Origin of the sequence: Erwinia sp. S43 (assembly GCF_016624745.1) — a bacterium.
Taxonomy (GTDB): Bacteria; Pseudomonadota; Gammaproteobacteria; order Enterobacterales; family Enterobacteriaceae; genus Erwinia; species Erwinia coffeiphila.
In genome coordinates, this window is record NZ_JACVTX010000003.1 from 343,084 (window position 1) to 400,052 (window position 56,969).

The 56,969-nt window shown below is 55.9% G+C and carries 56 protein-coding genes (2 of these 56 only partly in view); 30 read left to right on the forward strand and 26 right to left on the reverse strand.

Annotation, left to right across the window (positions count from 1 at the left end):
• A protein-coding gene (locus IBT47_RS05855) for a purine-nucleoside phosphorylase (protein WP_200559747.1) crosses the window boundary here: on the forward strand, positions 1-713 show its 3' portion. Its footprint begins 106 nt before the window's first position; the window shows 713 of its 819 coding nt (coding positions 107-819); the start codon falls outside the window, past its left edge; the stop codon is at positions 711-713.
• 138 nt (positions 714-851) lie between these two features.
• Positions 852-2,093 (forward strand): nucleoside permease, encoded by a 1,242-nt coding sequence (locus IBT47_RS05860; protein ID WP_200559748.1) that lies wholly within the window; start codon positions 852-854, stop codon positions 2,091-2,093.
• A 72-nt stretch (positions 2,094-2,165) separates the two neighbouring features.
• Here IBT47_RS05860 and IBT47_RS05865 read toward each other — a convergent pair whose 3' ends face one another.
• Together IBT47_RS05865 and IBT47_RS05870 are read right to left on the reverse strand one after the other, a co-directional pair.
• Positions 2,166-3,368, reverse strand: a complete 1,203-nt coding sequence (locus tag IBT47_RS05865) for an ROK family protein (RefSeq protein WP_200559749.1) — start codon at positions 3,366-3,368, stop codon at positions 2,166-2,168.
• A gap of 170 nt (positions 3,369-3,538) precedes the next feature.
• On the reverse strand, positions 3,539-3,991 hold the full coding sequence (locus IBT47_RS05870; protein ID WP_105591638.1) for an Lrp/AsnC family transcriptional regulator: 453 nt from the start codon (positions 3,989-3,991) through the stop codon (positions 3,539-3,541).
• A 227-nt stretch (positions 3,992-4,218) separates the two neighbouring features.
• On the opposite strand from IBT47_RS05870, the gene IBT47_RS05875 reads away from it, so the two are divergent.
• The 7 genes from IBT47_RS05875 (at position 4,219) to IBT47_RS05905 (ending at position 10,368) form a co-directional block, all read left to right on the forward strand.
• Positions 4,219-4,845: a LysE family translocator gene (locus IBT47_RS05875; protein ID WP_200559750.1), complete on the forward strand. Its 627-nt coding sequence runs from the start codon at positions 4,219-4,221 to the stop codon at positions 4,843-4,845.
• A gap of 393 nt (positions 4,846-5,238) precedes the next feature.
• Positions 5,239-5,979: an amino acid ABC transporter ATP-binding protein gene (locus IBT47_RS05880; protein ID WP_200559751.1), complete on the forward strand. Its 741-nt coding sequence runs from the start codon at positions 5,239-5,241 to the stop codon at positions 5,977-5,979.
• 11 nt (positions 5,980-5,990) lie between these two features.
• Positions 5,991-6,689, forward strand: a complete 699-nt coding sequence (locus IBT47_RS05885; protein WP_200559752.1) for an ABC transporter permease subunit — start codon at positions 5,991-5,993, stop codon at positions 6,687-6,689.
• 8 nt (positions 6,690-6,697) lie between these two features.
• Entirely contained in the window at positions 6,698-7,450 is a 753-nt protein-coding gene (locus IBT47_RS05890) for an amino acid ABC transporter permease (protein WP_200559753.1), read from the forward strand.
• Positions 7,440-8,282: a transporter substrate-binding domain-containing protein gene (locus tag IBT47_RS05895; protein ID WP_200559811.1), complete on the forward strand. Its 843-nt coding sequence runs from the start codon at positions 7,440-7,442 to the stop codon at positions 8,280-8,282. Before IBT47_RS05890 ends, IBT47_RS05895 begins: the two co-directional genes overlap by 11 nt.
• 49 nt (positions 8,283-8,331) lie before the next feature.
• Positions 8,332-9,219, forward strand: coding sequence for an alpha/beta fold hydrolase (locus IBT47_RS05900; RefSeq protein WP_200544233.1), 888 nt, complete (start codon positions 8,332-8,334; stop codon positions 9,217-9,219).
• Positions 9,220-9,402: 183 nt separating this feature from the next.
• The gene (locus IBT47_RS05905) at positions 9,403-10,368 is read left to right on the forward strand and encodes an AraC family transcriptional regulator (RefSeq protein ID WP_200559754.1); all 966 of its coding nucleotides are present in this window, start codon (positions 9,403-9,405) and stop codon (positions 10,366-10,368) included.
• Between the two features lie 16 nt (positions 10,369-10,384).
• Here IBT47_RS05905 and IBT47_RS05910 read toward each other — a convergent pair whose 3' ends face one another.
• The gene (locus IBT47_RS05910; RefSeq protein WP_200559755.1) at positions 10,385-11,281 is read right to left on the reverse strand and encodes a LysR substrate-binding domain-containing protein; all 897 of its coding nucleotides are present in this window, start codon (positions 11,279-11,281) and stop codon (positions 10,385-10,387) included.
• A gap of 127 nt (positions 11,282-11,408) precedes the next feature.
• Here IBT47_RS05910 and IBT47_RS05915 point away from each other — a divergent pair, with 127 nt between their 5' ends.
• Positions 11,409-12,851, forward strand: coding sequence for an MFS transporter (locus tag IBT47_RS05915; protein WP_200559756.1), 1,443 nt, complete (start codon positions 11,409-11,411; stop codon positions 12,849-12,851).
• Positions 12,852-12,866: 15 nt separating this feature from the next.
• On the opposite strand, the gene IBT47_RS05920 is transcribed toward IBT47_RS05915, so the two are convergent.
• The 8 genes from IBT47_RS05920 to IBT47_RS05955 all read right to left on the reverse strand — a co-directional run bounded on the left by IBT47_RS05920 (position 12,867) and on the right by IBT47_RS05955 (position 20,055).
• Positions 12,867-13,760, reverse strand: a complete 894-nt coding sequence (locus IBT47_RS05920) for an alpha/beta hydrolase (RefSeq protein ID WP_370569861.1) — start codon at positions 13,758-13,760, stop codon at positions 12,867-12,869.
• Between the two features lie 176 nt (positions 13,761-13,936).
• Complete coding sequence (gene fucP / locus IBT47_RS05925; RefSeq protein ID WP_200544241.1) at positions 13,937-15,166, reverse strand: L-fucose:H+ symporter permease; 1,230 nt, start codon at positions 15,164-15,166, stop codon at positions 13,937-13,939.
• A 41-nt stretch (positions 15,167-15,207) separates the two neighbouring features.
• Positions 15,208-15,558 carry an L-rhamnose mutarotase gene (locus IBT47_RS05930; RefSeq protein ID WP_200559757.1) on the reverse strand — a complete coding sequence of 117 codons (351 nt, stop codon included), beginning with the start codon at positions 15,556-15,558 and terminating at the stop codon, positions 15,208-15,210.
• The gene (locus IBT47_RS05935) at positions 15,555-16,331 is read right to left on the reverse strand and encodes an SDR family oxidoreductase (RefSeq protein WP_200559758.1); all 777 of its coding nucleotides are present in this window, start codon (positions 16,329-16,331) and stop codon (positions 15,555-15,557) included. The genes IBT47_RS05930 and IBT47_RS05935 overlap by 4 nt, the downstream gene beginning before the upstream one ends.
• Positions 16,309-17,166 (reverse strand): amidohydrolase family protein, encoded by an 858-nt coding sequence (locus tag IBT47_RS05940; RefSeq protein ID WP_200559759.1) that lies wholly within the window; start codon positions 17,164-17,166, stop codon positions 16,309-16,311. The genes IBT47_RS05935 and IBT47_RS05940 overlap by 23 nt, the downstream gene beginning before the upstream one ends.
• A 2-nt stretch (positions 17,167-17,168) precedes the next feature.
• Positions 17,169-18,455 (reverse strand): L-fuconate dehydratase, encoded by a 1,287-nt coding sequence (locus tag IBT47_RS05945; RefSeq protein WP_200559760.1) that lies wholly within the window; start codon positions 18,453-18,455, stop codon positions 17,169-17,171.
• A complete protein-coding gene (locus tag IBT47_RS05950) occupies positions 18,452-19,300 on the reverse strand; it encodes a fumarylacetoacetate hydrolase family protein (RefSeq protein ID WP_200559761.1) in 849 nt (282 codons plus the stop codon). Before IBT47_RS05950 ends, IBT47_RS05945 begins: the two co-directional genes overlap by 4 nt.
• Positions 19,301-19,314: 14 nt before the next feature.
• The gene (locus tag IBT47_RS05955; RefSeq protein ID WP_200559762.1) at positions 19,315-20,055 is read right to left on the reverse strand and encodes an SDR family oxidoreductase; all 741 of its coding nucleotides are present in this window, start codon (positions 20,053-20,055) and stop codon (positions 19,315-19,317) included.
• A gap of 194 nt (positions 20,056-20,249) precedes the next feature.
• On the opposite strand from IBT47_RS05955, the gene IBT47_RS05960 reads away from it, so the two are divergent.
• Complete coding sequence (locus IBT47_RS05960; protein WP_200559763.1) at positions 20,250-21,002, forward strand: FadR/GntR family transcriptional regulator; 753 nt, start codon at positions 20,250-20,252, stop codon at positions 21,000-21,002.
• Between the two features lie 140 nt (positions 21,003-21,142).
• On the forward strand, positions 21,143-22,465 hold the full coding sequence (locus IBT47_RS05965) for a sodium:proton antiporter (RefSeq protein ID WP_200559764.1): 1,323 nt from the start codon (positions 21,143-21,145) through the stop codon (positions 22,463-22,465).
• Between the two features lie 72 nt (positions 22,466-22,537).
• Here IBT47_RS05965 and IBT47_RS05970 read toward each other — a convergent pair whose 3' ends face one another.
• Entirely contained in the window at positions 22,538-22,882 is a 345-nt protein-coding gene (locus tag IBT47_RS05970) for a type II toxin-antitoxin system YafO family toxin (RefSeq protein WP_234471719.1), read from the reverse strand.
• Positions 22,879-23,172, reverse strand: coding sequence for a type I toxin-antitoxin system antitoxin YafN (gene yafN / locus IBT47_RS05975; protein WP_200559765.1), 294 nt, complete (start codon positions 23,170-23,172; stop codon positions 22,879-22,881). The genes IBT47_RS05970 and yafN overlap by 4 nt, the downstream gene beginning before the upstream one ends.
• Positions 23,173-23,588: 416 nt before the next feature.
• On the opposite strand from yafN, the gene IBT47_RS05985 reads away from it, so the two are divergent.
• Both IBT47_RS05985 and IBT47_RS05990 read left to right on the forward strand, forming a co-directional pair.
• Positions 23,589-24,440, forward strand: a complete 852-nt coding sequence (locus IBT47_RS05985) for an aldo/keto reductase (protein WP_200559766.1) — start codon at positions 23,589-23,591, stop codon at positions 24,438-24,440.
• Between the two features lie 26 nt (positions 24,441-24,466).
• Positions 24,467-25,456, forward strand: a complete 990-nt coding sequence (locus IBT47_RS05990) for an aldo/keto reductase (protein ID WP_200559767.1) — start codon at positions 24,467-24,469, stop codon at positions 25,454-25,456.
• A gap of 276 nt (positions 25,457-25,732) precedes the next feature.
• On the opposite strand, the gene IBT47_RS05995 is transcribed toward IBT47_RS05990, so the two are convergent.
• Both IBT47_RS05995 and IBT47_RS06000 read right to left on the reverse strand, forming a co-directional pair.
• Positions 25,733-26,200 carry a DUF2846 domain-containing protein gene (locus tag IBT47_RS05995; RefSeq protein ID WP_200559768.1) on the reverse strand — a complete coding sequence of 156 codons (468 nt, stop codon included), beginning with the start codon at positions 26,198-26,200 and terminating at the stop codon, positions 25,733-25,735.
• A gap of 245 nt (positions 26,201-26,445) precedes the next feature.
• Complete coding sequence (locus tag IBT47_RS06000; protein WP_200559769.1) at positions 26,446-26,823, reverse strand: helix-turn-helix domain-containing protein; 378 nt, start codon at positions 26,821-26,823, stop codon at positions 26,446-26,448.
• Between the two features lie 244 nt (positions 26,824-27,067).
• On the opposite strand from IBT47_RS06000, the gene IBT47_RS06005 reads away from it, so the two are divergent.
• Positions 27,068-27,616 (forward strand): flavodoxin family protein, encoded by a 549-nt coding sequence (locus IBT47_RS06005; RefSeq protein ID WP_234471720.1) that lies wholly within the window; start codon positions 27,068-27,070, stop codon positions 27,614-27,616.
• A 156-nt stretch (positions 27,617-27,772) separates the two neighbouring features.
• Here the strand turns inward: IBT47_RS06005 and IBT47_RS06010 are convergent, their stop codons facing one another.
• A complete protein-coding gene (locus IBT47_RS06010) occupies positions 27,773-28,648 on the reverse strand; it encodes a GyrI-like domain-containing protein (RefSeq protein WP_200559770.1) in 876 nt (291 codons plus the stop codon).
• Between the two features lie 43 nt (positions 28,649-28,691).
• Positions 28,692-29,618, reverse strand: a complete 927-nt coding sequence (locus IBT47_RS06015) for a LysR substrate-binding domain-containing protein (protein ID WP_200559771.1) — start codon at positions 29,616-29,618, stop codon at positions 28,692-28,694.
• 196 nt (positions 29,619-29,814) lie between these two features.
• On the opposite strand from IBT47_RS06015, the gene IBT47_RS06020 reads away from it, so the two are divergent.
• Positions 29,815-30,420, forward strand: coding sequence for a glutathione S-transferase family protein (locus tag IBT47_RS06020; RefSeq protein WP_200559772.1), 606 nt, complete (start codon positions 29,815-29,817; stop codon positions 30,418-30,420).
• A 37-nt stretch (positions 30,421-30,457) separates the two neighbouring features.
• Here IBT47_RS06020 and IBT47_RS06025 read toward each other — a convergent pair whose 3' ends face one another.
• On the reverse strand, positions 30,458-31,618 hold the full coding sequence (locus IBT47_RS06025) for an alpha/beta fold hydrolase (protein WP_200559773.1): 1,161 nt from the start codon (positions 31,616-31,618) through the stop codon (positions 30,458-30,460).
• 172 nt (positions 31,619-31,790) lie between these two features.
• On the opposite strand from IBT47_RS06025, the gene IBT47_RS27000 reads away from it, so the two are divergent.
• The 3 genes from IBT47_RS27000 (at position 31,791) to IBT47_RS06035 (ending at position 33,491) form a co-directional block, all read left to right on the forward strand.
• Entirely contained in the window at positions 31,791-31,943 is a 153-nt protein-coding gene (locus IBT47_RS27000) for a LysR family transcriptional regulator (protein WP_370569862.1), read from the forward strand.
• Positions 31,936-32,592, forward strand: a complete 657-nt coding sequence (locus IBT47_RS06030; protein ID WP_234471721.1) for a LysR substrate-binding domain-containing protein — start codon at positions 31,936-31,938, stop codon at positions 32,590-32,592. Before IBT47_RS27000 ends, IBT47_RS06030 begins: the two co-directional genes overlap by 8 nt.
• A gap of 443 nt (positions 32,593-33,035) precedes the next feature.
• On the forward strand, positions 33,036-33,491 hold the full coding sequence (locus tag IBT47_RS06035; protein ID WP_200559774.1) for a hypothetical protein: 456 nt from the start codon (positions 33,036-33,038) through the stop codon (positions 33,489-33,491).
• Between the two features lie 11 nt (positions 33,492-33,502).
• On the opposite strand, the gene IBT47_RS06040 is transcribed toward IBT47_RS06035, so the two are convergent.
• Together IBT47_RS06040 and IBT47_RS06045 are read right to left on the reverse strand one after the other, a co-directional pair.
• Positions 33,503-34,267 carry an inositol monophosphatase gene (locus IBT47_RS06040; RefSeq protein ID WP_200559775.1) on the reverse strand — a complete coding sequence of 255 codons (765 nt, stop codon included), beginning with the start codon at positions 34,265-34,267 and terminating at the stop codon, positions 33,503-33,505.
• A 9-nt stretch (positions 34,268-34,276) separates the two neighbouring features.
• The gene (locus IBT47_RS06045) at positions 34,277-35,296 is read right to left on the reverse strand and encodes a LacI family DNA-binding transcriptional regulator (RefSeq protein ID WP_200559776.1); all 1,020 of its coding nucleotides are present in this window, start codon (positions 35,294-35,296) and stop codon (positions 34,277-34,279) included.
• Between the two features lie 168 nt (positions 35,297-35,464).
• On the opposite strand from IBT47_RS06045, the gene IBT47_RS06050 reads away from it, so the two are divergent.
• The 4 genes from IBT47_RS06050 to IBT47_RS06065 all read left to right on the forward strand — a co-directional run bounded on the left by IBT47_RS06050 (position 35,465) and on the right by IBT47_RS06065 (position 39,435).
• The gene (locus IBT47_RS06050) at positions 35,465-36,514 is read left to right on the forward strand and encodes an ABC transporter ATP-binding protein (protein WP_200559777.1); all 1,050 of its coding nucleotides are present in this window, start codon (positions 35,465-35,467) and stop codon (positions 36,512-36,514) included.
• A gap of 29 nt (positions 36,515-36,543) precedes the next feature.
• Positions 36,544-37,683: an extracellular solute-binding protein gene (locus tag IBT47_RS06055; protein WP_200544283.1), complete on the forward strand. Its 1,140-nt coding sequence runs from the start codon at positions 36,544-36,546 to the stop codon at positions 37,681-37,683.
• A 67-nt stretch (positions 37,684-37,750) separates the two neighbouring features.
• Positions 37,751-38,584 (forward strand): ABC transporter permease, encoded by an 834-nt coding sequence (locus IBT47_RS06060; protein ID WP_200559778.1) that lies wholly within the window; start codon positions 37,751-37,753, stop codon positions 38,582-38,584.
• Positions 38,581-39,435: an ABC transporter permease gene (locus IBT47_RS06065; RefSeq protein WP_105591566.1), complete on the forward strand. Its 855-nt coding sequence runs from the start codon at positions 38,581-38,583 to the stop codon at positions 39,433-39,435. The genes IBT47_RS06060 and IBT47_RS06065 overlap by 4 nt, the downstream gene beginning before the upstream one ends.
• 116 nt (positions 39,436-39,551) lie before the next feature.
• Here the strand turns inward: IBT47_RS06065 and IBT47_RS06070 are convergent, their stop codons facing one another.
• From IBT47_RS06070 to IBT47_RS06080, 3 genes are all read right to left on the reverse strand, one after another.
• Positions 39,552-40,577 carry an LLM class flavin-dependent oxidoreductase gene (locus IBT47_RS06070; RefSeq protein WP_105591565.1) on the reverse strand — a complete coding sequence of 342 codons (1,026 nt, stop codon included), beginning with the start codon at positions 40,575-40,577 and terminating at the stop codon, positions 39,552-39,554.
• 214 nt (positions 40,578-40,791) lie between these two features.
• Positions 40,792-41,604, reverse strand: a complete 813-nt coding sequence (locus IBT47_RS06075) for a hypothetical protein (protein WP_200559779.1) — start codon at positions 41,602-41,604, stop codon at positions 40,792-40,794.
• Between the two features lie 103 nt (positions 41,605-41,707).
• Entirely contained in the window at positions 41,708-44,086 is a 2,379-nt protein-coding gene (locus IBT47_RS06080; protein WP_200559780.1) for a membrane-bound PQQ-dependent dehydrogenase, glucose/quinate/shikimate family, read from the reverse strand.
• Positions 44,087-44,552: 466 nt separating this feature from the next.
• Here IBT47_RS06080 and IBT47_RS06085 point away from each other — a divergent pair, with 466 nt between their 5' ends.
• The gene (locus tag IBT47_RS06085; RefSeq protein WP_234471722.1) at positions 44,553-44,786 is read left to right on the forward strand and encodes a hypothetical protein; all 234 of its coding nucleotides are present in this window, start codon (positions 44,553-44,555) and stop codon (positions 44,784-44,786) included.
• Entirely contained in the window at positions 44,783-45,382 is a 600-nt protein-coding gene (locus IBT47_RS06090) for a hypothetical protein (RefSeq protein ID WP_200559782.1), read from the forward strand. The genes IBT47_RS06085 and IBT47_RS06090 overlap by 4 nt, the downstream gene beginning before the upstream one ends.
• Before the next feature lie 33 nt (positions 45,383-45,415).
• Here IBT47_RS06090 and IBT47_RS06095 read toward each other — a convergent pair whose 3' ends face one another.
• Positions 45,416-46,732 (reverse strand): NtaA/DmoA family FMN-dependent monooxygenase, encoded by a 1,317-nt coding sequence (locus tag IBT47_RS06095; RefSeq protein WP_200559783.1) that lies wholly within the window; start codon positions 46,730-46,732, stop codon positions 45,416-45,418.
• A gap of 111 nt (positions 46,733-46,843) precedes the next feature.
• On the reverse strand, positions 46,844-47,740 hold the full coding sequence (locus IBT47_RS06100; protein WP_200559784.1) for an AraC family transcriptional regulator: 897 nt from the start codon (positions 47,738-47,740) through the stop codon (positions 46,844-46,846).
• Positions 47,741-48,019: 279 nt separating this feature from the next.
• Between IBT47_RS06100 and IBT47_RS06105 the strand changes: the two genes are divergently transcribed.
• The 5 genes from IBT47_RS06105 to IBT47_RS06125 all read left to right on the forward strand — a co-directional run bounded on the left by IBT47_RS06105 (position 48,020) and on the right by IBT47_RS06125 (position 56,033).
• Complete coding sequence (locus IBT47_RS06105; protein ID WP_200559785.1) at positions 48,020-50,167, forward strand: TonB-dependent siderophore receptor; 2,148 nt, start codon at positions 48,020-48,022, stop codon at positions 50,165-50,167.
• Between the two features lie 9 nt (positions 50,168-50,176).
• Positions 50,177-51,319: an ABC transporter substrate-binding protein gene (locus tag IBT47_RS06110; RefSeq protein WP_200559786.1), complete on the forward strand. Its 1,143-nt coding sequence runs from the start codon at positions 50,177-50,179 to the stop codon at positions 51,317-51,319.
• A 3-nt stretch (positions 51,320-51,322) separates the two neighbouring features.
• The gene (locus IBT47_RS06115) at positions 51,323-53,038 is read left to right on the forward strand and encodes an ABC transporter ATP-binding protein (RefSeq protein ID WP_200559787.1); all 1,716 of its coding nucleotides are present in this window, start codon (positions 51,323-51,325) and stop codon (positions 53,036-53,038) included.
• Positions 53,035-54,765: an ABC transporter ATP-binding protein gene (locus IBT47_RS06120; RefSeq protein WP_200559788.1), complete on the forward strand. Its 1,731-nt coding sequence runs from the start codon at positions 53,035-53,037 to the stop codon at positions 54,763-54,765. Before IBT47_RS06115 ends, IBT47_RS06120 begins: the two co-directional genes overlap by 4 nt.
• A 74-nt stretch (positions 54,766-54,839) precedes the next feature.
• A complete protein-coding gene (locus IBT47_RS06125) occupies positions 54,840-56,033 on the forward strand; it encodes an MFS transporter (protein ID WP_200559789.1) in 1,194 nt (397 codons plus the stop codon).
• Here the strand turns inward: IBT47_RS06125 and IBT47_RS06130 are convergent.
• Positions 56,010-56,969 carry the 3' portion of an MFS transporter gene (locus IBT47_RS06130; RefSeq protein WP_200559790.1) on the reverse strand. The gene runs 417 nt beyond the window's last position, so 960 of the gene's 1,377 nt are visible here — the last part of the coding sequence; its start codon lies beyond the right edge, outside the window — the gene reads right to left on this strand; the stop codon is at positions 56,010-56,012. The genes IBT47_RS06125 and IBT47_RS06130 overlap by 24 nt on opposite strands.

The window sequence follows — 56,969 nt, forward strand, 5'->3', positions numbered from 1 at the left end:
CAGACACGCTGCAAAATGCCGTACGTATTCCTTACAGCGCGATCCCGCACTTTGCGAAGTCAGAAGCGGTTGGGCACGCCAATGAAATGGTTATCGGCACCATTGCCGATAAAACCGTTGTGGCAATGAAGGGGCGTTTCCATTATTACGAAGGGTTTTCGCTGGAACAGGTCACCTTCCCGGTGCGGGTAATGAAAGCGTTAGGCGTTGAGAAATTAATCATCACCAATGCCTGCGGTGCGGTCAATAAAGCATTTAATCCTGGCGACCTGATGCTGATCACCGACCATATTAATTTAACGGCGGCGAATCCACTGATGGGGCCGAATAACCCGGAACTGGGAACCCGCTTCTTAGACGTTAGCGAGGTTTATAACAAATCACTTCGCCAGACAATTAAGGATGTCGCTCAGGAGCAAGGAGTATCACTTCGTGAAGGCGTTTATGCCTGGTGGACCGGTCCCACGTATGAAACACCGGCAGAGATCCGCATGATCAGAACGCTCGGCGCAGACGCGGTAGGAATGTCAACGGTGCCAGAGGCACTGGTTGCGCATCATTCGCAGATTAAGACGGTGGGGATTTCGTGCCTGACCAATATGGCGTGCGGTATTTTGGATCAGCCACTGAGCCATGATGAGGTGATTGAAACAGCAGAAAGAGTGAAATCAACCTTCCTGAATCTGGTGACTGAGGTCATTAAGCGATTCTGACCCTGACGGCAGTTTATTAATTAATCCACAGGTGCTAACAGCGCCAAATATACAGTACCTGTGGTCATTTCATTATGTTGATTGAGTTAATCAGTCATCCATCAAAATACATAGCGCACTGTCCCGGCCGGAGCTTTTATGGACATTAGATACCGTTTAAAAATAATGTTGTTCATGCAGTATTTTATCTGGGGATGCTGGCTGGTGACGCTGGGTGCCTATATGATGAGAACGCTAAACTTCTCCGGTGCAGAAGTGGGGATCGTGTACAGCTCAAAAGGCATCGCTGCTATCTTGATGCCGGGGATTATAGGCATTATCGCCGACAAATATATCCCGGCGAATCGCCTGTATATGATTTGCCATCTGGTTTGCGCGGGTACGCTGTTTTACGCGGCAACGGTAACCGACCCGACGGTGATGTTCCTGGTCATGATGATCAATGCGATGGCATTTATGCCGACCATCGCTCTATCAAACTCAATCAGCTACTCTTCACTGTCCCAGTATCAGCTCGACTCCGTAACGAACTTTCCCCCGGTCCGCGTCTACGGCACGGTCGGTTTTATCATTGCCATGTGGCTGATCAGCCTGTTGAAGTTCGAATTAAGCAGCAATCAGCTGTACATTGCTGGCGGTTGCTCTTTGTTACTCGCAGTCTATTCCCTGACGCTACCGCACATTCCCGTGGTAAAAAAAGCCATCACCTCCGGCTTAGGAAGCAAGTTAGGTTTGGATGCCCTGGTGTTGTTTAAGCAACCCATCATGGTGGTGTTCTTCCTTTTTTCCATGCTGTTAGGTGCGGTTTTACAGATTACCAATACGTTTGGCAGCCCGTTCCTGCATGACTTCGCCCGGAACCCTGAGTATCAAGACAGCCTGATTGTTCAGTACCCTTCTCTGCTGCTGTCGATTTCACAAATGGCAGAGGTCTGTTTTATCCTGGCGATTCCCTTTGTTTTAAAACGCTACGGCATTAAAACGGTCATGTTGCTCAGCATGCTTGCCTGGACGCTCCGATTTGGCTTCTTCGCCTTAGGCGATCCTTCAACGATTGGCTTACTGTTTTTAATTCTGTCGATGATTGTGTATGGCTGTGCTTTTGATTTCTTTAATATATCAGGCTCTATTTTTATCGAAAAAACCGTCGATACCCGAATGAGAGCCAGCGCACAGGGGCTCTTTATGACCATGGTGAATGGCGTTGGCGCTTACTTTGGCGCGATACTGAGCGGGCGGGTCGTTGACTATTTCAGTATTGATGGCGTGAAGGACTGGCCGACAATTTGGCTGGTTTTCGCGGCTTATACTGCCGTTCTGTCCGTTATTTTTTACTTTACCTTCCACTACCATCACAAAGAAGAAGTACCTGCCTGCTAATAGAAAAGACTCTGACAGATACCTGCACATCCCGCAGTTATCTGTCAGTTTACTCCCAATGGATAGCGTTCTTTATTCTTCAAGATACTTTTCTAATACTGCCCCACCCGCCCCCTGAGCAACAATTTCATAAGAATCACTGGCAGAGAATATGCGGGTTTTAATATGCGGAAAAGCAGATATCTTTCTTTCTATCGTTTCTTTAGTCAGCGCAAAAAAGTTATTCTTTGGCGTTAACGTGCCGCCACAGACAACCACATCAGGCTGGAATATCAGCACCGCGTTGGCAATTGCCACACCATAATAGCGGGCCGCTTCGGCTAAAACAGACTGGCAGAGAGGGTCATCCATAGCCAGTGCCTGAAAAATGACATGATAATCAATTTCGCTTTCGTCTTTAACCAACGTATTAATCACTGATTCTTTATCCAGCCGAAGCTGCTGTATAACCTGATTTTTTATTGCCGCCAATGAACTGTACTGCTTCAGGCAACCTTCAGAACCACATTCACAGTGAAGCCCATTGATATCTATTGTCGTGTGCCCAAAAGACTGGGCGGTGCTGATGGGCAGGCGAGAAAGTACGCTGTCGATAATAGTGCAGCTGCGGATTTCAGTATCGCAGGTGGTAAATAAAAATCGCTGACTTTGTGATTTATACCGTAACCGATATTCCGCTAAAGCCGCAAAATTTATTCCGCTACCGATAGTCACCAGGCAGCCGACTCTGCTTGCGATAACATTCTGAATTGCTGAAATTTCAGACTCATAGCGATCGGGTGGGGTTTTATCCCGCTCAAGAATGTGGTCCAGCGCAATTCCGATGCCTAAAATATCCTTCGTCGTCAAATTATGTTCCGACAAAAGCGCATCAACTTTAATCAGTAAACCATCAATCATCCGATCTATAGGTTCAACACGTTTATTCTGAACTTTCACCATACCTAAAATATCAAGCTTCAGATTAAGTAATAGCACGGTGGAGTAAATATCACTAATCTCGATGCCAATAACATAGCCATCCGCTGAATTAATCTGATAAAGAATGGGTTTACGGCCGCCCGTAGACTCGCCAAGTTCGGCGGTCGAAATCAGGCCGCTTTTGCTTAATTCATCCAGTAATCTTGCACAGGTTGCCGACTGGATATGGGCCAGTGACGATAATGTCTCTGCCCTTATTGGCCCGTGATTCAGTATCAATCTGTACAGCGTTTTAAGCTTGCGCGTTTTTGAATTTTTAGACTCACGAAATTCATGCAGTAGATTGAGTAACACGTCGCCACCTATGATGATTCACCGATATTAAATGCAAAATATCAGTTTTTATCTCAACGCACGACACAGCGCCTGCGTAACCATGATCCGTACCATAATAATATATTCCATAGGGTAAAAGAGGTTGATTTTCACACCAGACCTCTATTCAACATCGTTATATTTTTAGCCTACACCGGCATTGGCCCATCTTTTACCACCGTCTTCATCACCAGCGTTGAAGTCAGTCTTCGCACTCCGGGCATTCCGCTTAACTGCTCATCATAGAGCCGCTGGAAGGCTTCCAAATCCTCAGTAATCACATGCAGGATGTAATCCGGATCGCCGAACAGTCGCTGTGCCAGCGTCACATTCTTGACCTGCTGTACCGCAGACTCAAACGCCGCAACGGCCTGGCGATCGCCCTCTTTTAGCGTCACGAACACGATGGCAAAAAAGGTCAGCCCCAGCCGTTCCGGTTGAATGTGGGCGCGGTAGCCGCTTATGACCCCGGATTCTTCCAGCGCACGAACCCGCCGATGGCAGGGGGAAAGGCTTAATCCTACGCGGTCGGCCAGATCGGTTAATGACAACCGGCCGTCTGATTGCAGCTCAGCAAGAATCTTCCTGTCTATTCTGTCCATTTGGAAAAATTTACCCAATAAGGTCGAAAGTAACCACAGGTATGGAAGCACATTTCAACGCTGAAAGGATAATCTTTTCTTCCCGATTTCATCATCAGACGAGAACAACGCTGTATGAGCCCTTTTCAGGCAATAAGCAAAATACCGTGGTGCCCGCTGCTCACACTCATCGCTTAATTCACTGTAAAAACATAAGCACTCCCCCGCTAAATCAGAGAGATAGAAAAATGTCCCTGCATCTCTTCATCGCCTTCTGGGCCGTGTCCGCACTGTTAATCATCACGCCGGGCGCAGACTGGGCCTACGCTATTTCCGCCGGTTTACGTGGCCGGGCCATCGTTCCTGCTATTGCCGGGCTGCTGTCGGGGCATTTACTCGCCACGATCGTTGTGGCCATCGGCACAGGCGCACTTATCGCCAGTATGCATTCGGCAATGGCCGTTCTTACCGTAGCGGGAGCGGGTTACCTTCTGTGGCTGGGGATGGGTATGCTGCGAAATCCCTCTGTGCCTGCGGTGGCGGCAGATGCAGAACACAGCTCCGGATGGCAGTGGGCGCTGCGGGGGTTGTGCGTCAGCGGCCTGAACCCAAAGGTGTTTCTGTTGTTCCTCGCCCTGCTGCCGCAGTTCACCGACCCACAGGGATCGTGGCCCTTACCCGTGCAGATGGCCGCACTCGGCCTGCTGCATATTGTCAGCTGTTCCGTGGTTTACCTGCTGGTGGGTTACGGCTCCAGGGCCATACTGCAGACGCGTCCCAACGCCGCCCGGCTGGTCAGCCGCACCTCCGGCGTACTGATGATCGTTATCGCGCTCATTTTGATTACCGAACAGCTTATTCGCATACTCCACTAAGACGCTATTTTGCAGAAGAAGATTGACGATGGCTGGCACGACGTCGCTCAAACAAGGATGGATCCTTCCCCGCAGCGGAACACAGCTACGCAGAATAACACCCCGGGTCGGTCCTTAGCGGGCTGACCCGGTTAAGGCAACCACCACCTCTCACCTCTCACCTCTCACCTCTCACCTCTCACCTCTCACCTCTCACCTCTCACCCTGACTATATTAATTTTTATGATGATGTTGTGATTTATTAGCTCAAGCCCGCGTATTGATTGCCGCGAGGCTTGCTGATAACGTCTCTCCATTAATTTTAAATAGCGCCAACACTTTTCAAGCCAATATTTAAAATACAAATATCACTCTTAATCCCTGATTCACGGGATGGGTTACTGCGAAAAAAATATGATAGCCATAGAAAAAATAACGAAAAGCTTTTCCGGGGAACGGATATTAAAAGGTGTATCACTTTCTATTGAGGCCGGAGAGATAATTTGTATTATTGGCCCAAGCGGTTCGGGAAAAACCACTCTGCTACGCACACTCAATTTTCTTGAACCTGCCGATACGGGAACCATAGCTATTGATAATGTCGCGGTAAACTGCGAGCGCGCCAGTAAAAAGGAAATTGAGAAGCTGCGTGCTAAAACCGCAATGGTATTCCAGTCATGGAATCTTTTTCATAATCTTACCGCCCTGCAGAATATCACCGAAGGTCTGATCTACGCGCAAAAGCGTCCGCGCCATGAAGCCATCGCCACCGCTGAACGGTTGTTGAAGCTGGTAGGCCTGCTGCACAAAAAAGACAGCTACCCTAACAGCCTTTCCGGCGGGCAGAAACAGCGCATCGGCATTGCGCGCGCGCTGGCAATCCGGCCCGCCGTGCTGCTGCTGGACGAACCGACCTCCGCGCTGGACCCGGAAAAAGTTGGCGAGATCCTGTCGCTGATTCAGGACATTGCGGCACGCGGGCAAACCATGATTATCGTCACCCATGAGATGGAGTTTGCCCGTCAGGTGGCATCACGTGTGGTATTTATGGACCAGGGAGAAATCGTTGAGCAGGGCCCGCCGGAGCATATTTTTGGTGCGGCCCGCCATCAGCGGACGCAGTCTTTCCTCGCTCGCCTGCGTTATCACGCCTGAGGAGTCGATCAATGACCGCACCTACGCTTATGACGTTTGCCGACCTGACGCTGATTGTTCCTAAGCTGCTGGAAAACCTGACGGTCACGCTGGGTATTACGCTGGCCTCTCTGCTGCTGGGGCTGGGTCTTGGCCTGATCCTCACCGTGTCAGGCTACAGTCGTTCCACAGCGTTGCGGATAATGGTGAAAACCGTGACCGACGTGCTGCGCGGTGCGCCGCTGGCGCTGCTGATCCTGCTGTTTTTCTTTGGCGGCAAGCTGCTACTTTCTTCACTGGCGCTCCCTGCCGCGTTAATTAGCGATACGACCTTTGCGATTCTGGCGCTCTCGGTGGGCATCAGCCCGTATTTTGCCGAAATGATGCGCTCCGCGTGGGAAGCGGTGGATATCGGGCAGAAAGAAGCGCTGAAAAGCCTGAATATTCCCTATTCGATCGGCATAGCGCGAGTCATTTTTCCACAGGGCTTAATTATTGCCATTCCCAATTTCGGTAATTTATTAATCAACCTGGTTAAAATGACTTCACTGGTTAATATTATCGGCATTGTCGATATATTTGGCCGTGCGCAAAAAATCTCACAGAACAGTTATGGCGCTAAACAGGTAGCAGCATTTGTTAGCGTTATTCTTGTTTATTGGTTACTTAACCTGATCATCTTTTATCTCACCTCACGGATAGAGAAAAAGTATCACTATTTACTGGAGTAACCTCACTGATGTTTAGTGTTGAATTTATTCGCGATAACACCTTTTTTATTCTCAGTGCGTTGCCCATCACACTGGCGATTACGCTGCTATCGCTGTTGTTCTCTACGCTTTTAGGCGGCCTGCTGGCGTGGGTAATCATTCGTCGGATACCGGTGCTGCACTCTTTCGCCCAGATAATGATCTCATTTGGTCGATCGGTCCCCATGCTGGTGATGCTCTATTTCGTCTTTTACGTCTGGCCGTGGATAGCCAGCGCGTGGTTTGGCAGCCCGCAACAGCCGATGTATGGCTACAAGCTGGCTCCGCTGAGCGCGGCGGTTATCGCCTTTTCGGTAGTATTCAGCGCCTATTTCGCCGAGACCTTTCGCTCGGCGTGGAATGCGGTAGAAAAAAGCCAGCGTGAAGCAGCCTGGTCAGTTGGCCTGACCGGCTTTACTCAGTTTCGCCGCATTATTCTGCCGCAGGCTGCCGTTTCCGCCCTGCCCAACTACACCAGCGTGGTTATCGATCTGATTAAGGACACGTCGCTGGTTTACACCATCACGGTGATTGATGTGATGGCGAAAGCCAATATCGCCGCCGCGCGCGGGTTTCACTATGTCGAAGCCTACTGCGTGGTGCTGGTGATTTATATCGCGCTCTGTCTGGTAGTCGCCAGGGCACTGCGCAGTCTGGAGCTGTTTCTTAGCCGTCGATGGAAGAACCACGCGCATAACGTGGTGCCGTCTTACTCTTTTTGGGGGAAATATGTTGAAAAGTAAATTACTGCTGGCGAGCGCTATACTGCTGGCGCTGAATATCAGCCCGGTACTGGCGGTGGATAAAAGCCCGAATGCCGAAACCGTTGAGGTGGTCGTCAATGCCAACGGTTTCCCGTTCAGCTTCGTTGATGACAATAACAACATCACCGGCTACGACGGTGACCTGTTAAAGGTGCTGGACGCAAGGCTGAAAGACTATAAGTTCCACTATAACGCGGTATCGCGCGATGCGATGATTGTCGGATTATCGACCGGGGCCTATACGCTGGCTGCGGACCACTTTTATCTGACCAAAGAGCGCGCGGCAAAGTACGCCTGGTCCGGTGAACCTTCCGGCCTCAGCGATCTGCGCTTAATCGTGCGCAATAACGAGAACGATATTCATAATCTGAGCGATCTGGCCAGCGGCAGGAAAAAACTGGTGCCGATCCACACCTCGGATGCCCGCTACACGGTGATCGATAACTACAACCAAAAGCATCCAACGCAGCAGATCAACCTGCAGCCCAACGGCGAACAGTCTGCCGCCGATATCTTTAAAGCGGTGGCCTCCGGAGAATACGATGCAGCAATTTATCCTATTGGCGCGCTGCTGGCGTTAAATAAAGCGCTAAACCTGAATCTTAAAGCCTCAGATTCCGTCGGTCTGTTCCCGAACGTCTATCTGTATAAAAAGAACGCCGATCCGAAGCTTATCAAAGCGGTGGACAGCGAACTCGCCGCACTGAAGAAAGACGGGACGCTCGCTGAGCTGTCACGCAAGTGGTACAACGAAGACGTGTATGCGCTGCCTGGTGCCAACGACGTTAAGGTAAATACCGACTGGGAATAACGTGACAGCGGGCGACTTCAGCCCGTTTATCGTATCTGGAGATAAAACTATGCGCAGGAATAAAACGTTACTTATTGCCGGGCTGCTCTCAGTAGCTGGCGTTTGCGGTAGCTCAGCCGCCATCGCCGCCGGGCCGTCATCCCACATCGCCTGGAGCGAGCGCTGGCAGCAGCTACCGAATACGCCTGCTCCGGTCGCCGCGCTCAAACCCCACTATGCCAGTATTAACGGTATCCAGCTTTACTACGCGACGGCTGGCAAAGGCTCGCCGGTAGTACTGTTACACGGCGGGCTGGCAAACTCAGATTACTGGGGCGAGCAAGTTGCGGCGCTGGCAAAGCATCATCAGGTCATTGTGGTAGACAGCCGTGGACACGGGCGCAGCACGCGGGACAGCCGACCCTACAGCTACGATCTGATGAGCGATGATGTCGTCGCCCTGCTGGATGTACTTAAAATTCAGAAAGCAGACATCGTTGGCTGGAGCGATGGTGGCATTATCGGCATCGATCTGGCCATTCGACATCCAACTCGGGTCAATAAGATTTTCGCTTTTGCGCCAAACACGAAAACCAGCGGCGTGAAGCCGGATACCGATAAAAACCCGGTGTTCGCAAACTATATCAAACGCGCCGGTGGGGAATATCGCCGACTGTCTAAAACACCCGACCAGTACGATGCCTTTGTTGAGCAGATTAGCCATATGTGGGCTTCGCAGCCAAACTGGAGCGACAGCGAACTGCAAAAAATTCACACGCCGGTGCTGATTGTTGACGGCGATCGGGACGAGGCCATTGTTCGCCAGCATCTGGAATATATCGCCGACACCATACCCGGAGCAGGACTGCTGATTCTGCCCAATACCAGTCACTTCGCCTTTATTCAGGCACCGGAAGAATTTAACCAGGCCATTATTAACTTTATTGACTATAAATAAGTAATATTAGATTTCGGGGTGCCCCCCCGAAATTTATTAATATAAATGATAAAATTGATGGGATTTTTCGGATTAACAGCACAAAAAATGATATTCATATCTTCAACCCACTTTCAATAATAGCCAGCCCCCTCTTCCTGGTGTATAAAAATACCTTCGATTCGAACAGGATGCCCGAGGAAGATGTCCAGACCGACAAAACTCTATGTTCCCCATATTCTGGATGCAGCGGATATTCCACCCGATGAACGCTATCAGAGAATATCGCAGAATATCAGCTGCTATGGCATTGACGTTGTTGACGATCGCCGCCCGGAAGAAATTATCGCGCAGCATAAAACCATTTCCGGTGTAGAGGGCGATTTTTGCAGCGCTTATGGCTCGCGAAATATTACCGTTTTCGATCCGCACAAAACCGCACAGTCATCGCTGTACTTCTCGCTTTTACTGGAAGGATCGCAAATCATCAGCGGCAGGCAGAAATCCACCGCTACGGAGGTGACGTCCGGCTCGCTAATGGTGCACGAGCGCAATGATTACTACACCTATCGCAGCGATGACGTACGGCAGCTGTATCTGATCCCGGATATTGAAGCCGTAAAGGAGATTTTTGACGGTAAACTACCCGGCCCGATGCTCTCTATGGAAAACCATCACCTGATGGCGTTTATGAAATCGCATATGCTGCTGCTGCACAGCCATTCCGCCTCGCTGAATGCGAAATCGACCTCGCTGATCCTTGACGGCCTGCATGATATGGCATTACTGATGCTGGCCGATGTTGCCAGAGAAACGGGACTGATTTCTACCGGGAGTCTTTGCCACGTTTATAATGCCGCCCGATCGTATATCGCGCAGAATTATTCCAATCCGGCCTTATCCCCCGACCATATATCGCTGGAATTGCGCTATTCCCGTTCCAGCCTGGATCGCGCGTTCAAAGAGCAAAGAACGACGGTGATGGCGATAATTAAGGAAATACGTCTGATTAAAGCGCGTGAAATATTGGAAACCGATATCCATCTCAGAATTGAACAGGTTGCCTGGCGCTGCGGATTCAGCAGCTCATTTATTTTTAGTAAAAACTTTCGTGATAAATATAAAGTCCCGCCCACGGTGTGGCGAGATAATTTTAATCAATCAGCGTAGATGTGAATGCCACTCGTCACCGTGCAACCCGCAGAAACTCCTGCTGCAACCAGCGTTTAAATGCCGTGATATTGTCGCGCCCGGCCTTGTCGGCACTGGTCACAAAATAGTATTTCCCGCCAGGCAGACTGCCCGGTAGTGCAATATGCAGCAGCTTTTGCGCCAAAGCGTGCTGCACCAGCAGTTCACTGGCCAGCAACACGCCCTGTCCGGCGATCGCGGCCTGAATCGCATGCATCTCATCATCAAAATGAAGACCGGACTTCACTAACAACTCGTTGGGGCCAAAAGCGTCCTTCCAGTGCTGCCAGCTGGGTTCGTGGGTGGGTATCAGTCGATTTTCAATATGAAACAGCGTCTGCCCGATCAGGTCTTTCGGCTGTTTAATACCCAGCGTCGGGCTGGCTATCAGCACAAAACGATCCTCATACAGCAGCGTGTTATCCAACGTATCGTCCGGACGCATACTATAGCGAATCGCACAGTCGGCTTTATCACCGCGTACATCCACCAGCTCGGTTCCACTATGCAGACGAAGTTCCAGCTCCGGCAGCTCGGCGTTCAGCTGCGGCAGGCGGGGCACCAGCCAGTTGGTTAAAAAGTTCGAGGTGGTGCTCAGCGTCATCGCAGCCGATCGGTCTGACCCGCTAAGGGTGTCAACGGCTTCGCGCAGCGTAGCAAAGATGTTGCCGGAGGCGCGAAACAGGATCTCTCCGGCGGGAGTCATGGCGACCGATCGCGCCGAGCGAATAAACAGCCGTTGGCCGAGCGACTCCTCCAGTACGCGGATTTGATGGCTGATAGCGGTTGGCGTAACGCCAATTTCCTCTGCCGCCAGTTTAAAGCTGGCGTGGCGGGCAACGGTATCAAAAGCGCGGATGGCGGTAAGCGGTGGCAGTCGGCGTGACTTCATAGCTGAAACTAACTCATTTATGGCTGAATAATATGACTTTGATTGTGCCATAACACAGGAATTAATCTGTTATCTGTCGCAGAAAAAGATGAATTAGATTCATCAAAAGACTCAACAGGAACAGCTTATGACCGATATACACCCCGACTCTATCCGCGCCCGAACGGATTTCCCTTACCGCGCGCTGCTGGCACCCGGCATCGCCCAGGCGCTGATCGCCCTGGATTACGCCATTGTTTACGTTGCCCTGCCCACGCTGGCGCAGCGGCTTCATCTTTCAGCCAGCGAGATGCAGTGGGTGGTATCACTGTACGGCCTGACGTTTGCCGCCCTGCTGCTGAGCGGTGGCGCACTCTGCGATCGGCTGGGGGCCAGGCGGATGTTTATCGCCGGCATGGGGCTGTTTTTATTCGCCTCGCTGCTGGGTGGTCTGGCACAGAGCGGTGTTCTGTTACTGGCCGCACGCGGTGGTCAGGGGATCGCCGCCGCACTGCTGCAACCAACGGTGCTGGCGCTGATGGCTCAGCGTTTTAGCGGTGAGTCTCATCGCCGCGCGCTGGCGATCTGGAGCGCTATCGGCGCATCCGGGCTGGTTGCCGGTGTTATCCTCGGTGGTGCGCTGACCGCATTGAGCTGGCGGGCGATTTTCTTTATCAACCTGCCGCCGGGACTGCTGGCGCTGTGGCTGGTCAAACGACATTTTCTGGCTGCTGGCAAGCAGACAAGCCTGTCGGACTTAAAGATGGGGCCGGGCGTCACCTCAAGCGGTCATTCAGCAGGAAAAATACACAGGCCGATCTTCCGCTTGCTCCATGGCAGCGCTGCGGTTATCGGCTGCGCGGCGGCCGGTACGCTGGTGTGGGCACTCATGCGTTATGCGGAAAGCGGGGAGGCGGATTTCCTCGCCAATCGCCTGGCGGCGGCGGCGATCCTGCTGTTTATTCTGCACGAACGCTATGCGCCACAGCCGCTGCTGCCGCGATCGCTGCGGATCCTGCCCGGTCTGCAAACGGGATGGCTCAGCAGCGCCTGCTATATGGCCAGCGTCGGCAGCCAGTTTTTCGCCATGACCCTGCTGTGGCAGCAGAGCCAGCATCTTGATGCCGTCACCACAGGGCTGCTGTTTACCCCGTTGGCGCTGCTGATCGTGCTCGGCAACGCGTTGTACAGCAGGCTGAGCGTCCGCTTTGCCGGTTCCTGTCTGTTAATAGTTGGCTTTGCCGCCGCCGGGCTGGGGCTGTGGCTGCTGTCCGTGAATCTGACCGATCCACTTTCGCCTTCGTTCATTAGCGGGATTGTCCTCAGCGGGCTGGGCCACGGGCTGATTTATCCGGCGATGTTTGCCGTCGGGCTGGCGGCCGTCTCCGAACCGCAGCAAGGCCGCGCCAGCGCACTGATCGTCACCAGCCAGTATATTGCCGGTGCGATAACGCTGGCGGTCATCGCAGTGCTGCTCGGCACGCAGCCGGAGATTGCCGCCTGGCAGGAAGTATTCCGCGTGCTGAGCGGCGCGGCACTGGTCGGGATGCTGATTGCGATCTGCGCCGATCGCTCCGCTGAGAGCAGTTAACCCGGCGTTGTGCCTTCAACGGCGCGCTTTGCACCCAGTGACAAAATCATGAATAAAGCGATAAGCAACAAACACGCAGCCCAGATGTGATGCCCGATCAATCGTCTGAAACGCCAGCCTGGCATTTCCGGATCGGGCGACTAATTCGCCCAGCGCGCGGCAGCAGATAATCTCATCTTCCGCAGCGGCCAGTATCAGCGTGGCAATCGGTAATGCGGCCAGCTGCTTGCCCGGATGGCGCGGCGTCAGGGCATTGGCCATATTAACGCTGTAGTGGCGGACCAGACCCGCAGGTGGCTCAGGCACCGCCGCAGGGAACAGCAGGCTGACGCCCTGCGACTGCCCCATCAGCCTGCCACCGCTAAGCGCATTGACCACAAACGGCCACTGCCGCACGCGGGCAAACGGTGCTGACGTCTTCTTCGCCGTGGCGGAAAACGGCCCCAGCTCCGGTGCCAGCAAAATCAGGCTGTCCGCCCGTTCGGTGAAGGGAAAACGTGTGAGGGAGTTCAGCAGCATGCCGGCTCCGCTGGAGTGCCCCAGCAAATGGCGACGTGCGTTGGGAAAAAGACGGCGCATTTCGGCCAGCAGCAGATCAACATCCTGCCAGATGCGGTCAGGTCGGGCGACCGTACCGCGCTCACCCGTAGAAAAACCGTGCCCGCGAATATCAACCACGCAGGCCGCAACAGGCCCTTCGGCGCAGAGCTGGCGAGCAATAACGTCGTAGCCTGCATCGCCGCTTACGCCGCCGCCATGATAAATCACCACCACATCCTCAGGCTCTTCGCTCTGCCTGAAAAGCCGGTAGTGCAGCCCTTCCACCTGGCCAGTATTTATCACAGCCGTATCGGGCAGGGCTGCACGTAACGAATCGGTTTGTGCAATATAGTCTTTAAAATCAATCACGCGGCAGCTTCCTGGCGATTTGTCCATTTTCGCCGTCAGCATGGCAGATGCCGAAGCCAGCGTAAACCGCCGGGTTACTGCCCGCTTCAAAATCCTTCTGAAACAGACAGCCCCGCGGAGCCTGCCGCGCCCTTGGCTGGCAGATAACTCCGCATCTTCTTCATGATCCCGCGTGCTTAAGCCGCGTTCCGGCGCTGGCTTAAGGCATAGAACAGCACCACCACGAAGCACAGCAGCGGCAGACCGTATGAGACAGCGGTGCTGAGCTTGTCGGAAATCAGCCCCATAAAGTAAGGCATGATCGCCCCGCCGACGATGGCCATAATCATAAACGAGCTGGCCTGTTTGGTGGCATTACCGAGGTTTTTCACCCCCATGGCGAAAATGGTCGGGAACATGGTGGACATAAAGAAGAAGATCGCCACCAGCGCGACCACCGAGACATCGCCCAGACCAAGCATCACCACGCCGCAGAGCACGATGTTGATTGCCGCATAGCTGGCGAGGATCAGCGCCGGTGCCACACGGCCCATCAGCCAGGTGGAGAAGAAGCGGCCCAGCATAAAGCAGATCATCGCCACCGAGAGCATGTAGGATGCACTCTGGTTGGTCACGCCGTGCCAGTGCTCGGTGGCATAGTTGATAAAGAAAGCCCCGACGCCGACCTGAGCCGCCACGTAGAAGAACTGCGCGACCACGCCGCCAACAAAGTGCTTCTGCTGCCACAGTGAAGTATTACCGTGCTGAGCCGCTGCCTCTTCCGACTCGCGGATATCCGGCAGCGCGGTGCGCTTGAACAGGAAGGCGATGCCGATCACCACGCAGGCAATCGCCACATAGGTCATTTTCACCGTATCCTGCGCTTCATCCGCCGTGGTCTGCGAGAAGAACAGCGTGCCGCCGATCATCGGCCCGACAAACTGGCCCAGGCCGTTAAACGACTGCGCCAGGTTAAGGCGGCGTTCCGCACCGTTCGGGTCACCCAGCACGGTGGCGTAAGGGTTCGCCGCCGTCTCCAGGCAGCCCAGCCCACAGGCCAGTACGAACAGCGCAAACAGGAACATCATAAAGTTATTCACCATCGCCGCAGGCACAAACAGCAGCGCGCCGACGGCGTACAGCATCAAACCGGCCAGAATACCGGCTTTGTAGCCCCGGCGGCTCATAAAGTAGCCCGCCGGCATTGCCACCAGGAAGTAGGCACCAAAGTAGGCACCCTGTAACAGGCCGGACTGCGCTTTGGTCACGTGCAGCGTTTCCTGGAAATGCTTGTTCAGGACGTCAAGCAGGCCGTATGACACGCCCCACATAAAAAACAGCGTGGTGATCAGCATAAACGCCCAGCGTACACTGACGCTCCCGCCGCTCCCGATGCTTGATGACATCCGGATTCGTTCTGTAGACATAGTTATATCCTCATAGCGTACTTGTAGGGTGGTAAGAGTTTTTATTGGTCCTGCAAAGAGAATATTCGCGCCATCGCCACCCATTTTTCGCCGCTGGCGGTCCACGGGGTGGGATTCTGGTATTGCCACATCTGTTCTTCCCAGCGCTGAACGATTGGGTTGTTCAGCGCTGCCTGATTAAAACGTTCTCCGTCAAAGCGTTCGTCCACCTCCAGAATCATAAAAAGCCGGGTGCCGAGGCGATAAATTTCCATATCGACCACTCCGTGCTGCCGGATATGTGCCGCCACCTCCGGCCAGATACGCTGATGCAACCGCTGGTATTCGGCGATTTTTTCCTCGCTGTCTACCAGGTCCAGCGCCTGGCAGAACCGCTGCGTGCGGCCGCTCACAGCAGCGCCCGGTCAAGATGCAGATAGCCGCCGTCAACGCTCAGCCACTCGCCGGTGGTGTGCGAGGCGCGCGGCGACAGCAGGAATACCACGGTGTTGGCAATTTCTTCCGGGGTCGTCATGCGCTTGCCGAGCGGAATACGTTCATTGATTTTCTCCAGCTGGGCGGTGGGATCGTCAAAGCTGGCGATCCACTGTTCGTACAGCGGGGTCATCACCTCGGCCGGAACCACCGCATTCACCCGCACGCCGCTTTCACGCAGGGACACCGCCCATTCGCGGGTCAGCGACAGAATAGCCCCCTTCGCCGCACAGTAGCCGCTGGTGCCGCCCTGCCCGCTCAGCGCGGTTTTTGAGGCGATATTCACCACTGCACCCCGACTGTTTTCCAGCGCCCGCTGGCAGAAATGGGTCATCTGGTAGTAATGGAGCAGGTTTTTCTCCAGCGAGGAAACAAACGCTGCCCGCCCGGCCTCCAGCCCGACGCCGTCGTTTACCCCGGCGTTATTCACCAGCGCATCCACCCGGCCAAAGCGCTTCATTACCTGTTCAACCGCCGTGCGGCAGTTCTCTTCATCACAAAGATCGGCGATCACCGTTTCCACCGCGGGCTGCAAGCGCCGCACATCCGCCAGCCAGATCTCGTCCGGCATGCGGTTGGTGACAATCACCGGGATCGCCCCTTCCTCCGCCAGCAGTTTTGATATCGCCGCCCCGATCCCGGAGCCGCCACCGGTGACAATCACCACTTTATCTTTTAAAAACAGATCCACTTTCGCCTCCTGTCAGGCCATAAACGCGGGCCGCGGTTGTTCCCCAAATCTGCGCCTGTTCGTCCAGTGAGAGGGCATCTGTTGCATCCTCCAGCAGCTGACTGACCTCATCGTATTCCGCCGCCAGCAGGCACACCGGCCAGTCGGAGCCGAACATCAGGCGCTGCGGGCCAAACCGCGCCAGCGCTTCCTCAATAAACGGGCGCAGCTGAGCCGCGCTCCACCGCCCCTCGGGGGCTTCCGTCACCAGCCCGGACAGCTTGCAGACCACGTGCGGCATCGCTGCCAGCTCGGCGACCTGCTCGCCCCAGGCCGTTGCGCCACGCGCGATATCGGGTTTCCCCAGATGATCCAGCACCAGCCAGTGTTCATCATGCCGCGCGGCAAAAGCGGTTAACTCCGGCAAATGCCGCCAGGTCACCAGCATGTCCCAGGCGTAACCCTGCCGCTGTAGCTCACTCATCCCGGCAGCGACCGCAGGCTGATGCAGCCAGCGGGCCGGGTCCGGTTCATCCTGCACCAGGTGCCGGAAGCCGCGCAGGCGCGGGTGGCGCAGCGTTTCCAGCTGACGGGTCAGATCGGCGGCGGTGATATCCACCCAGCCAACCACCGCATCCGCCTTGCCGCGTGACTCCGCCCACTGCAACAGCTGCGCCGTCTCGTCCAGACTTTGCCGCGCCTGAACGGTAATCGCGCCGTCAAAATCCCGCCCCGCCAGCAGCGGCGTCAGGTCAACCGGCAAAAAGTCCTGTCGCAGCTGCATCATCTGCGCGTCAATCCACGGAAAATCCGCCGCCCGATAGCGCCAGTAGTGCTGATGGGCATCAATACGCACCGTTATGCTCCCTCGCCCTGAAAGCGGTACTGTGCCAGCGAGGCGGGATGCATTTCGATGGAGAAACCGGGTGCCGTCGGCGGCATATAGGCCGCACCGCGAATGTCGCACGGATGCAGGAAGTGCTCGTGAAGATGGTCGACAAACTCGATCACCCGCCCTTCATGCGTCCCGGCGATGCAGACGAAATCAATCATCGACAGGTGCTGGACGTATTCACACAGCCCAACGCCGCCCGCGTGCGGGCAAACAGGCAGGCCGTATTTTGCCGCCATCAGCATCACCGCCAGCACCTCATTGACGCCCCCGAGGCGGCAGGCATCGATCTGCACCACATCGATGGCTTCACGCATGATGAACTGCTTAAACAGAATACGGTTCTGGCACATTTCGCCGGTGGCGACCTTAATCGGATGCACCCCTTCGCGGATTCGGCGATGGCCCTCCACGTCGTCGGGGCTGGTTGGCTCTTCGATAAACCACGGTTCGGCAAACGCCAGCTCCTTCACCCAATCCACCGCCTCGTTGACCTCCCACACCTGATTGGCATCGATCATCAGCTGGCGGTGCGGGCCGAGCACGTCGCGGGCTATCGCCACGCGGCGCTTGTCGTCGGCCAGGTCGCGACCCACCTTGAGTTTGATATGCGAAAAGCCCGCATCCACCGCTTCCTGGCACAGGCGACGCAGCTTGTCGTCGTCATAGCCCAGCCAGCCCGCCGAGGTGGTGTAGCAGGGATAACCGTTTTCCTGCAGATCGGCGATGCGCTGCGCTTTCCCGGCCTCGCGGGTGGCCAGCAGATCCAGCGCCTCGGCTGGAGTGATGCAGTCGGTCAGATAGCGGAAATCGATGCAGCGCACCAGCTCCTGCGGTGACATATCGGCCACCAGCCGCCACAGCGGTTTGCCTGCCGACTTGGCCCACAGATCCCACACGGCATTGACCACCGCGCCGGTCGCCAGGTGCATCGCGCCCTTATCCGGGCCGATCCAGCGCAGCTGACTGTCGCCGGTGATCTCCCGCCAGAACTGCCCCATGTCGGCGGTGATATCCGCCAGTCGCCGCCCCACCAGCAGATGCTGCATGGCGCGGATCGCCGCACAGCAAATCTCGTTGCCGCGCCCGATGGTGAAAGTCAGTCCGTGGCCGCTCAGCGCCGGGTTATCGGTTTCGATAATCACATAGGCGGCGGAGTAGTCCGGGTCCGGGTTCATCGCATCGGAGCCGTCGAGATGCTGCGAGGTCGGGAAACGGATATCTTCTACGCGCAGGGCGGTTAATGTAGTCACAGTGATTCTCCAACGGTGGTTTGACGCTGTTCACCCAACCCTTCGATACCCAGACGCATGGTCTGGCCCGCACGTAAATAAACCTGCGGGGTCTGACCCAGCCCGACGCCCGGCGGTGTGCCGGTTGAAATCACGTCACCCGGCTGCAGGCTCATAAAGCGGCTGAGATAGCTGATAATCTGCGCCACGGTGAAAATCATCGTGCGCGTGTTGCCGTTCTGATAGCGATGGCCGTCCACTTCCAGCCACAGATTAAGCTGCTGCGGATCGGCAATTTCATCGGCGGTGACCAGCCACGGGCCGATCGGGCCGAAGGTATCGCAGCCTTTGCCTTTGTCCCAGGTGCCGCCGCGTTCAAGCTGGTATTCGCGTTCGGAGATATCGTTAATCACGCAGTAGCCCGCAACGTGATTCAGGGCATCGTCCTCGCTGATGTAGCTGCCGCCCTTGCCGATCACCACGCCCAGCTCCACTTCCCAGTCGGTTTTTACCGAGCCGCGCGGAATGCGCACCGCGTCGTTTGGCCCGACCACCGAGCTGGTCCACTTGCTGAACACCACCGGTTCGGCGGGAATCGCTGCGCCGGTTTCCGCCGCGTGATCGGCGTAGTTCAGGCCGATGCAGATAAACTTACCGATGTTGCCCACGCAGGCCCCAATTCGCGGGGTGCCGTCAATTTTCGGCAGGGTATGAATGGGCAGATGACGCAGCTTTTCCAGCGACTGCGGCAGCAGAACCTCCCCGGCAATATCGTCGACATAGCCGGAGATATCGCGCAGCGCGCCGGTTTCATCAACGATAGCCGGGCGCTCCTGGCCAGGTTCACCAATACGAACTAATTTCATGCCGAGCTCCTTAATTAATTGCTCCAGCCGCCATCGATAATCTGTGCGGTGCCGGTGGTGTAAGCGCTGGCGTCGGAGGCCAGATAGGCGGCCAGCGCGGCGATCTCTTCGGCAGTGCCGATGCGGCCAATGGGCTGACGGGCCACAAAAGCGCGATAGACTTCCTCTTCGCTTTTCCCTTCCGCCTGGGCCTGCGTGGCAATACGCTGGCGCAGCGAAGGCGAATCGACAGTGCCCGGGCAAATGGCGTTACAGCGGATGCCGTCGCCGATAAAGTCCGCCGCTACCGAGCGCGTCAGGCCGATCACCGCCGCCTTGGTGGTGCTGTAGGCGAAACGGTTAGCCACGCCCTTCACGCTGGAGGCCACCGACGACATGTTGATAATCGACCCTTTTTTCTGCGCCAGCATGGCCGGCAAAAATGCCTGAATCATGTGGAACATGGCGGTCACGTTGAGATCCAGGGCGAACTGCCACTCCTTCTCGCTGCACGCCAGCAGGCTGCCGCTGTGCACCACACCCGCGCAGTTGAACAACACGTCCAGCGTGCCGATTTCTTCTGCCGCCCTGGCAATCGCCTGTCGGTCGGTCACGTCCAGCTGATAGGGCGTAATGCCCGGCAGATCGTACAGCGCGGAAAGCTGAATATCGCTGGCGATCACCTCGGCTCCGAGTTCGGCGAAGTGGCGAGCGGTAGCCAGCCCAATCCCCTGCCCGGCGGCGGTGATCAGCACGCGTTTCCCCTGTAGGTTCATTGCAACTCCTTTGGTATAATGATCTAATGGTCAGGCCATTAACGGTGAACTTTTCCCTCACATTGAGGGGCGTAAAAGTACCGAGATGGCCGCAGAAGAATTACTTTTTATTGACATTTATGTAACATTGGCAAGTGTGATGTTGCTTTTTTGTGCACGCAGTCACTTAAATTTAATTTTCAGGTAAGCGCGATATGCCGATAAAAAAGATGGAAAACCCAAGACTTTACAGGCAGATAGCCGATCAATTAATCAAGCTGATCGACAATAACGAATTTCCGCCCGGCAGCCGCCTCCCCGCCGAGCGAGAACTGGCCGAACAGCTACAGGTCAGTCGGGCATCGGTGCGCGAGGCGCTGATTGCACTTGAGGTGATCGGCCTGGTCGATGTGAAGGTTGGCAACGGCGTAATCGTCAAGGCACGGCGCAGCAATGCGGAGCCGGTGATGGCCGAAGCCGGACGCGACCAGTGGCACGAGCCGGACGACGAGCTGGGGATTAATCTGGACTTCTCCACCGAGCTGCCGCCCTTCTCGCTGTTACAGGCCCGCCTGCTGATTGAGCCGGAAGCCGCGGCGCTGGCCGCGCTGCACGCCAGCAATGCCGAGCTGGAGGCGATCCGCGCAGCCTATAAACAAAACTGTGAAGATAACCGGGCGAATTCGCACACCCATCCCGGCGACAGGTTATTCCATATCCGCATCGCCCAGGCCAGCGGCAATCCCGCCTATGGATTTATCATTGGCCACCTGCTTGGGCACCGCTACGGCAGCATGTTCCGCATGTTGCAGGCGCACTTCACGCCGAGCGATATGCCAAACGTTTCAGAGCATGAGCATCTTGCCATTCTGAACGCACTGGAAAAACGCAATGCGAAAGCCGCCAGGCAGGCGATGAAACTGCATATCGAGCGGGTGATTTCCACCTTTGGTGGGGTGCAGGAATAGGTCGCTGCACCAGAGATTTTTCAACTCAGCAACGTAACGTCGGCCCGTCTTTGAGGGCTGCGGCGGCCCTCCGTGCCTGGAAAACTGCTATCTGAACAACTATACCTAAGAATGAAATTTTTATTCTGAAGTGGAGAGGTATGGGATATCTGGCGTGGACGGCTGCTGCGGGCGGCCTGTTACTTTTAATGTCGCTGTCATATGGCTGGATCAGTCGCGCGCCGATCCCGGTATTCGGGCTTTATCTGCTGGTGGGCATCGGCTGCGGCCCCTGGGGACTGGATATCGTCAATCTCGATATCGTGGAACACGCCTCGCTTACCAGTCGGATAACTGAGATAGCCATGGCGGCATCGCTGTTTATTACCGGCCTGAAAATCCGCCTGCCGCTCACCTCGCCCTACTGGAGAACGGGCATCATGCTGGCCCTGCCCGGCATGTTACTGACCATCGCCGGTATTATGGTTGCCGCCCACTATCTGACGGGGCTGTCCTGGCCGCTGTCACTGGCGCTGGCTGCTATTCTGGCGCCGACCGATCCGGTGTTGGCAAGCCTGGTTTCGATTAACGATGCGCGCGACGGTGACCGTTTACGCATTGCCCTTTCCAGCGAAGCGGGCCTGAATGACGGCACGGCGCTACCCTTTCTGATGCTGGCATTGATCTGGTATCATGCCGGAGAAGCGCCCGGCACGGAGGAGTGGTTCACCTGGCTGAGTGTGGATCTGGTCTGGGCACTGGCAGGCGGACTGCTGATTGGTTTTGCACTGGGCCGAATTATTGGCCTGATCGCCACCCGTTCCCGCCATGCGCAGGGGGACATGGCACCCAGTGATTTCGTTGCATTGGCGCTGATCTGCCTGAGTTTTTCACTGGCGATGTCTCTTAGCGCATCGGGCTTTCTGGCTGCTTTTTCCGCAGGTATCGGGCTACGCAGCGCTGAAATCAGCGTGCAGAAAAGGCACGCTGACAAAGAGGAAGATATTCACAATTTTCCGGCAGAGATGCAGATAAACCCGCACACGCGCCACGGCATTGAGGAGCGCACGCCGATTAAATCAGTCGGCCTGGTGATCGGCGATGCGCTCTCCTTTGGCGATACAGTGGAGCGGCTGCTGGCCGCCGGGCTGATCATCGTGCTGGGCGTAACGCTCTCCGGCCACTGGAATGCGCCCGCCCTGCTGCTGGCGCTGCTGATCTTTATGGTGATCCGTCCGCTGGCCGTATTTATTGTCACCTGGCGTTCCGGCACCACGCTGCTGCATCGCGCCAGTCTTGGCTGGCTGGGCATTCGCGGCATCGGCAGCCTGAACTATATCGCTTACGCCTGGGTCCACGGTATGCAGGGCGCGGATGCCACCCGGGTCATCGACATCGCCCTGACCATTGTCACCGCCAGCGTGCTGGTACACGGCATTTCGGTCACGCCGCTAATGGCGATGCTTCAGCGGAAAGAGGGCTGAGGCTTAACGCTTTCAATATTTCATTCTAAATGCTTCAGCCATTTTACTAATCTTGTGCATATGGTTGTTATTTCATGCCATTTTATGCGCTTCAGGCTTGAGAATGATAATAAGAAGATAGCTGTCAGGCTCCATTGCGCCCTGACAATAAACCAGATGAGCAAGATCGCTGGTACGTTTGAACTGGCGGAGAAAATGAGGGAAATGCGAGTCTGCATCGGCGAGATGGATATGTGCCACCCGCTCCTCTTTCACTAGAGGCAAGGTGGCATCATCGTCATAAAGTGCATCCCGACCAAACGTATCGGGCAATACACCTTCCTGTTTATAGATTAGAAAATCCGCAACCAAATCATCCAGTTCCTGCTGGCTCAATTGATGGCGGATTAGTGCAGATTTAAAAATCCTTATGCTCATTCCGTGAACTCAGCAAGATCCTTATCCGAGGCGCTGTCCAATAGCGCCTGCCCACTATCGGCAATATGGCTCAAGCGTTCAGCCGTAGGCCGAAAACGTGCGGCAATATGCGTTTTGCCCTGTTTCTCTTCTAACAGATCGATCAGTGCTTCAAACACCCGTGCACTCACCATATAGCCCGCAGGCCGGTTATTTGACAGTACGGCAACCGGTTCATCAATAAAATATTTCGCCGGGTTTTTTCTTAACTCTGTAATATTTATGGATTTTTCCGCAAGAATACGTTCCATAACCCACCCTTTAACGTACTTAACAATACACACTATAATGCACATTATAGTATACATCAATTTTGAACCGTACATGATGCACGGAGTCACTTCAAATCATCTATGAATCTGCTTCATAACCCATGCCTGCCTGACACCATTATCTTATCCCGACACTGAGCTACTCTAATGGCGACTGTTCCGCTGACAGCGGCGGCCCGCCGTGATAAGCCGCTGGTGATGGAGTGTGACCAGGAAAGGAAGACCACGGAAACGGTCAACGACTGGCTGGAGGCGGTTCGAAGCTGATCTGCCTGAGCCTGGCCTGGCGATTATTTATGAAAAAAAATCATAAACCCTAGCAAATTAACCCCTCTAATCACATCAATCACTCCGGGTTATGCTTTCCACTCTGACCACCGCTGAGGGAAATCGTGATGCACTCGGTAACACTGAACAACGGCATTGAAATGCCCCTGCTGGGCTTTGGCGTATTCCAGATGACGGACGCCGCCGAATGCGAGCGCGCTGTGATTGACGCGCTTGACGTCGGCTATCGCCTGATTGATACCGCCGCGTCTTACCAGAATGAAACCCAGGTCGGGAATGCGCTTAAACAAAGCGGCATCGCGCGCAGCGAGCTGTTCATCACCACCAAACTGTGGCTGCAGGATGCCAGCTATGACGGCGCGAAAGCCCAGTTTGAACGCTCGCTGAATCGGCTGCAGCTGGACTATGTTGACCTCTATCTGATTCATCAGCCCTACGGCGACGTCCACGGTGCCTGGCGAGCGATGCAGGAACTGTATCAGGCCGGGAAAATCCGAGCGATCGGCGTCAGCAACTTCCACCCGGACCGACTTGCCGATCTCATCGCTTTTAACACGGTCGTTCCCGCCGTTAATCAGATTGAAGTTAACCCCTTCAACCAACAGCTGCACCCGGTGCCATGGATGCTGAGCCGTGAGATCCAGCCTGAAGCCTGGGCACCCTTTGCCGAAGGCCGAAACGGCCTGTTCCAGCATCCACTGTTAACCGCCATCGGTGAACAGTACGGCAAAAGCGTGGGCCAGGTTGTACTGCGCTGGATCTTCCAGCGCGGCATTGTCTCGCTGGCCAAGACCGTACAACGGGCGCGGATGGCAGAGAACATGAACATCCTAGACTTCACGCTTAGTCCGCAGGATATGCAGCAAATTACCGCGCTGGATACCGCCACCAGCGCGTTCTTCTCACACCGCGACCCGGCGAGAATTGAATGGCTGACCGGCCGTAAACTTGATGTTTAACATCCTGACAAATAAGGAGTTACGTGATGCAAAAACGTTATCTTGGTCATTCCGGACTGGAAGTCTCTGCGCTGGGTCTGGGCTGTATGGGCCTGAGCCACGGCTACGGCCCGGCAACGGACACCCGTCAGGCCATTGAACTGATCCGCGCCGCCGTAGAACGCGGTGTCACCTTCTTTGATACCGCGGAAGTGTACGGCCCGTATCTCAACGAAGAAGTCGTTGGCGAGGCGTTAAAACCGTTGCGCGACCGGGTGGTCATCGCCACCAAATTCGGCTTTACCTTCGGTGATGACAATAAACAGCAGATCTTAAACAGCCGCCCGGAACACATCCGCAAGGCGGTGGAAGGTTCGCTGCGTCGGCTGGATACCGAGGTTATCGACCTGCTGTATCAGCACCGCGTCGATCCGGATGTGCCGATTGAAGACGTTGCCGGGGTGGTGAAGGATCTGATTGCCGAAGGCAAGGTGAAACACTTCGGCCTGTCGGAAGCCGGTGCGCAGACCATTCGCCGCGCGCACGCCGTGCAGCCGGTCGCCGCACTGCAAAGCGAGTACTCCCTGTGGTGGCGTGAACCCGAGCAGGAGATCCTGCCGCTGCTGGAAGAACTCGGTATTGGGTTTGTTCCGTTCAGCCCGCTGGGCAAAGGCTTCCTGACCGGGGCAATTAAAGCAGGAACCACCTTTGGCGACGACGATTTCCGCAGTAAAGTGCCGCGCTTTGCCGCCGACGCACTGGAAGCTAATGAACAGCTGCGGGTTCTGCTGGCCGACATCGCGGCAGAAAAAGGCGTCACGCCTGCGCAGATCGCGCTGGCATGGCTACTGGCGCAGAAGCCGTGGATTGTGCCCATCCCGGGCACGACGAAGCTGCACCGTCTGGATGAAAACCTGGCGGCGGCGGATGTCGCTCTGACTCAGCATGAGCTCCGCCAGATCGCACAGGCGCTGGAAACGGTGAAAATCACCGGCGAACGCTATCCCGCCGCGCTGGCGGCCAGGGTCGGGCGCTAAAATTCAGCGACAGCAGCGTTGTCGTAGCGCAACGTTAACGATTCGCCCGCCTTAAACCTATGAACTCTTCAGACATTTTCTTCAAAGGGGTCTCTTGCAGTCCCCCTTTCCGCCCCTACACAATCCTGTTTTTTACGATAGTATGGTTAGATTATTTGACCAGAGAAGTGTGACGATTTGAAAATAATGGGCTTCGCTTCATGTTGACGTAGAACGATAATGCAACACCCAGCCACGTAAGTGGGCTGGATGCCCGTTGCCTACTATCGCAGCCGATTAGTTATCGCATTTACCCGGTAAAGCTAACTTAACTTCCGACTTGGACACGACTCGCATCCCCTCGCTTTCTGGAACCTGCTCTAATCCTGCTCCCCCTACGAAAACACCCATTTTGATATATTGACGAACGAAATAATTCTTCCCTGGGGTTACGTTGAGCGTCAGGTTATTGGGGGAAAACTCGGATTCAGTTCCCAGAACATGAGGCTGGTTGGTTGATATTTGCTGATAGAAGAAGACTCTGTCGGCAGTTTCTCCGACGCAGCGGCCATCAAGATAAACGTCTTTTTTTAATGCTTTCCCAACAAAGCTGTCTCTGTAGACATACAGACCCGCATTACCATCATCTGGTTTAGGAAATGATTTAGCCGTCGCATTTTCAGCATGGCTGGCCAGAGGGACTGATGCACAACCGCCAAGGAGCATTGAGGAAAGAATTAAAGCTGCGAAGATTATTTTATTCATCGGATTCTCATAGCGTTAAGAAAAAAAACGCGATAAGAATAATCTTATTTAACAAGTGTGTCACTACTGAAATGCAACGAAACAAAATGTAAATTCAATCTCCCCTCTGCCGATCGAAAATCACAAATCTTAAAACCGGGCAGCATATCATGTCCGCAGTTTCATCTTTCCATGCGCATCTACACCACTGTTTCAGCCGTCGAAAACACACCCAGTTAGTTCAGTAGTATTTATCATTAACTGACTCACCGCACATTCGCCGCATCATAAGCCGCCTGCGCCGCCAGCACCGCATCCATATTCTTTTCCGCCCAGTGCATCAGTACCGAAACGGTTTTGGTCAGCGTCTGGCCCAGCGGGGTGATGCTGTATTCCACCGTGACCGGCACGGTAGCAAAAACCTGGCGGGCGATCAGGCCGTCGCGCTCCAGCTTGCGCAACGTCTGGGTTAATACCTTCTGTGAAATGCCCTGTACATCGCGGCGCAGGTTGTTAAAACGCACCGGGCCACTTTCCAGCCGGCCCAGAATCAGCAGCGCCCATTTGTCCGCCAGCCTGGCCAGCACCTCACGAGTCGGGCACTGATTGCTGTACACATCCCAGGCTAAATGCTCTTTATTCATATGCTTATTCCTCTAATGCCGGTTTCCTTTTGGAAACGTAGTGGCGATAAAGTGCCTTCTTCCGCGCTGTAAACAACGCTGGTATAACTTGCAGGTGGTTTCTATTGGATACTAAGGCGCAAGAAATAGCAAAGCCATACGCGAACGCGCTGAATTCAGAAAGTGTTGTGGATGAGGTTTCTGGCCGGGGCTTAAACGCTCACGGGCCGGACCGAATAACGATTGTTAATCAAGGGGATCTATCATGAGTATTGCGGTGGTTTATTTTTCTGGCTACGGACACACCAGGCTGGTGGCAGAGAAAGTGGCCGAGGGCGCACAGGCTGAACTGATTGCCGTTGACCAGAATGGCGATATCCAGGAGAGCGACTGGCAGAAACTGAACGAGGCCAAAGCGATCATCTTTGGCGCACCAACCTATATGGGCAGCGTGCCGTGGCAGTTCAAAAAGTTCGCAGATGCTTCATCCAAAATCTGGTTCACCCGCGGCTGGCAGGATAAAATCTTCGCTGGTTTCAGCAACAGCGCCAGCCTGAACGGCGACAAGCAGGTCTCCCTGCAGTACCTGCAAACGCTGGCATCACAGCACGGCGGGATCTGGGTTAGCCTCGGCTTCCCTCCGGCCAATACCCTGGCCTCAACGCGCGAAGACGTGAACAACCTCGGCGGCTCCGTGGGCCTGCTGGTGCAGTCGCCTTCAGACGCGGGCGCGGATAAGATTGCCTCCGGCGATCTGGAAACCGCAGTGAAATTCGGTGAGCGCGTGGCATCTGTTGCCCGGCGTTTTAACTGATAGGCAGTGCCCCGCCGCGTTAAGCAGGCGGGGCATTCTTCACTTACCCGCCAGGCAGATTCGATGCTGCGGCCAGCATCAGCATCAGCATCAGCATCAGCATCAGCATCAGCATCAGCATCAGCATCGAATTAAATCCTGTGCACCTTACCCTTACTACAACGTCTTCAGCGGCAGATAAATATCCGTCACCAGCTCATGCTCCGGCACCTCATGCACAAAATTCATATAGTGCATATACAGCGGAAAATCGCGTAGCTCCTCGCCGCTGGCGGGCAGCCAGTCGCGATAAAGCTGCTGTGCCAGCTCGGTTAATGCATCGTGCGATCCGCAGTGGCGCAGCACCGCGCAGCGACCGCCGGGGATCGTGCCGTTCACCACACCAAATGGATTATCTTCCGGAATCGGTTCGGAAACCGATCCGCAGATATGAAACTGAAATACCTCTGGATCGGTGGTGGCCGGATCGTCCGGCGCAATGCCGAACGTCTGGCTGGTGAGTACCGGCGACAATCCGGTAGTTTTACGCCAGGCAATAAAGCGCGCCGCCGTTTCGTTAATACGCTCGTGCTGCCCGCGATGGGTCAGCATAGCGATCTGCGTTGCCGGAAATGTTTTAATTTCAACGGGCATTTTCTCTCTCCGTCTCAGATTTAGCTGTGGCATACGCTGGTGCCAGGTTACCCAGGCAGGCTGCAGGCGAAATTCACTCGGGGTCATGCCAAACATCTGCTTAAATGCCCGGCTGAACGACTCCGAATGCTGGAAGCCCGCATCCAGCGCGATATCAGTGATTTTTTCCGCAGAGTTGAATGCCAGCCGGTACGAAGCATGCTTCAGCCGCATCAGCTGAATATATCGCCACGGCGTCACCCCACAGCAGGCGGCGAACTGCCGGTGAAAGTGATACGGCGAAAAATGTGCCACCGCACTCAACTTTTCAAGCAGCAGCACATCGTCAAGATGGCGCTCAATATAGGCAAACACCCCGTCAAAGCGGCGGCGATACTCTTCAATTTTATCGTCTGGCATCACATTCTCCTTGAGCAACCACTATTCCACAGCCAGCGGGCAGTCAGCCTGACGGATCTTGCTGACATTGCGCCAGGAGCTGTTGTTGCTGAAGCTTCCACGCGGCCACTTCCTCATCCAGCCAGACATTGAACAGCGCCACTTCCGCCGGTTTCTCAGCGTGCAGCGGCGTCACCCGCCAGTATGACCAGGGGTAGTCGCCACGAAAACGGGTCAGCTGTACCAGTTCACCGCGCAGCAGCGCATCCTGCACCAGCGTGCGCCGCTCCAGCGTAATGCCCTGCCCGCGCCTTACCGCCTCCAGAACCAGATTGGAGTCATTAATGCACAGCCCCGCAGGCAGGATTTCAGCACCCAGCCCGGCGCTGCTGCACCATGTTTTCCAGGACTCCGACGAGAAAATAATCTGACTTTCCGCCACATCTTCCGGCGTGGCGGGCAGCCGTCCGCCGTTAAATGTCGGTGAAGCCACCACAATCAGTTCGTCGCCAAAGAGATACCGGCACTCCACGCCCTGCCAGTCGCCGTTGCCCATACGAATAACAATATCACTGGGATGTTCGGCGATATCGTTAACGGTCAGGCTCACCGTCAGGCGCAGGGTTATATGCGGGTGCAGCTGTCGAAAACGCTGTAGCCTTGGCGTGAGCCAGTGGTTGCCAAATGACGGCACGGTGGCGATGGTCAGTTCTGATTTTCGCGGATTAACCTGCACCAGACGGGTGGCATCACTGATGCGGCTCAGCGCATCACGAATATGCAGTGCATAAAGCCTGCCCGCCTCGTTGATCTGTAATCCACGACCGTGACGGATAAACAGCCTCACGCCGATCAGCTCCTCGAGCTGTTTGATCTGCTGGCTGATAGCCGAATGCGTCACGCAAAGCTCTTTTGCTGCCCGGGTCACGCTGCCCAAACGGGCAACGGCTTCCAGGCTGCGCAAACTGGCAATGGGGGGAAAACCTGACATCGGCAACTCCTGAATGATTATCCGGCAATACGGGTTAACTTATCATGCACCCCGCATTTTCAACAGGTTATCGGCGACTACCCCGCCGCCTTGATGTAACCAAAACTGACCAAAGCCGTTAGAAAGCGCTGATTATCGCACGGAAAAATTTACGGTAAGTTAGGGGTCTTAGCGAATGTGTAAACCCGGAGCGGTAATGAAACTGATTGGCATGATGGATTCCCCCTATGTGCGGCGCGTCGCCGTTTCACTGGCGCTGTACGACATTGAATTTGAAAGCCAGACGCTTTCGGTATTCAGTACCTTTGAGGAATTTTCGCAGCAGAATCCGGTGGTGAAAGCGCCAACCCTGGTGCTCGACGACGGTACCGCGCTGATGGATTCCACGCTGATTCTTCACTATTTTGAAGCGGTTGCCGACGCCTCGCACAAACTGCTGCCGCAGCGGCCGCAGGCTCTGGCAGAGGACTTACGGCTGCTCGGGTTGATCCTGGCGGCCAGCGAGAAAGCCGTGCAGCATGTGTATGAGCATCATCTTCGCCCGTCGGAGAAACAGCATCAGCCGTGGATTGAACGGGTGACCCGGCAGCTGCTGGCCGCCTGCCGGGAATGGGATCGTGCACTTGAAAAACGTCAGTTCGGCGAAAAAGCCGATCAGGTGGCCATCAGCAGTACGGTGGTCTGGACCTTTATTCAGCAGATGATCCCTGCTGTGGTCGCGGCCGCTGAATTCCCGTCCATTCAGCGGATCAACGCACGTTTTGAAACACAACCCGCGTTTCAACGCTATCCTCACGGCTGATCCCGTGCAGATATGGTGGCAAAGGTTTTATCCGCCGTTATCTGCCCTTGGCCGTACCACGCAGAATCGCCTGTGCCAGCGCATCCGGGTGGGTGAGCGCGATCATATGCGGCGCATCGGCGATAACCTCCATGCTGGCTCCGGGGATTGCCAGCATCCCCTGCATCAGCTCGGGCGGCGTGGAGGCATCCTGTTCCCCGGCAATGATATGTGCCGGAACAGCAATTTCCGCCAGCCGGGTGCCGGTTTCAATAGCGGCCAGCGCCAGCCAGCCGGCATTCCAGTCGGCCACAAAGGCGCGCTGCACGCTGTCCCGTGCATAGCGCACCGCCCAGCCATTTACCGCTAAATCGTCCGGGCGGAACCAGCGCGTCAGGCTGGGGGCCACCTGGGCATCCATCCCCTGCTCTTCTGCTGCACCGGCACGCTGGCGGAAAGCGTCAAACGCCCAGGCGGTGGCAGCGATAATGGTCAGCGTCAGGAAGCGTTCCGGTGCCATTAAGGCCAGCTGCAGGGCAATCGAGCCGCCCAGCGACAAACCGGCGATATGCGCCTGGCGGATGCCAAGCCGATCCAGAACGGCGGCCAGATCCCGCGCATAATCCTGCAGACCGTTCGCGACAGGTGCCGCCGCCGCCGCACCGAAGCCCCGCAGATCGTAGGCAACCACCCGGAAACGCTCGGTAAGGAGTGGAATGACCTCCCGCCACATCCGCCAGTCCAGGCCCAGGGCATGAATCAGTACCAGAACGGGCCGGTCGCCGCCGCTGTCATACAGCCGGGTCTGGTGATCGTCCAGCGTGAATTTACCGGCGGTCAGCGGCTGAAAGCGCTCCATTTCGGTTAACGCCGTGCGCGTGGCGTTCAGCAGGTTCAGCGCGCGAGGATAGCCGACATATACCGAGGCATGTTCCGCCAGGGCAATCAGTTCGTCAGGATCGGCCCCCACGCGCAGTGCTGCCTCAAGGTGAATGCGCAGCTGCGGCTCCGCTCCCCCAATCGCGGCGAGCATCCCCAGAGTCACCAGTTCCCGCTCCCGACGCGAAAGCGTAGAGGCGGCAAACACCGTACCAAAAGCATGTTCAATCAGCGTTTCCGCAATGATCGCCGAGGTTTCACTGACCCTGCTGACCGTCTGCTCGCCGCGAGGGCCATCAATGGCGGTTAATTCCTTCCAGCCGATTTGTTGATAATTCATCGTCATATCCCCTGTTGTCATTCCGAGTACAGAGAGTGTATCTTTGCAAAATTGGTAAATGTACGGGCAAAAAGCGATGATGGATTTCGAAAATTCGAAAATGGCAGGCTGGAAGTAAATTCCCGTTTTTCTTGCGCTGGCACGCCTGGGTACGCTGACGGCGGCCGCACAGGTGCTGCACATCGCCCCTTCCTCCGTGGCCCGGCACATCGAGCAGCTGGAACAGGATCTCGGCACCGTACTGTTTCAGCGCAGCCCTCAGGGCTATGTTCTTACCACAGGCCATACTGATCCATGCAGAGCGTGCCGAATCCGCAATGAATGACGCATTCAGGCAGAGTTCCAGCTTCGCGCAGGAAGTATCAGGCACGGTGCGTATTGCACTGCCGGAGAATTTTGCCAACCATCTGCTGATCCCCGCGCTGCCCGATTTCCAGCGCCGCTATCCACAACTGCGCATAGAGCTGGCGACCAGCATGCGGATAGCTAACCTCACCCGGCGGGAGGCGGATATTGCCATTCGCCTTTCCCGGCCACAGCACGGTCAGTTTATCGTTTCACGTATCGGCCAGATGACTACCCGCCTGTATGCCAGCGCCGCCTATCTGGCCAGGCACCCGACAGAAATAACGGCACAGGGTGCAGACCATCAGATGGTTGGCTGGGATGATACGCTCCAGGATATGCCGCTGCCGCAGTGGCTTGCGGGCCAGCTGCCATCCGCGCATTCGCCTTTTACCGCTTCAACGTTGCAGGGGCATTTGGAAGCCGCAATAGCCGGAGCTGGATTAACGGCGCTGCCCGATTTTCTTGCGGGTCAATTGATTCCGGTCGGTAAAGAGCGGCTCATTCAGGATATTTATCTGATTACCCACAGCGATATTCGGCGCGTCCCGCGCATTGATGTGACCATGCTATTTATCCGGGATTTATTTGCAGAGTGGCATGAAAGGTTATTTGGCGGTAAGAATTAAACCGGCTGCTAATTCCCTGTAATCAGCAGGCCAATAATCCTGTCCCAGGGTTCAGGAATCCACACTTACCGTGTTTCTATTACCCACTGGTACTACTGTACAACGTCGGTTAAACATAAATTTACATTTATCTTTAACCGCGATTGATTTTCTGTACAATGACGCCAGATCTCTGCCCATGCCGACGTAATCATCTAATTACAGATGATTAATTTAAAAGTCAGGCATAGACTTCATTACGGAAATATTGATTAAGGAGAACCCATTACATTTACGTGGTTTAAGTGATAGCCTGCCGCGCAACCACTTTGCACAATTAAAACACAGATCAAGTTACCTCAATAATACCTTTTCTGCCTTCAGGTAGCGGGATATTTCCGCTCGCCTTAAGGCCGGGAATTTTATGGACGATACGCAGTTTTATTGAAGAGACGTCATTATTTATGAAAATTTTTTCTGTTTTAATCCTTAGCTTTTTACTGTGTTCTTGCTCGCTGAAATTGGGGAATGAAAAGAAAGGCGGTGCAATTGAATATCTTGAAAAAAATTACAGCACCAAAACACGCATGCCGTTTCCGGGCGGTGGCGTTTACCTGAATATGGAGCGCTATCTCTATCCGATGGTGGTGAAGTATTGCTACAACCAGAACGCGCAACTTATCGATAACTGGTGCGTTGACCAGAATCAAAAACCGCTGTTCCGTATTACCAACAGCCCGGGCGGCACGGTGCCGGTCTATGTAAACGGCACCTCGTTCAACACCCCAATGGCCAGCTTCCTCGAAGTTGTTGAGCGAAGTGACTCAATGACCGATGCAGAATGGCTGGCGGCAGCGATCAATAAATACGAATTCGACCCTAAGAAAATTGCCGCCGGCATTCAGGCGCAGAAGGAATAACCCGCGTTTGATTATCCCGTGTGCAGCAGTCTGGCAAGCCGCTGCTGCACATCAACACAGCCCGTCAGCACCAGGTTTCCATTCAGCAGGCCGTTGTCTTCAAGAAACGCATTACTTTTCCCTCCCGCTTCTTCAATCAGCAGCATTCCCGCCAGCGCATCCCAGCTGTTCATATGCTCTTCGTAGTAGGCATGTACCTGCCCGGCGGCGACATGTGCCAGCATCAGCGCCCCCGCCCCGAAGCGACGATACTCAATGCCAGCGTTAAGCAGCACGTCAATGGTGCGGCTGTAGCTTTCCACCGGCGCGCGGCTGGAGCGGCCCAGCCCCACGACCACCGCCTCCGCATCCGGCTCACGCAGGCGCAGTCGTTTCTCATTGAGGAAAGCGCCCTGCCCGCGGCGGGAGAAGAAAAACTCATTGCGGTCCGGCGCGTAAATAATCCCCATATCGACGACATTCTTGCGGACGTAAGCCAGTGAGATGCACCAGTAATCCATACCAAGAATATAGTTAGTGGTGCCGTCAATCGGATCGATCACCCAGATCCCCTGCTCCCCGCCCTGCAGGCCGCTCTCTTCGCCGAGAAAACCGTCCTCAGGCCGATGCGCCTGCAGCCACCCTTTGATTTCCTCTTCCACAAACAGATCCGCATGGGAAACAAAATCCTGGCGGGCCTTTTTGTCAACTTTTAGCCCCGCATCCCGCAGCACCTGCGCCTGCTTACCCAGTTGTCGAATCAACGTACACAATGACTGTTGCTGCTCTTCGGTCATGCCTTGCCCTTATATGATGGATGGCGACGTGCGCCGGTGAATAAGTGCCACCTTCACCCAGAGGGTACGTGAAGGTCGTTGTGGGTCGCTGGCTCTTTCCAGCAGGCAGGCGAGAGCCTGGTGGGCAATTTCAGCGACGTCCTGATGGAGTGTGGTGAGCTGATAACTAAGCTGCGCGGTCTGCGGCGTGTTGTCGAAGCCGATCAGCTGAAAATCTTCCGGGGCCTGCCTGCCGCGCTGCTTCATACCGTCAAGAAAACCCAGCGCCAGCTGCGCGTTCGCGCAAAAGACACCCAGTGAGTCAACGTCCTGACCGGCTGCTGCCCGCAACCCTCCGTCATAGCCCTCTTCCGGCGCGATCAGCGGCAGTAAATCATATTCGGTATCAATGCCCAGATCGGCCAGTGCCAGCCGGAATGCTTCACCGCGCATCCTGCCCGCCCAGGTGGAATCCTGATTATTTAACCAGCCAAATCGTCGGCAACCGGCCCGATACAGCTGTTCCGCCGCAAGGATTGCGCCCGCAGCGTTATCCGAGCAAACGTAATCCACAAACGGGATATCCGGCTGGCGGTTAATGCCCACCACCGGGATCTGTTGTTCAACGCATTCATTCACCAGCGCTTCCGGCGGCTTACCGGAAGTGACGATCACTCCGGACACCCGAAACTGCGTGAAGCGGCGCAGCGTTTCGGCCAGATCCGCTTCACTGCGAATTTCGGCCACCAGCGCCTGAAAGCCGCGCCGCTGAATTTCACTGAGCAGCCCGTCCAGCAGGCTGCTGCGAAACGGATCGCCAATGCGCGAAACAATCACCCCAATCAGATGGCTGCGTCGCCGGTTCAGCCCCTGAGCCAGAAAATTCACCTGATAGCCCAGCTCTTCTGCGGCGCGCAGCACCCGTTCCCTGGCTTCCGGCGAGATACTGCCGTTGTTGCTCAACGCGCGGGAAACCACCGCACGCGAAACACCCGCGCGGCGGGCAACGTCCTGAGCGGTAACGCTCTGCTTACGTAACGACGATGTCAAAACGGGTTCCCTCGCAAAAAAGTTTTCGCCCTTAATTAAATTGTCACAAAGACACGACAAAGTAGGCTCACATAATGTCGAGCCAACATTGCATTTTTTTTACATCAAGATGAACACGTGTTCACAGAAGCAAAAAAATGCCAGCAAACAGAGATTGCGGAAACGGACATGAGTTATTTAACTATCTCCCGGCTGAAAATCAGCTACGGTGAAAAAGTGGTGCTGCATAATATCGATCTGGCCGTAGAGAAAGGCGAGATGATCGCCCTGCTCGGCCCGTCCGGCTGCGGTAAAACCACCTTATTAAATGCGCTATGTGGATTTATTAACGTTAACGCTGGCGATATTTCGATTGCCGGTAGAGATATTACCCACAGCGCGCCGGAACAGCGCAATATCACCATGGTATTTCAAAGCTATGCGCTTTGGCCGCATCTGACGGTAGCAAAAAATATCGGCTACGGCCTGAAGCTGCGGAAATGGCGGCGTGATGATATTGACCGCCGGGTCAACGAACTGCTGCACATCGTGAATTTAAGCGGCCTGGCGGAGATGAAAGTGACCGAACTGTCCGGCGGCCAGCGGCAGCGCGTGGCACTGGCACGAGCGCTGGCCATTGAACCGGACGTGCTGGTGCTGGACGAACCGTTATCCAATCTGGATGCCAAAGTCCGCCTTAACGTGCGCCATGAAATAAAAGCGCTGCAAAAGAAACTGGGCTTTACCTCATTAATTGTCACCCACGATCAGCAGGAAGCGCTGGTGATGGCCGACCGCATCGCGGTATTGAACCAGGGCAAAATTGAACAAATTGGTACGCCGGAAGATATTTATCAACGCCCTGCGACGCCGTTCGTCGCCGATTTTATGGGTGCCGATAACAAATTATCCTTCAACGATATTCAGGCCAGTGCAGACATGGCTCTGCATATTAACGGCAATTATTTATCCGCCTCCAGTCAGCAGCAAATCGTTTATTTCCGCAGTGCCGATGCCGGTCTGTCTGAATTAAATTGCACGCCGCAAGACAGCGGCCTGACCGTCGAGGGCGTAGTTGAGCAAAGCGCGTTCCTTGGCAATTTATATCGCCACAGCGTGCGCTGTAATAACCATCTGCTGCTGGCAGATGCCGGTATCTGCTGGCCGCCGCAAACGCCGGTCAGACTGCACGTTCCGGCTTCGGCACTGCACGTTTTTACTTCATCTCATGTTCGTTAATTCCATCGTTTTCATCCTGGGGAAAAACCATGTTTACTAAAAGCAAAGCGGCCGTTGTTGTTGCCCTGTTTTTGAGCTACGGCGCACAGGCCGACACCATCCTGAACGTTGCCACCGCGGGCGATCAGAATATGGTGGACTACGTTAAAACCTGGCTGGGGCCGAAGTTCGAAGCCGCGCATCCGGGGGTTAAGGTTCAGGTTGTGGGTACGGGTCCTGGCGATGCCGGATCGAACAAAATCATTGAAAAGCTGAGCGCACAGAAAGAAAGCGGCGCGAAAACCTGGGATATCGACGTTGCCGTGGTGCATCAGAAAGCCGGTGGCGAACTGGTGGAAAAAGGGCTGCTGGAGAAATATCGCCAGCAGATTAAAACCGGCTCAATGGTGACCGCCGACAACGCTAAGAACGCGCTGGGTGTAAACGTGGACGGCTACGTCATGCCGATGTTCTTAAGCCAGACCGCCATCGCCTGGAACAGCGACACGGTGAAAACGCCACCGGCATCCTACGATGAGCTGGTTGCCTGGGCGGCAAAAAATCCGCAGGCGTTCGGCTATAACGGTATTAAAAACGGCATGTCCGGCGTCAGCTTCGTCGCAGGCTGGATTTACGCCTACGGCACCGATGCGCAGCGCCTCTCCTCCCTGCCTTACGACAAGGGCGTGGAGAAAAACTGGGGAGAAGCCTGGCAGAAGCTGAAGGCGTTTAATAAGAACGTGACCTTTACGCCGGGCAACGCGGGAACGCTGGATATGCTGAGCCGTGGTGAAATCAGCATGGGCCCGGTGTGGGTGGATATGTTCTACAGCTGGAAAGATCAGGGCAAGCTGCCACCGTCAATCAAGCTTTCCCTGCTGGCACCGGGTATGCCGGGGCAGCCGATGTACTACGTCACGCCAGCAAAAGCGGCTCAGCCGCAGCTGGCTCGGGAATTTATCGAACTGGCCACCAGCCCGGAAATCCAGGCAGAAGGCATTGTGAAGCAGTTTAACTGGTATCCGGGCATTGATGCCGAGCACGTAAAACCGAAGCTGGATGCGGCCACGTGGCAGAAGCTGTTTGCTGAAATCTCCCCGCAGGCGCTGGCAGAATACGGTAAGAGCTTCCCTATCACTCCGTATTTTGACGACATCAAAGAAGGCTATGAGAGCCAGGTTTCTAACTGATTGACTTCTGATGCTCAGGTGCGGCCTGCCGCCCTGAGCTTTTCTACTTGCTGATGTCAGGTTTGCTATGCGTATTTCGCTGAAATATTTGCTGCTGGTCGCCCCGGCGGCGCTGATGATTGCCGTGCTGTTTCTCTATCCGCTCGGTTTTTCGCTGATTGCCGCCTTTACCCGCGATGCACACGAATTCACCTTCGACCATTTCCGTAAGGTTTACTCGCTCTATTCCGGCGATATTCTGTTTACGCTGGTTATCGTGCTGATTTCCGTCGCCCTGCTGGCGCTGTTCTCCATCACGCTGTCGGCGGTGATTACCTTATCGCCCTGCCGCCCGATTGTGCGTACGCTGGCGTTTTTATACCGCCTGCCGCTGTTTATTCCCTTTATCGTTGCCGCGCAGATGATGCGCACCTTCCTGGCAAAAAACGGCCTGATGAACAACGCGCTGGTTTCTGCCGACCTGCTGACCCCGCTGGAAACCGTCTCCTGGCTGGGATGGAAGGGCATTATTATTACCTTTGTCTGGAAGCAGCTGGCGTTTGCCACTCTGCTGATTTGCGGCGGGATGGCCGCACTGGATCAGCCGCAAATTCTGGCGGCACGCAATCTGGGCGCTTCCCGCCCGCGTATTCTGTTTGACATTATTCTGCCGCAGGTGCTGCCAGCTATTGGCGTGGCCCTGGTACTCTCCACCGTCACTATGATGTCGGTGCTTTCCGTTCCAATGATGATCGGCACCGGCACGCCGACGATGATCACCGTGGATATGGCCTTCCGGGTGAATTCCTACAGTGACTACGCCGTGGCTAACGCGCTGGGCGTGGTATCGCTGCTGATTTGTGGCGCGCTGTCCTGGTTTTATCTGCGCCACAGCCTGCGCCAGAAAGGAGGCGAAGCATGAAAGACGTTATCCTGAAAGACGCAGCAATTCCGTTGAAAAAACGCAGGCGATTTGGCCTCAGCCTGCCGCTGCAAACGCTGCTGCTGGTATTTATGCTGCTGATTATGGCAGGGCCGCTGCTTAACCTGCTGATCTGGACGGTGGCGGAAAGCTGGTTCTTCCCGCACAGCCTGCCCAGCCAGTGGGGACTGAAATACTGGTATCAGGTGTTCAGCCCGTACAGCGATGTTTCGGGATCGCTGCTGACCAGCGTGTTTATTGCCGTGCTGTCAGTACTGGTGTGCCTGCTGATTTCTATTCCGGCTGGCTATGCGCTCTCGCGCCGGGCGATGCCGCTGCGGGTGGCGTTTATGCTGCTGTTCCTGATCCCTCAGGCTTTCCCCAATCTGACGGTGTATATGAACATCGCGCGGCTGTTCTATCAGTGGGGGCTGAACGGGACGATTGCAGGCGTGGTGCTGGTACACAGCGTTCACGGTCTGATGTATTCGGTGTGGATCTGCGTAGCGGCCTTTGCCGCCGTTGATCCGCTGCTGGCTCGCGCCTCGCGTAATCTCGGTGCCGGACCCGTTTACACCTTCTGGCATATCGTGCTGCCGCAGGCGGCACCGGGGATTATCGCCGCCAGCATTTTTGTTTTTCTTGAATCACTGGACGAGTTCACCGGCACCTTCTTTGTTGGTGCGCCGGATATCTCCACCCTGCCGCTGCTGCTGTTTAACGCCAGCATGTCGGGTAACTACCAGATATCGTCGATTACCGCGCTGATTCTGCTGGTGCCGTCTTTACTGTTTATGCTGGTGATCCACAAATTTATGCGGCCGGAAATGCTGTCGAAGATAGGTAAATAGCAGGCGGGATAAAACATCGCCCCGACGGAACAGATTCCGACCGGGGCGAAAGAGTGATACTTAACGCTTAACCAGCGTGTTTCTTTTGCCGGGCTAATGCAAACCCGGCAATGTTTTTATTCTCTCCAGCCCAGACCCGGCGCAACGTGCTTCAGAATCGACTCAATCACGTGCACGTTATAGTTCACGCCCAGCTGGTTTGGCACGGTCAGCAGCAGCGTGTCGGCTTCGGCAATCGCCTCATCCTTCTCAAGCAGCTTGATCAGTTTGTCCGGCTCGGCGGCATAGCTGCGGCCAAAGATCGCCCGGGTTTTCTCATCCAGATAGCCGACTTTGTCGCCCTCTGCACCGCTGTTACCGAAGTAGGCGCGGTCCATATCGTTAATAAGCGCAAAGATGCTGCGGCTGACCGACACGCGCGGTTCGCGGGTGTGCCCTGCTTCCTTCCACGCTTCACGGTAGGCGCGGATCTGTTTCGCCTGCTGAATATGGAACGGTTCGCCGGTTTCATCATCCTTCAGCGTTGAGCTTTGCAGGTTCATCCCCAGCTTTGCCGCCCAGACGGCGGTGGCGTTAGAGCCTGCGCCCCACCAGATGCGCTCGCGCAGCCCTTCAGAGTAAGGTTCCAGGCGCAGCAGTCCCGGTGGGTTCGGGAACATTGGCTGTGGGTTTGGCTTACCGAAGCCTTCACCGCGCAGCACGTCCAGCAGCTCTTCGGTATGGCGGCGCGCCATATCCGCTTCGGTTTCACCTTCGCCAGGCTGGAAGCCAAAATAGCGCCAGCCGTCAACGACCTGCTCAGGGGAGCCACGGCTGATGCCCAGCTGCAGGCGTCCACCGGAGATTAAATCAGCCGCACCGGCATCTTCAGCCATATACAGCGGGTTCTCATAGCGCATATCGATCACGCCAGTACCAATTTCAATTTTTTTGGTTTTGGCACCCACTGCGGCCAGCAGCGGGAACGGCGCGCTCAGCTGACGGGCAAAGTGATGCACGCGGAAGTAAGCGCCGTCGGCACCCAGCTCTTCAGCTGCGACCGCCAGGTCGATGGATTGCAGCAGCGCATCAGCGGCTGAACGGGTTCCGGACTGAGGTGAAGGTGTCCAGTGACCAAATGACAGAAATCCAATCTTTTTCATAATCGTTACCTTCCGCGTGAAATTTAAGATGCTGTATCAGTGTATGCATTGATAATAAATCTCATGCAGCACGCAGCGCAAACCGTCATTTTTCGTCATCAACAACAAAAAATTTCAACAAGTGAAAAATGTCGCCGCCACGACTCCGGTTTATGTCCGGGGAGGAAGGAACTCAGGAACAAAGCGCGGATTGCCGCGAATCCGATCGGCTGTCTTACTTTTCCCACAGCTCACGCAAGCGCGCACCCAGAGCGTTGAAATCCTGTTGATGAGCGTCAGGAAAACCACTGGTTGACGTTTCGATGTTATGCATTAAGGCCGCCTCGCAGGTGGCATCATCATTACGACAGGCCAACTCGTTCCCGTCTTCGTTATCTTTATAACTTGAAGCGTAAACAATGAACGTCTTCAATAATGGGCGCACTTTGATTTTGGCAATATTTTCAACGGAGATGGTTTTCGCTTTCAGCAACGGATTGCCAATGAGATTAAGAGTAAAGTTATTAAATACCTCTGGCCGGAACATGGATGATGTCAAAAAACACTTGCTCATTGACGGTATCCCCAACGTATAGGTGCCCACCTGACAAATAGCATCAATACTGTCGCCTTTACCTAACTCCAGATAAACAGGATCGTTTTTATTGATCTGCAAATGGATCCCCTCAAGGGCACTCATTCGCGACACACGATCAACGGCAACGATATAGCCATTGCCAAAAGCATTTTCATTGATGGAGCTAATCTCTCCTTTAATACGAATACTGTGATTGGTGTATTTCTTCTTAGCGGCCAGTTCGTTGCGTTCGTAAGCGGCGCGGATCTCGCTGGGTTTCAGCGGGCCGATAAAGTAAGCGTCGAAAGCGGAGGGTTTATCGTGTTTAAACAGCTCGGCCTCAAAGCGGGCGGCCTGCAACATATAGTTATCGAATGCGTCGTTATTGCGGGGTTTGAGAAAGTCCGATTCATCTGCACTGGCAAAACCCGAGCAGATTAACAGCAAGGGCAACGCTAACTTCTTTAGCATGAGATCATCCCAGAAGGTAATAAGGTCAATAAAACGTTTTGTTTTTAATATTAAAAAAGGCCCGCACATTGCTGCACGAGCCTGTATATATTGCCTGAAAAAATTATTTCAGACGATAAGCAACAACGCTGTCACCCTGCTGGGTGCCCAGCGAACCGTGACCACCCGCAGCGATAACGACGTACTGTTTGTTATCGCTACCCATATAGGTCGCTGGCGTTGCCTGGCCACCGGCCGGCAGCTCGGTCTGCCACAGCAGTTCACCGGTGTTGATGTCGTAGGCGCGGAAGAAGTTATCCGCCGTTGCGCCATGGAACACCACATCACCAGCCGTGATCAGTGGACCACCGTGCGCCACCATGCCCATCGGGAAACCGATTGGGAAACGGCCCGGCAGGAAGGTGGTGTTCAGGTTTTTAGTGGTGCCAACACGGCGCAGCCATTCGGTTTTGCCCGTCGTCAGATCCACACCGACCATGCGGCCCCAAGGTGGAGCAATACACGGAATGCCCAGGCTTGAAGAGAGCTGCTGGATGTGGATAGCATAGTCACCCTGGAAGTTCTCGTTCCAGTACGGCGTACCGTCTTTGGTGAACAGGCGCTTGTCGGCCGTTTCTGGCGTACGTTTGATCAGGTTGTACTTATAGGCCAGACGAACCGGTGAAGCAATCAGGATCTGGCGCTCAGGATCGACCGCCACAGAACCCCAGTTGAACACGCCAATATTGCCCGGGAAGACGATTGAACCGCGTTCGGTCGCTGGCGTCCACGGATTACCGTCATAGCGCAGCGATTTGAAATCAATACGGCAGGCCATCTGATCGAACGGCGTCAGGCCCCACATCGCTTTTTCAGTCAGCGGGTCCGGAATGAAGTTCAGTTTTGACACTGGCTGAGTGGCAGAGAACTTCTCGCCCGGCACACCGCCTTCCGTAGACACATCCACCTGATTAATCGGATACACCGGCTGGCCGGTCAGGCGATTAAGGACAAACAGGTTGCCGGTTTTCGTCGGCAGGATCACGACAGGCTGTTTCTGGCCCTGATAGTCGATATCCAACAGCGAAGGCTGAGACGGGTTATCGCGGTCCCAGAGATCGTGTTTAGAGGACTGGAAGCGCCATTTGAACGCACCGGTTTTCAGATCCAGCGCCACCAGGGTATCGCGGAACTTCTCGGTGTTACTGTCGGCATTACGCTCAATACCCAGCTCATCCGGGGATGCGTTACCAAACGGCACGTAGACCAGACCGTTTTTCAGGTCAGCGCTCAGCGTGCCCCAGGCAACCGGCGTATCCTGCGGATAGGTTGCGTCAGCAGCGATCGGCTGGGTCAGCTCCGGGTTAGCCGGGTCAAAGTTCCACACCAGACGGCCAGTAATCACGTCATAGGCGCGGATCACGCCTGACGGGTTGCCGCTGTTGTAGCCGTTGTCCATCACGGAACCGCCAACAATCACCAGATTACCCGCCACCAGCGGTGCAGCCGTCTGCATCAGCGCGTGTGGACGGATGGTGCCCATGTTAGCACGCAGATCCACCACGCCGCCGTTGCCGAAGTCAGCACACAGCTTGCCGGTATCCGCATCCAGCGCCACCAGACGTGCGTCCGTGGTCGCATTGAAGATGCGTTTACGGCAGATTGCCGGGCTGGCTGCGGTGGTATCGGCCGGTGCCACAGAACCATCGTAGTAGCTCACGCCGCGACAGGTCTGGTGCTGCTGCAGATAAGACGGATCTTTCGCCGGCTGATATTTCCACTTCAGCTCGCCTGTTTCCGGGTTAAGCGCATGGACTTCGTTATGCGGCGTACAAAGATACAGTGCGCCGTTCACCTTCAGCGGCGTCGCCTCGAAGGTGTATTCGCTGGCGTCCTGGGACGGATCGCGCAGGTCACCGGTGTGATAGGTCCAGGCCACGTCCAGTTTATTAACGTTATCTTTGGTGATCTGGTTTAACTGGGAAAAACGCAGGCCGTCGGTCGTACCGCCGTAGGCTGACCAGTCATTTTTTGCCAGCTCGGTCTGCACAGGTTTGCGCTCGTTGGTGATATCACCCGCTTTCGGCAGCGGATCGTAGAACATCATGCCGACGACCAGGGCCACGATCAGAATCAGGGTGGTCCCCAGGAAAGGATGGAAACCGCGGGCGCGGCTGCCCTGCTGTGCTTTATACAGCGGGCGGACAACCCACGGCATCGCCAGCCACAGACCTATCAGGCCAATGATGTCACCGCGTGGAATCCACTGCCACTTATCAAAGCCCACTTCATAAATCATCCATGCAAGGACAATCCACATCAGTACGGCATAGATAGACAGCGCGATTTTTTTGTTCAAAAACAGTGTTACTGCGGTCAGCAACAGTCCCAGCGCCATAATGACGTAGAACGGCGTTCCCCCGACCATCAGCAACTGACTTCCCATGTACAGCATGGCGATCCCGACGATCGCGATGACTATACTGGTTAGCTTATTAACCATGACAATCCCTCAATGTGTTGCGAAAATACTCAATTAAATTTACGTAGACTTACAGTAAACGCACATTAATTTAACTAAAAAAATAAGATAAAAAAACAATTTAATTTTAGTAATACCCGTAAACAATTCCGCAACGGAATTATTTTTATCAAAAGAGCAGTTTTAAATATCACCCAGCAGTTTATTTTTGGAATTTAAATCCAAAAACTTCGCCATACGTTGCAGGCTTTACCTGGGTTTTGCGAACGGCCTCGATTGTTAACAATTTATGTCAAAACCCGGGCCAAAAATCCCTGACACTCCCGTTATCCTCGCCGTGAGCAATATTTATCCACAACACTTGCAAGTACGAAAAGCATCGTACACAATAGGAGCCGCAAAAATGAGATTCAGGGACGTCAAACGCAGGGCAATACACTGCCTCACCGAGGGAGCATACGATCACCAAACCCGGGGCAATATTGATGTGAAAAATCTGTTTGCAACCGGGCAAGTCAGTGAAGCATGGGTCATTGACCTTATCGGCGGTACATCCGGTGAACATTACCAGTGCTCGCCGCATCATCAGGACAGCAGTATTGATGTCCACATTTTTAAACCCTGGCGGCTGGGTCAACGCTGGTATGTGAAATTCTTTTTTTTAGAACCGGACATCATTTTTATTAGCGTGCATATCTGCACAGCAGGAGAACGATCATGAAGATTGTGAAAGAAGGCGATACACGGAACGTCCTGTGTCATAACTGCGGTAAATCAACGGCAACCTATCTGCTGCGTGATGTTGATTTCAGCGATCGCAGCGGCGCGGTTAAAAATATTCTGGCGGCCGTCTGTAACGGTTGTCAGCAGGTCGTTTCTATCCCGGCACAGTGCACGCCGCAGATCAAACAGGCGTTTGATCAAAGCCGGCAGCCGCTGGAAGTCAGAGTTCCGGCGCACTTTCTGGATATTCTTAACGTCGCGACACAGAAGATCGACGAATCCCTTGGCGAGGAGTTTAGCAAGACGCTGATCCTCTATTACCTGCATGCGCTGATCAGCGGACGCTATACAAAGGATGAACTGAAATCGCTGTTAAACAGCGAACTGGCACAGGCGAAAGCATCAAAACGCCTGTCGATGAAGATCAGCCCCCGGCAAATGGCAGAGCTGACGGCCCTGATGCAGCAGCAAAACCTCAGCAAAATATCGGATGTGGTGAAAGCGGTGATCCTGAAAATCAATCAGGATCTGGTACAGGAGAAAAACCTCAGCGGCCTTGCTGAGCTGCGCAACGTGGCCGCGGCATTTTGCTGACAGGCTGCTCTACGGCCCTGCGTCTTAACCCTTTTACAGACGCGGTGCCCTGCCCGCCCACGCTGCCAGCGGCGGTAGCTCCAGACTGCTGCGGAAATCCGCGCCGCGATAGTCTTCATCCAGCAGCTGCCGTTTGCGCAGCTCAGGCAGCAAGCCGTTAAGCAGCAGATCCTGCTGCTCCGGCTGCCCCAGCCCGTGCAGTGAGATCACATCGAGCACGCCGGCGCGGTAGCGCTCCTCAATGGCATCGGCCAGCGATTCAGGCGTCCCGGCCACAAACCAGTGCCCGGTTTCCTCTGCGGCAATAATCAGCTGGCGCAGGGTATGCCCTTCGCGGGCAAAACGAGTGAAAATCTCGGCCCGTCCACGACGCCGGTTAATGCTGGCCAGCTCCGGCAGCCGGTGTGAAGGAATAGTGCCATCCAGCGGTAAATCGTGCAGATCAACGCTGCCGCCGAGCATATCCGCCAGCCGCAGGCGGCCGCGCTGATAATCAATGCGCTGGTGCTTCTCTTCCAGCCTGCGCGCCACATCCGCCGGGCTTTCACCGATGATCGAATGGAACGAATTCATGATTAACGGGGCAGAAGGCCGTTCGAATTGCTGCGCACGCTGACGTACATCGCTGACAAAAGCCTGTGCGGCACTCAGCGTAGGCTGCGAAGTGTAAATGACCTCAGCATAGCGCGCACCCAGTGTGATCCCGGCCTCCGACTGTCCGGCCTGGAACTGTACCGGTCGGCCCTGCGGCGGCGGCGGCACGTTTAGTGGCCCGGCCACCTGGAAGAAATCACCGCGATAGTTCGCCGGATGCAGCCTGGTGTGATCAACTTTCGCACCGCCGCTGGACAGTCTGCTAACGGCAGCCGGATCGTTAGCGTCAAAAAGCGCGTTGATCACTTCAATAAATTCGGTGGCGCGCGCGTAGCGGCTTTCCGGCGAGGGCAGTTCACTGCCACCAAAATTTTCCTCGCCGACAGATGAGGTGACGGCGTTCCAGCCTGCACGACCGCCACTGATATGATCCAGCGTGCCAATTAATCGGGCAAGATTGTAAGGGTGCTGAAAGGTGGTGGTCACGGTAGCAATCAGGCCAATCTGTCGCGTCACCTGGCTTAGCGCCGCCAGGACGACTATCGGGTCCTGGCTACCGGTGATCCCCGCCAGCCCGGCAGGATCGCTTTGAAGCAGATCGGCGGTAAACAGCCCGGTGATTTTTTCGCGTTCGGCAATTTTTGCCAGCGCCACGGCGCGATCGATGCCGTAAGTCACCGGTGAATCGGCAGCGGCATAAATCGCACTGCTCGCGCCCACCAGCGTTTTTAACCGTCTTTTCTCTCCACCAGCCACCGTCTTCCCCTTATTTATCACCCTGTTCAGAGGGTTAAAACATAGCGGGATGGTATTTTAGCGCCACCAAGAAAAATGAATGTCTATGGGCGAAATTCAGCTAAAGGTACGTTATCCGCGCAGGGATTTTGGCGAAACACCAAATTTTTTGCGAAAGGCGACGGAAAAATGCGCCGGGGTGTAGCCCACGCTGTAAGCCGCCGTGGATACGCTGACTTCCCCTTCGGTCAGCATCCGCCACGCGGTATCCAGCCGCAGATTTTGCAGATACTCAAAGACGCTTTCACCGAACTGACGGCGGAAGCCGACGGTCAGCTTACGGGTGTTAAACCCTACGCTCAGCGCCAGTTCAGCCAGCGACGGCGGGTTAAGCATGCGTTCCGCCAGCAGCTTTCTCGCCAGATGCAGCTTGTCGATATCGCTGTTCGACAGGCGCAGCGAACCTGCTTCCTGTACCGGCCGTGAGATCAAAGAATCCAGCGCGTGGGCCATAATTTCCAGCGCCTTACCGGAAAGGAACAGCGCTCTGGACAATCCCTGCATCGGGCAGGTCGCCACCTGGGCATGCAGCGATTTGATGGTGGCGGACGCCTCCAGCACCAGCAGGCGCGGCCCGCTGAAGCGCCGGGACTGAAAAGATGCCTCCAGCTGCTGTTGAAATTCACTGTCGATATGGTTGGCGACGGCGGCTGGCGTCAGGGCGATGGTGGTGTAATCCAGCTGTCGGCCAGGCTCGAAGCGCTGGCGGCTCTCCCCTTCCTGCTGATTCCACACCGCGCAAACGCAGGGACCGGTGATGTGCTGCCTGCCGGAACCGGGCAGATCGCAAAGCAACTCTCCTCGATCGACGACGATGAGCTTCAGGCCCGGTACTAGCTGTTCCTGTAACCATTCGTCTTTCTCAGGCCGCAGCGAACCGCTGCTCATGGCAATGGTGCCGTCAAACATGGCGTGGCTTGCAGGTAGAGGAAGCGCGCTTTCAGGCACGCTGTCGCTGAACTTGTTCATGGCACTGTCCGTTAATTTAGGCGGGTTTTCACCGGGCGTGGCAATCACCTAATGAAATCGATTCTCATTCTCACATTACCAGCCTCACCGCGTGCCGTCCACCTCAAGACGAAAGTCTTTTTTTGGTAACCTTATAATTAACATGTCTTTATTGACCGTAGCCGCGTTCAAAAATCGAAAGAAATAGTCGCGCCAGCGAAAGCCTCCGGCGTTGCCGAAAATCCCCCTCTGGCGAGAATAGTCAGCGCTTATTTCACAGTAAAAGCCGGGGAGGCTCTGGTGTCTGACTATAACAAACATAAATTTTCAACGATCGCCGCCTGCGTGGCCCTTGCCACGCTCGGTTTGTCAGCGACACTCCGGGCGCAGCAGCCCGCCGATGAACAAACGCTGACGGTGACCGCCGACGACAGCGCAAAGCCGAACGAAGGCTATGTGGCAAAACAGAGCCGAACCGGCAGCCGTACCAACAGCTCGGTGGTCGCCACACCGCAGTCGCTGAGCGTGATCGGTCGCGATGAGCTGACCGACCGTAATGTGCAAACCACCACCGAAGCGCTGCGCTACACACCCGGCGTTTTTACTTCTACATCGGCAATCAACTCTCGTTTTGACTACTTCAGCATTCGCGGCTTTGATGCCACGCTGAACGGCGCGCTGCTGGACGGCCTGCGATCCACTTCAGCACAGTCCTACGTTCGCTATCAGCCCTACGGTATGGAAAGCATCGACGTGCTGCGCGGCCCGGCCGGGTTCATGTACGGCAGCGGTTCACCCGGTGGCGTGGTTAACGCCGTCAGCAAGCGCCCCACCGAAGATTCGCGCCACGAAGTGGGCGTTCAGGTGGGCAATCACGGCCGCTATCAGGGGCAGTTTGATGTCTCCGGTCCGGTGACCGATGATAAATCCGTGCTCTATCGCGTCGTTGGCGTCGGCCGCGACAGCAATACCCAATTTAACAACGTGCCGGACGACACGATGTATCTGGCACCGTCGCTGACCTGGAAGCCAAATACCGATACCTCGCTGACGCTGCTCTCTTCATTCAGCCGCGACACCTTTGGCCCGCCGCGCAGCTACACGCCGATTTACGGTACGCTGCTGAGCAACCCGAACGGAAAAATCCCGCGCAACCAGTACCTCGACGGCAGTAATCTCGACAACCACATTACCCAGTTCAACGTCGGCTACGAACTGGATCACCGCTTCGATAATATCTGGTCGGCGCATTCCGCCGCGCGCTACAGCTATACCGATCTGCTGACACAGACGTATTCCGGCGCGGGCCTGGATACGGATATGCGCACGCTGAAACGCAGTGCCTACCAGTTCGGCATTATCGGCAAGATTCTGGCGACGGATAACAACCTTAAGGCCGAGTGGGATGCGGGCCCGGTGCGCGGCACCTCGGTGGTGGGCGTGTCCTATCGCCGCACCGGCGAGGATTACTACCTGAACTACGGTGCTGCGCCGTCAGTTGATATCTACAACCCGACCTACGGTGGGCGCTTCACCACGCCATCGACCACGTTCACCAGCACCTATCAGACCGCCGATGAAACCGGGGTGTATCTCAGTAATACGCTGGCGCTGGCCGAAAGACTGATGCTCGACCTCTCCGCCCGCGAGGACTGGGCGTCGGTCCACACCGCTAACCGGGTGAGCAACACCAGCACCGATCAGAACGATCACCACTTCACCTGGCGCGCGGGACTGACGTGGCTGACCGATATCGGCGTGGCCCCGTACGTCAGCTACACCACCTCATTCGCGCCGGTACTGGGCACCAATAAGTTGACCGGAGCCACCTTCAAGCCGACCACCGGTAAACAAATTGAAACCGGGGTGAAGTATCAGCCGGAAAGCTTCGACGGCCTGTTTACTCTGGCGTGGTTCGATCTCAAACAGGACAACGTCACCATCACCAACCCGCTTAACGCACTGGATACATTGCAGTCGGAACAGATCACCTCTAAAGGCATTGAGGCATCCGCCAGTGCCAATATCACCCCGGCGTTTAAAGTGATTGCCAGCTATACGTGGAACGATCTGGAAAACAGCAAATCTGCCAACGAGAGTTTAGTGGGTAAAACCCCGACCGGACTGCCGGAACAGATGGCATCGCTGTGGGGCGACTACAGCATCCAGCAGGGGCCGCTGGCCAGCCTCGGCATCGGTGCGGGCGTGCGCTACGTAGGCAAAACCTGGGCCGATTCCGCTAATACAATCCGCGTGCCGTCCTACACCGTGGTGGATGCCGCCGTGCATTACGATCTCGGCCAGCTGAACAGCTCGCTGAAAGGGGTCAGCGCCGCAGTCAACGTCAACAACCTGTTCGACAAAGACTATTACTCAACCTGCTCTTCCACCTCGTGCAATCAGGGTACCGATCGCACCGTCGTGGGCAGCGTCAGCTACCGCTGGTAAGGATATAACATGATGATGTTACTTCGGGCAGGCTCCCCTGCCCGCGGTACGTTCAACGTACTGCTAATGGTATTTCTGCTTGCAGCCTGCGCGCTGTTCACCACCGCCCGCGCCGCTGAAAACAGCAGCGTGACGGTGACCGACATGCTTAACCGCACCGTAACCCTGCCTGCGCCTGCGAAGCGCATCGTGCTGGCCGAAAGCCGCCACATCATGACACTGGCGCTGCTGGATAACGATCCGCTGTCCAGCGTGGTCGCCTGGGGCACCGATCTGCAACGCTATTCGCCCGCCACCTGGCAGGCGCTGAAGCAGCGCTTCCCGCAGGCGGCATCGATCCCTGAGATTGGCGATCTGAACAGCGGAACGTTCTCAATGGAGGCGGCCATTGCAGCAAAACCCGACCTGGTGGTGTTTACGCTTTATGGCCCGATCCCGGACGGTCTGAGCAAGCTGGATGCGGCCCATGTGCCTTATATTTTTGTCGACTTCTTCCGTCATCCGCTGACCAAAACCGTTCCCAGCATGCGCATGCTCGGCAGGCTGACCGGCCACGAAAAGCAGGCCGAGGCCTTTATCGCCTTTTACCAACAGCATATGGACGAAATAGCGAAGCGGGTGGCGAAAGAGACCACGCGGCCAACGGTGTTCTTCCACCTTAACCCTGGCGGTGAAGAGTGCTGCTTTACCTCCGGCAAGGGCAATATGAGCGACTTTATTGCCGTGGCGGGCGGTGAAAACCTCGGTGTGAAAACGCTGAATCAGGCGATTGGCAAACTGAATCTGGAATACGTGCTGGCGCAGAAGCCGGACTTCTATCTGGCCGGCGGCGGTTCCAGCGTCAGCCGTCAGGGGCTGAACGTCGGGCCTGGCGTCTCAGCAGCAGAAAGTGCCCGCTCGCTGAAGGTGATTGTCTCGAATCCGTCGCTCGCCAGCCTGTCGGCGATCCACAACCGCCAGGGCGCGGGGATCTGGCTGTTCTTCTTCGATAATCCGCTGTTCTTTATCGGCGTGGAGGAGATGGCGAAAATGCTACACCCGGCGGCCTTTGCCGATATCGACCCGGCAAAAACCTTCGACGAACTGAACCAGCGCTTCCTTGCCTTCCCGCTACAGGGTTCATTCTGGACCACGCTGAACGGCCAGGAGTAAAAAATGCAAAAGCCAGTTGCCGGTCTGACTGGCCCTTTACTGCCTCATCTGCTGCTCAATGGGATGATTCATCTGCTGATAATTGCCTGCTACGGCGCGCAGGCGTGGCTGACCGCCGATGCGCTTTACATGCTGATGCAACAGGGGCTGGCCGCCGACATTGCTCCACCGCTGGTGATGCTGGCGGTGACGATCCTGCTGCGTGCACTGCTGCTGTGGCTGAGTGAGTATACCGCTCAGCGTATTGCGCTGGCCTGTAAGGTTCATCTGCGGGAGAGGCTGTTGAATCAGCTGGTGCGCTTTGGTCCCGGCCTCACGCTGCTGCATCCCGGTAGCGATATTCAGGGTACGGTTAACGGCGGCGTAGAAGCGATGGAAAGCTATTACAGTCGCTACCTCCCCGCCCTGTTCAGCGCGCTGTCTGGCTGTAGCCTGATTGTGCTGACGCTGGCCGTTGTCGACTGGCGGTCGGCCCTGCTGCTGGGATTTTTCACCCTGGCCTTTCCGCTGCTCGACGAGCTGTGGATGCGCTGGCAGATGCCGAAAGCCAGTGGCGTATTTACTGCGATGGGCGCTTTTGCCGCCACGCTGCTGGATGCGCTACAGGGTCTGCTAACGCTGAAGGCGTTCGGTGCGGTAACGCCGTGGCGCGCCCGGCTCGCCGGACAGGCATTGGATTTGCGCAAGGCGTCGATGGCCACGCTGAAGGTGATTCTGATGCGCGGCGGCATCACCCGACTGGTCAGCCTGAGCGGCATGGCGCTGGTGCTGGTTTTCAATGCCTGGCGCGTGGTGGAAAACGATTTATCACCGTTTGTCCTGCTGCTGACGCTGTTCCTCGCCCGGGAAGCGTTTCGCCCGCTTATCCGGCTGGAAAACGCCTTTCACACCGCCTGGGCGGCGGGCGGTGCCGTCGGCCCGATCAACGATCTGCTGACGTTGACCGCGCCGGTCGATGAGCCGCCGGTGCCAAAGGCAAAGCCGCAGCGCCATGATATTCGCATCGAACACCTCAGCTTTCGCTATCCGCAGGGCAACCTGGCGCTGTCGGATGTATCGCTGACGGTCGCCGAGGGGCAGTTCGTGGCTCTCGTTGGCCCCTCGGGTGCCGGTAAATCCACCTTCGTCACCCTGCTGCTGCGCTGCTTTGATGCCAATGCCGGTGCGATCCTCGTCGGCGGCGTTGATATCCGCCAGCTGTCGCTGCACAGCCTGCGGGAAATGATCGGCGTCGTTTCGCAGGAGGTGTTTCTGTTCCACGGCACGCTGGCTGAAAATCTGCGCATGGCCAAGCCGGACGCCTGCGTTGATGAACTGATGGCTGCCGCCGAGGCCGCGCAGCTGGGCGAGTTTATTGCCGGACTGCCGCTGGGTATGGATACGCCGATTGGTGAGCTCGGCGCGAACCTCTCCGGCGGGCAGCGACAGCGGGTGGCTATCGCCAGGGCATTGCTGAAAGATGCCCCTATTTTAATCCTTGATGAAGCCACCTCCAGCCTGGATGCCGCCAGCGAACGTGCGCTGCGCGATGCCCTGGCCCGGCTGCGCAAACACCGTACAACGATCGCCATCGCCCACCGGCTGGAAACCATTCAGGACGCCGACCGCATTCTGGTATTCGACCAGGGTAAGCTGGTGGAACAGGGCAACCATCATCAGTTGAATACTGCCGGTGGTCGCTACGCGCAGCTGATGGCCGCCCAGGGAGAAGCACCATGAAACAGCGCGGGCACGGCGGCATCGCCGGACTGCTGAGCATGATGCGCGGCCGGTATTGGCTGCTGGCCATGGCGGTCATCTCCGGCGTGCTGGCTCAGGGCGGCACGCTGGCCTGCATGGCAATAAGCGGCTGGATTGTCGGTATCGCCGTAAGCGGCGATACGGTCTTACTGCCCCGGGCATGCGGCTGGCTGGGAGTGCTGGTGCTGTTCACCGCCGCCGTCCGCTGGTGGCAGGCGTGGGTTTCCCACGATCTGGCCTTTGCGCTGATCGAGAAGCTACAAATGGCGATTTTCGACGGGCTCGAACGTTCCGCACCGGATAGCGCCAGCGGCCAGCGGCTGGGCGATCTGGCGACCGTTGCCACCGCCGATGCCGAACTGATGGAGCGTTTTTACGCCCATACGCTGGCGGATTACGTCGGCGCGATTGTGGTGCCGCTGGCCGCACTGATCGCGCTGTGGCAGCTCGACCCGCTGCTGGCTGGCGTAATGCTGCCGTTTTTACTGCTGGTCGCGACCGTGCCGCTCTGGCTGGCGCACCGTGCTGCCTTACAGGGCCAGCAGATGATGCACGAACAGGGGCAGCTGAATGCCGACACCGCTGAGTTTATCCACGGTCAGCGCGAGCTGGCGGCGTTTGGTCAGTCAGCCGCCTTTATGCAGCGGCTGCTTAAACGCTCCCGCCGAGTGGGCAGTATGCAGCAGCGCTACGGCTCCCGCAGCGGGCTGGAATTCGCGGCGGTAGATGCGTTGAGCGCGGGGGCGGTGCTGGCACTGATTGCCGCCGCCAGCACGCTACTGCACGCGGGCAGCCTCTCACCGCTGTGGCTGCCGCTGGTACTGGTACTCGGTGTGGGTGCGCTGCTGCCGATTGTTGATGTGACGCAGACCGCCAGCCAGCTCGGTGAACTGCGGGCCGGTGCCGCCCGGATTATGCGTATTGTCGATTATCCCGCGCGGGTGAAAGACAGCGGTAGCGCACCGCCACCGAATCGCCACGATCTGGCCTTCAGTGCAGTGTGGTTTGGCTATGCCGCACAGCGCCCGGTTCTACAGGGGCTGTCGGCGTCGATTCAACCCGGTGAAATCGTGGCGCTGGCGGGCCGTTCCGGCGCGGGAAAAAGTACACTGGTTCATCTGCTGCTGCGCTTTTATGACGTGGATGACGGCGGAGCAATAACTCTTGGCGGCACCGATATCCGTTCAATGTCGCTGACCGCTTTGCGCCAGCTAATCAGCTGGGTACCGCAGGAGGTGTATCTGTTTAACGGCACCGTTGCCGATAATATCCGCCTGGGCCGCCCCGATGCCAGCACGCAGCAGATCGAAGAGGCCGCGAAACTGGCACAGGCACACGGCTTTATCAGCGCACTGGCGGATGGCTATGACAGCGACTGCGGCGAACGCGGCAGTCGTTTTTCCGGCGGCCAGCGGCAGCGTATCGCCATTGCCCGAGCCCTGCTGACCGGCGCACCCTTTCTGATCCTTGATGAAGCTTCCGCCAGCCTGGATAACGAGAACGAACAGGCCTTTCACCGGGCGCTAAGCCAGCTGCGGGAGAAACGGACTGTTTTGCTGATCGCCCATCGTCCGGCCACCCTGCGCCAGGCCGATCGGATATTGCTGCTCGAAAACGGGGTCATTGCCGAGAACGGCACGCATGATGCGCTGCTGGCATCAGGAGGGAAATACGCTGCGCTGATAAAAAAGGTTGCCGCTGACTGACCCTCGCAGGCATCATGCTGCCCTCAGTCGCGGAGCCACCCGTACTCCGTTTGTCGTATTGCCGAAGACTCACCATGACCAATCGCTTTTTCCCGACCGCCGTCGGGCTGTATCTGAATTATCTGGTTCACGGTATGGGCGTGTTGCTGATCACCCTGAACATGCCGCACCTTGAGCAGCAGTGGCATACCGATGCCGCAGGTGTTTCGGTGGTGATTGCCTCACTGGGCTTTGGCCGCCTGATGGTGCTGTTTGTTTCCGGTATGCTTTCCGATAAATTTGGCCGTCGGCCGTTTATCCTGCTCGGTATCCTGTGCTACATCGGCTTTTTCTTCGGCATTGTTTCGGCACAAAGCGTGGTTACCGCCTTTGCCTGCGGACTGCTGGCCGGGGTAGCCAACAGTTTCCTGGATGCCGGTACCTACCCGGCGCTGATGGAAGCGTTTCCTCATTCTCCCGGTACGGCCACCATTCTGATTAAAGCCTTTGTCTCTGCGGGCCAGTTTCTGCTGCCGTTTATCATCTGGGGGCTGATGCTGAGCCACAGCTGGTTCGGCTGGTCGTTTATGGTTGCCGCCGCCATTATGCTGGTTAACGGAATTTTCCTGCTGCGGCGGCCGTTCCCCGCTCACCGACCGCCGCAGGCAGCCAGCCCCGGCGGCAAAAGTCTGATACTGGAAGACAGGCGCGCATTGGCCGACATCATCTGCTTTACGCTGTTTGGCTATATTTCCATGGCTACCTTCTACCTCGTCAGCCAGTGGCTGGCGCAGTTTGCGGAATTTGTCATTTTAATGCCGTATTCGGCCTCTATTCAGCTGCTCAGCGTCTATACCGTGGGGTCGCTGAGCGGCGTATTTATCACCGCGCTGCTGGTAAACCGGCTGGTCAACTCGCTGCTTCTGTTGCGTATTTATACCTTTATCTCCCTGCTGGCGCTGCTGGCGATCAGCCTTTATCCCAGTGCGCGGATTATCGCGCTGTTCGCTTTTGTCATCGGCTTTTCGGCGGCGGGCGGCGTAGTGCAGCTGGGACTGACGGTGATGGCGATGAAGTTCCCGCAGGCCAAGGGAAAGGCCACCGGGATTTACTACAGCGCGGGCAGCCTCGCCACGTTTACTGTCCCGCTGATCACCGCCCGCCTGTCGCAGCACAGCATTGCCAGCATTATGTGGTTTGACGTCGGCATGGCCGGTGCAGGGTTTGCGCTGACCCTGTTAATCGGCGGGCGACGCCGCCTGATGCTAAGCGCGCGAAGAGTAAGTTAAGCCGAAATCCGGCAGAACCCAGAACAGGGTAAGCGCCAGCGCCAGGACATACAGCGGTACGGTCATCGCCAGCGCCAGATGCATGCCGTGCAGGGAAAACGTGCTGTTGCCTAAAAAGCTGCCCAGTATCGCCACCCCCATCACGCTTCCGCTCTGTCGGGCAGCGTTGATGATCCCTGACGTCACCCCGCCCTGACCGGGCAGCGCCGATGACATACAGACCGCCACCGTGGCCGGTGCCGTCGCCGACATACCAAAGCCAACCAGCAGCATGGGGATAAGCACCGCCGTGTAGGAGCTAGTTGAGTGGGTAAACATCAGCCAGATAAGCCCGGTTAATGTCGTGCTCAATCCCACCATCATCGGCACGCCCGGTCCGGTTTTGGCTACCGCGCGGCCACAGTAAAAGGCCGTCACCGCCATCACCACCGCCTGCGGCAGCAGCGCAAACCCTGTCGTGATGGTCGAGTAGGCTTTAACCTGTTGGAAGTAGAGGCTGATAACAAACAGCTGGCCGTAGAAACCTAAATTAATAATTAAGCCGACAGTCGTTGCCGCCGTAAACGCTCTGATGCGGAAAATCCCTTTTGGCAGCATCGGCGAAGCGGAAACCGCCTCGAGCAGAACAAACCCGGCTGCCGCTAAGGCACATAAAATAGCAGAGGTCATAACGCGCGATGAATGCCAGCCCACAGTGCCTGCTGTTATAAAGGTCCAGGCCAGCGCCCCCAGCGCGAAGGCAATCAGCAGCTGTGCCAGCGGCTTGATTTGGCGCGGCGTCACCTTCATTTCCGGGATAGTTTTCAGCGCCGCCCAGAGCGCGAAAATACCAAACGGCAGGTTAATATAGAAAGCGGAAGGCCAGCCAAAGGCGGCAATAAGTATCCCGCCAAGGACAGGACCGGTGGCGATGGCAACACCCCCGACGCCACCCCA

Excerpts from the sequence above, each read along its gene's own strand:
- IBT47_RS06065 (WP_105591566.1), top strand. The coding sequence starts at position 38,581 with ATGAAAGACGTTATCCTGAAAGACGCAGCAATTCCGTTGAAAAAACGC.
- IBT47_RS05950 (WP_200559761.1), bottom strand. The coding sequence starts at position 19,300 with ATGAAATTAGTTCGTATTGGTGAACCTGGCCAGGAGCGCCCGGCTATC.
- IBT47_RS05955 (WP_200559762.1), bottom strand. The coding sequence starts at position 20,055 with ATGAACCTACAGGGGAAACGCGTGCTGATCACCGCCGCCGGGCAGGGG.
- IBT47_RS05910 (WP_200559755.1), bottom strand. The coding sequence starts at position 11,281 with ATGAAGTCACGCCGACTGCCACCGCTTACCGCCATCCGCGCTTTTGAT.
- IBT47_RS05880 (WP_200559751.1), top strand. The coding sequence starts at position 5,239 with ATGATAGCCATAGAAAAAATAACGAAAAGCTTTTCCGGGGAACGGATA.
- IBT47_RS06080 (WP_200559780.1), bottom strand. The coding sequence starts at position 44,086 with ATGGTTAATAAGCTAACCAGTATAGTCATCGCGATCGTCGGGATCGCC.
- IBT47_RS06005 (WP_234471720.1), top strand. The coding sequence starts at position 27,068 with ATGAGTATTGCGGTGGTTTATTTTTCTGGCTACGGACACACCAGGCTG.
- IBT47_RS06125 (WP_200559789.1), top strand. The coding sequence starts at position 54,840 with ATGACCAATCGCTTTTTCCCGACCGCCGTCGGGCTGTATCTGAATTAT.
- IBT47_RS06120 (WP_200559788.1), top strand. The coding sequence starts at position 53,035 with ATGAAACAGCGCGGGCACGGCGGCATCGCCGGACTGCTGAGCATGATG.
- IBT47_RS06000 (WP_200559769.1), bottom strand. The coding sequence starts at position 26,823 with ATGAATAAAGAGCATTTAGCCTGGGATGTGTACAGCAATCAGTGCCCG.
- yafN (WP_200559765.1), bottom strand. The coding sequence starts at position 23,172 with ATGGAACGTATTCTTGCGGAAAAATCCATAAATATTACAGAGTTAAGA.
- IBT47_RS05990 (WP_200559767.1), top strand. The coding sequence starts at position 24,467 with ATGCAAAAACGTTATCTTGGTCATTCCGGACTGGAAGTCTCTGCGCTG.
- IBT47_RS06020 (WP_200559772.1), top strand. The coding sequence starts at position 29,815 with ATGAAACTGATTGGCATGATGGATTCCCCCTATGTGCGGCGCGTCGCC.
- IBT47_RS05915 (WP_200559756.1), top strand. The coding sequence starts at position 11,409 with ATGACCGATATACACCCCGACTCTATCCGCGCCCGAACGGATTTCCCT.
- IBT47_RS06070 (WP_105591565.1), bottom strand. The coding sequence starts at position 40,577 with ATGAAAAAGATTGGATTTCTGTCATTTGGTCACTGGACACCTTCACCT.
- IBT47_RS05875 (WP_200559750.1), top strand. The coding sequence starts at position 4,219 with ATGTCCCTGCATCTCTTCATCGCCTTCTGGGCCGTGTCCGCACTGTTA.
- IBT47_RS06050 (WP_200559777.1), top strand. The coding sequence starts at position 35,465 with ATGAGTTATTTAACTATCTCCCGGCTGAAAATCAGCTACGGTGAAAAA.
- IBT47_RS06030 (WP_234471721.1), top strand. The coding sequence starts at position 31,936 with ATGAATGACGCATTCAGGCAGAGTTCCAGCTTCGCGCAGGAAGTATCA.
- IBT47_RS05885 (WP_200559752.1), top strand. The coding sequence starts at position 5,991 with ATGACCGCACCTACGCTTATGACGTTTGCCGACCTGACGCTGATTGTT.
- IBT47_RS05965 (WP_200559764.1), top strand. The coding sequence starts at position 21,143 with ATGGGATATCTGGCGTGGACGGCTGCTGCGGGCGGCCTGTTACTTTTA.
- IBT47_RS06010 (WP_200559770.1), bottom strand. The coding sequence starts at position 28,648 with ATGCCAGACGATAAAATTGAAGAGTATCGCCGCCGCTTTGACGGGGTG.
- IBT47_RS05985 (WP_200559766.1), top strand. The coding sequence starts at position 23,589 with ATGCACTCGGTAACACTGAACAACGGCATTGAAATGCCCCTGCTGGGC.
- IBT47_RS06040 (WP_200559775.1), bottom strand. The coding sequence starts at position 34,267 with ATGACCGAAGAGCAGCAACAGTCATTGTGTACGTTGATTCGACAACTG.
- IBT47_RS05905 (WP_200559754.1), top strand. The coding sequence starts at position 9,403 with ATGTCCAGACCGACAAAACTCTATGTTCCCCATATTCTGGATGCAGCG.
- IBT47_RS05995 (WP_200559768.1), bottom strand. The coding sequence starts at position 26,200 with ATGAATAAAATAATCTTCGCAGCTTTAATTCTTTCCTCAATGCTCCTT.
- IBT47_RS06110 (WP_200559786.1), top strand. The coding sequence starts at position 50,177 with ATGATGATGTTACTTCGGGCAGGCTCCCCTGCCCGCGGTACGTTCAAC.
- IBT47_RS05900 (WP_200544233.1), top strand. The coding sequence starts at position 8,332 with ATGCGCAGGAATAAAACGTTACTTATTGCCGGGCTGCTCTCAGTAGCT.
- IBT47_RS06075 (WP_200559779.1), bottom strand. The coding sequence starts at position 41,604 with ATGCTAAAGAAGTTAGCGTTGCCCTTGCTGTTAATCTGCTCGGGTTTT.
- IBT47_RS05860 (WP_200559748.1), top strand. The coding sequence starts at position 852 with ATGGACATTAGATACCGTTTAAAAATAATGTTGTTCATGCAGTATTTT.
- IBT47_RS05970 (WP_234471719.1), bottom strand. The coding sequence starts at position 22,882 with ATGAGCATAAGGATTTTTAAATCTGCACTAATCCGCCATCAATTGAGC.
- IBT47_RS05890 (WP_200559753.1), top strand. The coding sequence starts at position 6,698 with ATGTTTAGTGTTGAATTTATTCGCGATAACACCTTTTTTATTCTCAGT.
- IBT47_RS06015 (WP_200559771.1), bottom strand. The coding sequence starts at position 29,618 with ATGTCAGGTTTTCCCCCCATTGCCAGTTTGCGCAGCCTGGAAGCCGTT.
- IBT47_RS06035 (WP_200559774.1), top strand. The coding sequence starts at position 33,036 with ATGAAAATTTTTTCTGTTTTAATCCTTAGCTTTTTACTGTGTTCTTGC.
- IBT47_RS06055 (WP_200544283.1), top strand. The coding sequence starts at position 36,544 with ATGTTTACTAAAAGCAAAGCGGCCGTTGTTGTTGCCCTGTTTTTGAGC.
- IBT47_RS06060 (WP_200559778.1), top strand. The coding sequence starts at position 37,751 with ATGCGTATTTCGCTGAAATATTTGCTGCTGGTCGCCCCGGCGGCGCTG.
- IBT47_RS05960 (WP_200559763.1), top strand. The coding sequence starts at position 20,250 with ATGCCGATAAAAAAGATGGAAAACCCAAGACTTTACAGGCAGATAGCC.
- fucP (WP_200544241.1), bottom strand. The coding sequence starts at position 15,166 with ATGTCTACAGAACGAATCCGGATGTCATCAAGCATCGGGAGCGGCGGG.
- IBT47_RS05870 (WP_105591638.1), bottom strand. The coding sequence starts at position 3,991 with ATGGACAGAATAGACAGGAAGATTCTTGCTGAGCTGCAATCAGACGGC.
- IBT47_RS06100 (WP_200559784.1), bottom strand. The coding sequence starts at position 47,740 with ATGAACAAGTTCAGCGACAGCGTGCCTGAAAGCGCGCTTCCTCTACCT.
- IBT47_RS06025 (WP_200559773.1), bottom strand. The coding sequence starts at position 31,618 with ATGAATTATCAACAAATCGGCTGGAAGGAATTAACCGCCATTGATGGC.
- IBT47_RS06090 (WP_200559782.1), top strand. The coding sequence starts at position 44,783 with ATGAAGATTGTGAAAGAAGGCGATACACGGAACGTCCTGTGTCATAAC.
- IBT47_RS06115 (WP_200559787.1), top strand. The coding sequence starts at position 51,323 with ATGCAAAAGCCAGTTGCCGGTCTGACTGGCCCTTTACTGCCTCATCTG.